A 46,622-nucleotide genomic window follows, 5' to 3' on the forward strand; every position below is an offset into this window, starting at 1 on the left:
CGTAAAAAGAATAAGTCCACGAAGGTGGACTTTGCCTGTGTAGCCGCGATTTCAATCGCCCGGTTTTATGGTCAATCGACCGGACATGATATGACGAGGCGATCGTAAAGCAATAAATAAATAGCCGCTTCCAGATTGGTACAATGTCGCGTGGGGATAAACACCCGCCGATGATAAATGTGACGAACGCTTTGCGGGACGCTTCCATCTTCCGGTCCAAACAGATAGATGGCATTTTCCGGATGTTCGAATACCAATAGGTTCTCACAAGCCGGTAACAATTCCACCGCCACGGGAACGGCGTTTTCGAAATAATCTAAGGGGCGGGCCTCCAGGATAATATCCACATCCGCAAAACCCTTCATCTCTTCGCGCGGGATCCGATTTTGCGCCCAGATGGACTTAGCGCAACGCTGGCCCGTTATCCAAACTTGGGACACTCCAAAACAGGAAGCGGCGCGAACCGCAGCGCCTACATTGAACGGATCCCGGGGATCGTACATGAGAATCGCCGGAAATTTTCCCGGACAAGCGGCTTTGAACGGCCATTTCGGTTGCGTTGAAGCAGATTGACTCACTTTAACCCCCTCGATCCTGGAAGCGTGGTGTATTCTAGTCTATCACACCCGTTCTGGCTTTCCCCAGACTCAATTATGACGCCGCCACAGAAGACTGGGGTCAGGTGGGTGCATGGCTCCACTATGGCGGGTTTTTGCCTGGGCCAATTCTTCGGAAAAAAAAGTTAAGGCAAGCGGTGCGCGCGGCGTCTTATGTGCTAAGATAAAGGTGAGGTCTTGCAGGCAAGGCCGCCAAATCGCAGGCCGAGGCAGCTCGGTAAAGCAATTTGTGCAATGTATGGAAAGGATGAGAATTCAGCCACTTGTACCCGCCTGTAACACCTGCACCGCCGTCAACGGTGACGGTTGGCCCACTTCTGATAAAAGCGGCGAAGAGATGACCTCATTCCCCGAAAATACTGCCTCCTCATACAGTCCCGCCACCAGATTCAACACTGTAATTTTCTGCTGCATCGGGTCAACAATCCAATATTCGGCAATTCCCCGCGCTTGGTATTGGGAGCGCTTGTAACGATAATCTCGCTGTGCATTTTTCTCGCCGGGACTAACCACTTCCACCACCAACTGTGGGGGAGGCATATCCAGGATGACAATCGAACGAGTTGCTCCATCTAACGCTTGCGCCAATTCCTCGCTGAGAACCAGAAAATCGGGGAGGCGCACGGTCGATCGCGTTCCACTCACCGCCACTTCTGTCGCCATACTTAAGCGATAAAAGGGAATTCCCAACTGGAGAAAATAGGCAAACAAAAACGATGCAATCCGGCGATTTATCTCGCTTTCAGTGGGCATCAATCGCAATCTCCCATCCTCTAGTTCGTAGCGATTTTCGGTGCCATCATCGTAGTCAAAAAACTCCTCGAAGGACATGAGTTGAGATGGCACCGCGTCGGGGGTATTCAGGGTATTTGTCATAGTTGCCAGTCCTCTGAGAACACCAGTAAAATAGGAGTGAATTGTGGTTTATCCCTGCAGGCGATCGCCTGCAGGGATAAACCCTGCGATTGGCGTGAGTTAGGAAGATTCAGTGGCAACAGCTTCCGGGCGATCGCTTAAATTTGCGGTAGAATCAGCACGCACGGCGCGAAACATACCGAAGCGACACAGGCCCACACCGAAAGCGAAGCGCATCAGCAGAAGTGTGGGCACTTCTCGCAAGGACTTCACGAAACCGGCGAGGCCGAATTTTATCAATCCTTTTGGTCGCACAACACCTTGCCAAATCGAATCCAACCAAGAGGGAAGGGTTTGTGCGGTCCAATCGGCGGTGATGACTTTCCCTTCAGTCAAACCGGTATCTTCCAGGAGTTCCGAGAAACCCTCAATACTGGCAAATGCGGGATGAGACCACTGATCCAGGAGTTGGCGCATTACCGGACGTTCCCAGAAATTGAGCGGTTTTTCGCGATCGTCGCGTTGGTTCCAGTCTGCCACGACCAGAATCCCGCCCGGTTTGACAACCCGGAGCAATTCTTTGGCAAAAACGGCTTTATCGGGCATGTGGGGGCCGGCCTCAATCGACCAGACTACATCAAAACTGGCATCGGGGAAAGACATAGCCATCGCATCATCCACGAGAAATTTCGCATCCAGGTCTGGGGGGGTCAACTCGGTGGCGCGTTGGACTTGTTGGGGACTGATGGTAATCCCGGTAACGGAGAATCCATACTCCCGTGCTAAAATGCGACTGCTACCGCCAATGCCGCAACCCACATCTAAAACCGTGGTTCCGGGGGGTAATTGGTCTAAACCGCCCCAGCGCACCATTTCGCGCACGAAATCCGCTTTGGCGGTGAGAAAGTCCTTGGGTTGCGGGGGTGAGCCATAATGACCGAGGTGGATATGTTCGCCCCAGTAATACTCCAAAATGCCGTCTTCGGTCCATTCGTCGTAAGAATTGGCCACCGTGTCAGCGGATTGATAGCGGCGGGCGGTGAGCAGATACAGGAGAATCGCGATCGCCACCAATCCCAACAAGAGTGCAAGAGCAAGAAAAAACAAATTCATCCAAATCTAGTCCGATAATTGTTGGTGGTGATAAATATTACAATTGTACAAGATATTGTAACGCAGTAGGGTTTTATCGGATTTTAATTTAGACGGACACATACAGTAGGAGAGAATCTCGTAACGATCCAAAAGTGGTGCCCCCCAACCGCCGATGAATTGGGGGGCTATTCGTACTCCCGCCGGAGATTGGGAGTCACGGGGGGAGCTTCGGGAGGTCACGATCGCAGAAAAAGGGTTTTAGGAGAGGTAGGGGTCGATCCACTCGTAAAGCTCCAAGGTTTCTGGGGCGCAGCTATGACAGCCACCACATTTTTTGCTCTCTCGCTTGCGAATTCGTCCTTTGCAGATGAGTCGATCGAGCATTCCGCGCAGAGCATCGGGAGCGATGTGAAAGTGTGCGGCGAGTTCGGCGAGGGTCGTAGCGCGGCGTCCGCGCAGATAGTGTTGCAACTCTTGCAAAATCATTGACATTTCCCTCCATTTACTGTTGCAACGCCTTTGCAGTTTTCCTGCGGGTTGAGTCGATCCGATGGCGGAGGCTAAATCGTTTCAGTCCCGCCAAGGTCGCGAACATCACCAGTGACAGGGAGACCAACCAGGCGATCGCGCTAACCGGACGTTCGTTGAGGTTCATAAACTGGTAGTAGAACACCGCCACCCAATAGGCGAGTCCCGTGGTCCAAGCTGCCACAAAAATCGTCCAGCCGAGATTGGTTTCGCGATACACTGCAGCCGTCGCCGAGACACAAGGGAAGTATAGGAGGACGAATAACAGGAAAGCGATCGCCGCCGACGGAGAGCCAAACCGCATCGCCATTTGTCCAAAGGTGGTGTAATGGACTTCTTGGGTTTGTGCGGCAGCTTGTGGGTCTGCCGTATCGTTCAAAATACTTACGCCAAGCGGGTCGAGTGCTTGATGGGTCAAATCGGCCAGGTTTGCCGGAATGCTGGCAAAAGCTTCGCCAATACCGCCCCAGAAATCGAATGGTTCCGGGGGTTCCTCGCTGAATCCGGCTTCCTGTTCGGCAAGTTCTGTATAGAGGGAATCCATCGTGCCCACCATCACCTCTTTGGCAAAAACGCCGGTAAACAAACCCACGGTTGCCGGCCAGTTTTCCTGTTGAATGCCCATTGGCGTGAAGACGGGAGTCACGGTGCGACTAAACGCACTTAAAATAGAGTCTTGACTGTCGTGCTTGCCAAAAGAGCCATCTACGCCGACGGAGTTAATCAATCCCAGAATCACGACCACGATAACAATCATTTTGCCGGCTCTGGTGATAAAGGCTTTCAGCCGCTCCCACGCGCGAATCAAGACCCCTTTAAGCGTGGGAATGTGATAGGGCGGTAACTCCATGACAAAGGGGGCTGCCTCTCCCCGAAACAGGGTATTTTTCATCACCAATCCGGTAAAGATGGCAGCGAGAATACCCAGAATATAGAGCACGAACACGATATTTTGGCCGTTGGTGGGAAAGAAGGCGGCACAGAAAAGGGCGTACACGGGCAGACGCGCCCCACAGGACATAAACGGATTCATCAGGATGGTCATTAGGCGATCGCGTCGATTTTCCAGAGTCCGGGTGGCCATAATGCCCGGAATATTGCAACCAAATCCCACCATCATCGGTACGAAGGATTTACCGGGTAATCCCATATAGCGCATTAACCGATCCATGACAAACGCTGCCCGCGCCATATAGCCGGAGTCTTCCAGAAGTGCCAAGAAGATAAACAACAAGCCAATTTGGGGGATAAAGGTTGCCGTGGTTTGAATTCCCCCGCCCACGCCATCAGCGAGCAAACCAATCAGCCAACCGGGAACCTGAAGAAGCTGCAACAGATGCGCCGTTCCTCCCACGACAATCGTGCCGACGCCGATATCGAAGAAATCGATAAATGCACCCCCGAGATTAATCGAGACCAAAAACATCAGGTACATGACAAACAGAAAGATGGGAATACCCAGCCAGCGATTCAGAACCGCGCGATCGATGCGATCGGAAACGGTTTGTTTGACTACATGGGTTCGCTGTATCACCCCGTCGATGATATTCTGAATCCAGCTATACCGACTGTCAGCAATCAGCAAATCGGTATCTTCTCCCAAGGTTTGGTGAATGCAATGACGATTTTTGGCAATGCATCGCAATAGATCCGCGCCTAATTCGGGAAGGTGGCGATCGTCATACTGCAATAAGTTGAGGGCAAACCAGCGAACGTTGGCCGACTTCACGGGTTGGACTTCCAGGGCCGGAATCAACTCGGCTAAGGCTGACTCGATAATCGGCGGATAGGCAACATAGCTTTGGGGAATGGTGGGTTGCGCCAGCATCCAGGCGATCGTATCGCATAAGTGAGTCATTCCCCATTCCGTGTGAGCGCAGATCGGCACCACTGGGCAGTCCAATCGTTCGGAGAGGGTTTCGAGATCGATGTGAATTTCTCGCTTCTGTGCCAGATCCATCATGTTGAAAGCGATGACGATCGGTACGCCCATTTCTAAAATCTGGGTCGTCAGGTAGAGATTGCGCTCCATGTTGGAGGCATCTATAATATTGACGATTAAATCCGCTTCCCCGGAAAGCAGATAGTCTCGTGCTACCAATTCGTCGAGTCCGGTGGTCGTGTTTCCGGCATCGATGGAATACACGCCGGGTAAATCGACTACGGTAATGCGGTGCGTGACGTTAATGTTTTTGCCTTGATAGCGATAGCTCCCTTCTTTCCGTTCGACGGTCACACCAGGCCAGTTCCCCACGTGCTGAGAAGCGCCGGTTAAGGCATTGAATACTGTGGTTTTTCCGCAGTTCGGGTTGCCAACCAATCCAATTGTTTTATGTTCCATCGTTTGATTTTTGATGTTGGTTCTACAATCGAGGCTTCGGCTTCAGCCAACGGTCACACCGGGCGAGTTGCCAACGTGCGGAGAAACCTCCCTTCGGGCATTGAATCATGTGGTTTTGCCATTCTTCGGGTTCCCGCGCAATCCAATCGGTGCGATCGCTTCTCATTTCACTTCCTCTACAGGTTCTATAATTAAGGCTTCGGCTTCAGCTTTGCGTAAACTCAGACGAAACCCCCGAACCTCAATCTCGATGGGATCGCCTAAGGGGGCATGACGCTTGACTACAAATTCTGTCCCCGGGGTGAGTCCCATTGCTAGCAATTTACGTTTGTAGTTGCCGACCCCTTCTGCGTAGGCGATCGCCTTTAACGTCGAACCAATCGCTGCGTCGCGCAGTTTGACCGTACCGTTTCCCGTGGTTTCTTTCATCGCTGTCAATTTCCTTTTTATCGTTTCTATGCTGGTCTCGATGGGAGAATCCGCTCGAGTCACTTGGATTTGTTGCGCCATTTTTGCCTCCAAGCCCAAACGGCGCTCCTGAAGTGCCACGATCGCCGAACCGCTTCCCCCGTTCCTCACTACTTGTAGTTCGACTCCCGGCATCAATCCCATCCCCATCAGCCTGGTGTTCGCCGAACCGCAGTTTAACGAAACAATCCGAACGCTTACGCCCACTTTTGCCGTTGCTAAGGAAAAGGTACCCTCTTCCCGATCCTCATTCTCGTTAATGCTAATTTTTTTAGCTAAGCTCCGGTCTTCATACTCGTAGCGCTCGTAAGTCCCCAAATCACCAAAGTACCCAAACCTTTGCATGGCAAGCTTTTTGCCGCCTGAAATCCAGTGGTCTCCCTGTTCGTACTGACGATCCATCCGATTTACTTCCTTTGCCTTAATGAAAATTACTATCAATTATTTTAGAGCCAAACGGAGACCTATGGCAATCGGTTTTGAAAAATTTTAGATTTTCTTTAGACTGCTCAACGGTGGATTATCCCCAGCCTGAATGAAGCCATCAGTATTTATGTATAGTTTCCAATTGGACTTGACTCCCTGTCAGAGACGCGATTTATCGCGTCTCTACAATAATAATTCGAGGGGGTGCGGAGCATCTCTAACGTTAGAGTAGAAAAAGGGGATTCCCCCGCTTGAGGGAATAACGACTTCGCTCTGAACCGTGAATTCTGCCCACCTACTGATGCTCGATTCCCAATCGGGTTGGGAACCAGCCTTGTTCGATGCAGATCTGTGTCCCCCCGATCGCACTCACCCCGCAGCAGGCGAAGCGGATAAAGCCGCCAAAACGCACCTCCGCAACTTCGTGAGGTGCGTTTTCGAGCGGATTGACCGGGCACAACCCCAGTGGAACTAGCGATCGTTTCCGAACATGTCGATCGCCTTGTGAATCATTGCCTTGGTTCGCCGAGCCAATGTGGTCAAAACCGGAGGAATGGGCTTCCCCTTGTCGATCGACACTCCGGGAGAGTTCTCAACTGGTGGGGTGGAGTGTGAAGTCAGGGTTTCCTGAGTTGCTCTTTTTTCAAAGGGATGGATGGCGGTGGGAATTCTTCCCATTCTGTGCAGATACGATCGTAACATACAGGTGGGGTCAGGGGTAGGTTTTTCAGGTAGAAGAAAGTGACATCATTGCCCGATTCCAGTAAAAACACTACTTCCGTATCGGGATTATAGCTATCCACGGCTTGTAGAATATGGGCATTCATAAAGTGATGCTGGAGAATCACGGTATCTGGGGCAGCCAGCCACGCATTCAGGAAAGGAGCCAGACGAGGGCGGGCCACAAAATAGGCGTGAAAGGTTTCACCGGTTATCCCAATGGTAGGATTATTCGTGCTACAGATGACCACACCGCGATGTCCGGTGAGATAGCCGGCCCAAGCATTGTATGCGATCGCCCCTAAATTGGTGGCAATAAACTCTTGTTGCCAGTTTAACTTATGCTTTGACATGGCTCATTCAGAATTCAACATTTAACATAAGCCGATCCACAATAAAGAATTAACGGCACATATCGGGAATGGCGACCCGCGATCGCCCTTCTCCAATTACATCTAGCTGAATGGTGTCAGCAGTTACTACTCTTGTAGAGACGCCGATTTATCGTGTCTCTACCTCGAAATTTTACTACCCCATTCAACTAGATGCGTTACCAGCCTTTTTGATAGGTGGCTTGTAGAGACGCCCATTTATGGCGTCTCTACAAGCCAGAAACATCCGAGAGTCGCGATTCAGTAGAGAAAGGGGGAGACAACCGGATTGTTGACCTGAGGACGTTACTGAATCGTCATGGTTGCAATGGCCCTCGATTCCTCACTTTAGCGACAGCGACGCCGGAGAGTCTCGATTCGCGATCGCGGTTATTTCGAGTTCGACTCCAGTTCTTGACGCAGCAATTGTGCGGCTTGAACCATGTGTTTCAGGGAGGGAACCACTTCTTCCCAGCGGCGAGTTTTCAGCCCACAATCGGGATTCACCCAGATTTGCGCCGTGGGGAGATTGGCGATGCCCGATTTCAACTGCTGCATCAACTGGTCGGTAGTGGGAACCACCGGGGAGTGAATGTCATACACCCCGTTACCAATTTGATGGGAATAGCCTGCTTCCGTGACCTCTTTCAGAGTACGGTTATTGCTGCGGCTGTTTTCAATAGAAATCACGTCCGCATCCAGATTTTCGATGTCACGGATAATGTCGCCAAACTCGGAGTAGCACATATGAGTGTGAATCTGGGTTTGGGGTTGCGCGATCGCCGTTGACAGCCGGAAAGCGTCCACAGCCCAAGTCAGATACTCGCTCCAGCGTTTGGTTTTCAGGGGCAATCCTTCGCGCAATGCCGGTTCGTCCACCTGAATAATCCGAGCGCCTGCTGCTTGTAAATCGGCCACTTCTTGGCGCAATGCCAGAGCGATCTGAAATGCCTGGTCGCGGCGGGAAATATCCGCCCGAGGAAAAGACCAGTTGATAGTCGTCACCGGTCCGGTGAGCATTCCCTTCACCGGCTTTTCGGTGAGAGCTTGCGCCACCTGGTATTCGCGCAGGGTCATCGGGTGGGGGCGAGACACATCTCCGTAGATGATGGGCGGACGCACGCAACGGCTACCGTAGCTCTGCACCCAGCCATGTACGGTGAAGGCAAAGCCCTCAAGCTGCTGACCGAAATATTCTACCATGTCGGTGCGCTCAAATTCCCCATGTACCAGCACATCTAGCCCAATGTCTAATTGAGTTTTGATGCATTCGGCAATGTGGGCATCGATCGCGGCTTGATATTCGGCTTCGGTCAACTCGCCGCGCTTATATTTCACCCGCAGTTGCCGCACCTCTTTGGTTTGCGGGAAAGAACCAATGGTGGTGGTGGGCAGGGGGGGCAACTTCACCTGTTGGGACACTCGCAAGGAATAGGACTGCGATCGCTCAAAATCCTTCGCGGTCAGCTTCTGCAGCTCCTCTTGCACCGCCGGATTCCCGGGATTAAAAGTGGCAAATGCCTGCCAGCACGACTCGAGGTCGGATTGTTGTGCCGCCGTGTCTTCTCCCGCCAGGAACTGACCCAGGAACACCACTTCCCCTAGCTTTTGTTCGGCAAAGCTGAGAACGTTTCGCAGGGGATCTGGCAGTTGAGTTTCCAGGGTGGCATCGTAGGGAACAAATTGCAGGGAGGCGGAAGGGTGCAAGCTGATATTAGAAGTGATGCCTTGAATCGCTTTTAAGGTAGAAAAAGTGGCCTCCGGTCGCACTTTCCAGATGTTGCGCCCATCGACCATTCCCACGCCCAAGCGTTTCTCGGCGGGAAACCCGTGAGTTTTCAGTAACTCCAGGTTGTTCCCCCGGGTGAAGTCGAGACTGATGGCGGACACTGGCAGTTGGATCGCCCAAGGATAGGTATCGCCTAAGTCGTCAAAGTAGGTGACGAGGTGAATGGGCAATCCCACCTTGGCAAAAGCCGCAATTGTTGACTCATACAGGGGTTGGAATTGGTCGGCATCGCCTAAAACCAGTGCGGGTTCGTGGATTTGGACTTCAACGACGCCTAAGTTTTTTAGGTCTTCGAGCAAGGTCACGTAGCGCGGGGTTAGTTGCTCTACCGCTTGTTCGAGACTGAGGTCTAATCGACTCAGGCGCAGCAGGGTCAGCGGTCCGATGACCACCGGGACGACCCGATCGCCCAGTACGGTTTGCGCGCGTTTGACGGTGGCGATAAAGTCGCTGAAGTCTGGGGGTTGCAGGGTTCCGTCGATTTCTGGGACGAGATAGTGATAGTTGGTATCGAACCATTTGGTCATCTCCAACGCCGGAATCCCATCTTTGCCCCGTGTCATCGCAAAGTAGCGCTCTATTCCGGATAAGTTGCGGAAGCGATCGGGAATGATGCCCAAACGCACGCTCCAATCGAGCATTAAATCGTAGAAACTCATGTCGCCGACAGCGATGCGATCGATGCCCGCCGCCAACTGGGTTTTCCAGTTGGCGGTTTCTACATCTCGCACGATTTGCCGCAAGGTGGCTTCATCGGATTTGCCACCCCAAAAGGCTTCCAGTGCCTTTTTCACTTCCCGTTTTTTACCCATCCGAGGATAGCCTAGGGTTTCGGTTTGTATCGTCATCGTGGTTGCCATGTCCTAATTTAAGGTTGCCAAAATCAACTGCGTGCGTGAGGTCGGGTTCGATGAGTTTGAAGCAGCACAAAGTTAGCCCATCGGCTGCCCGATGCAGCCCTATGGGGAGGTTAAATGGCCAATCTGCTGGCGGAATGGATGCCGATCGCGCGCTCGGTTGCCCATTCAAGGGCAACCCCACCGGAGGGCGCTTCGGTTCAGCCCTCTCCCGCTGGCGGGCGTTTTCAGCCGCGCGGATTGACCCGATCGGCTACATGACGTAGCCAGATGGGGATACTTCATTGCATCCGCAACCGCCAACCGAGATGGCGATCGCCCTTTCCATTCCCGACGAGTGCGCGTTAGTCCCGCGTTGTGCCGTGATTTCCCGCTCGCTCGGAGGAGCTTGCTATTCGATTGAGTCCTATATCTAAGGCGAGAGCGCCATCGCTCTCCAATCTCGCTCGGAAAAATACTGCATGAACCATCATCCGTACCTCGCAGATGAAAAATACGACTGTTCGCGATCGGCGGGCATCCTGACTAAGAGACTCCGAAGCGTCTCATCACAGTTGCGGGACAGCGCCGGATTCACACCGGACTTTCCCCGTTTCCTCCAACGGCTGACCCCCGTTGGAACCGATCTTGATTTGATAATTGATATCCTATCACAACTCTCGGCAATTTGAGTCAAACCGCGAAAAAAAATTTCCGGCGATAGCCCATTTCCCTGTCTCCTGAGTCGATCCGCCCAAAATCAAGCCATCCGGGCGTACTTTACCCCTGGGGTTGCGCCCCGGATTTCCTGAGCGCATAAAATGGGCGTGGGGGGCAAACGAAGGGGGAATAGAGCCAGAATTCACCCTTTGTGTAGATGTTCCTCAGACCGGAAACATGCTGAACTCGACAGTGTTGCCATTTGAGAGTAAAACCATGACCAAGACTGTGTTAATTATTGGGGGGCGGGGACGAATCGGCACCGAAGTTGCCCGCGATATTGCCGCTTATTGCCCGGATGCGGAGATTACGATTACCGGACGGGAGGAGAATCCAGATCGTCGTGTCAGCGACGAAATGGGTCAGCGCGTGGGGTATCGGGCGCTGGATCTGGCGGATGAGACGGGACTGCGCGAGGCGATCGCCGATCGCGATTTAGTGGTTCATACCGCCGGACCGTTTCATCACCGGGATGGGCGGGTGTTGCAAACCTGCATCGAACTCGGGGTCAACTATACCGACGTCAGCGACAATCGAGGGTTTACCAAACGGGTACTGGCGTTAAAAGAAGCGGCGCAAGCTGCAGGCGTCACCGCCATTGTCAACACCGGCATTTTTCCGGGGATTTCTAATAGTTTAGTCCGCCAAGGGGTCGAACAGCTAGACCGCGCCGACAAAATCCATTTAAGTTATGTTGTGGGCGGGTCTGGTGGTGCGGGAGTCACGGTGATGCGAACCACCTTTTTAGGGTTGCAACAGCCGTTTGAGGTTTGGAAAGACGGAAAATGGCAAGTGGTGAATCCCTACAGCGATCGCGAAACCGTGGAATTTCCGCCACCTTATGGTAAAATAGGCGTTTACTGGTTTGACATGCCAGAAGCCTTCACCTTGCCCGAATCCTTTCCGGTGCAAACCGCGATGACCAAATTCGGCACTGCCCCAGACTTTTACAACCATTTAACCTGGATGGTGGCTCACTTGTGGCCCTCAAGTTGGATTAAAAACCCCGCTGTGGTGGAATTTTTATCTCAAGTTAGCTATTTTATGACCTCAATTACCGATAATTTTAGCGGCACTGGGGTCGCCGTGCGCGCTGCAGTCAGTGGGATGAAAGAGGGTAAGCCCGCTACCTTTTGTTCCAGTACGCTACATGAAAGTGCGGCAGTGGCAACCGGCATCGGCACTGGCAGTATTGCCGAAATGATGCTCGATCGCAAGCTCGATCGCCCGGGGGTGTGGCCGGTGGAACAAGCTTTGCCCACGGATTTATTCAAACAAATCATGGCCAGTCGGAACATGAAGCTTTATCGAGAGTTCAGCATTGACACTTAACATGGGAGAGCACGGCTCTGTGAGTATATCACTCTCGGGGGAGGCGTGACCAGCAGGTGCAACGAGTTAGAGGAGTTAGGAAACCGGGGCAGGGGCGATCGCGCATTTCTGTGGATTTCGCTATAAAATAGATGAACCATTAAATCGGTGGAAAGCTGATGTCCATCACACAAGTGAGTTCTAAAATCGACGCCGTGAAACTGTATGCGGCGGGAGCCACAGTGACGCGAATTGCCCCCTTGCCCCACCTGGAGGGACAGGCGCAGCGCGTCGAGATTGCGGGACTGCCCCTCGCCCTGGACGACGCCAGCATCCGGGTGCGGGTTGCGGGAGAAAGCGGCGAGGTGGCTGTGGCCACAGATGTACGCATCGCGTTAACCGTACCTCCCCGGGAGGAAACTGCGCCGTTTGAGCAAGAGGACGAGATTGCCGCAGCGCGCTATGATGTGCTGCGCCTAGAAGATTTAAGCGGATTAATCGACAAAGAAATCCAGGCATTTTATCAATTAGACGTGCCCGATCGCCCCCTGGTGGAATTGGGACAAGCGCCGCCACCCTCTCCCCTGGCGGCGCGGTTGAGTTTAGCCACCTTTACCGACTTCCAGGTGCGCGCGCGCTTGGGGGAAAAGCGAGAAGTGGCGGCACAACTGGCACAGGCGAAAGAACGATTGCGCGAATTGCAGGCAAAACAACACGCCGCCTCTAACGCGCGCAAAGCCAAACCCCACGAACTTCGCAAAAGCGCGATCGTCACCGTGAGTGCCCAGGGAGAACAAAGGTCTTTACCGGGGCAATCGTTAATTCTGGAATATTTCGTCCCCGGGGCGCGATGGACTCCCAGTTATGTCTGTCGGTTGGATAGTGCCAGCAATCGGGCGCAGATTGGGGTGCGGGCATTTATTTGTCAGCGATCGGGGGAAGACTGGAAGGGCGTGCGATTGGAACTGTCTACGGCGCAACCAATAAGTTGGTGCGAGTTACCCCAATTAAATGTATTGAAAATTGGCCGATCGCAACCCCCACTGGCAACAAGGGCCTGGCGCAAACCCCCGGCGGGCGCAGAGACCTTATTTGAAGATTACGATCGCCAAAAACCCCCGGCGCAAGCCGGACGATCGCTTCCCTCATTACCCACATTACCCCAACTGCATCCCCCCGCGCCCCTGGAAACATCCACCCAGGAGGATGAGGTGGAACTTGAACTGGGGGACATAGAGTTGGAAGCGCTGGTGGAGGAGATGGAGTTTGAAGATTTAGAAGACTTTGAAGAACTATTCGAATCAGAGCAAGAAGAGCAAATAGACCGATCGCTTGCAATGGCACCTGTAGTGCCGACAGCAGGAAGACCACCCGCCTCCCATAAAAAACTGGCGGGACGAGGGATGAAAAGTCAACCCGCCGCCCCCGCCAAGGCCCTGCGCGATCGCGAAACCCGCGACACGGTAGAATTAGCCTATGGGTTGATGCGCCTGGGAGACCCCAGCGATCGCCAAACCCGAGGAAAATTGGCGATCGCCCCGCAAAAAGACATTTATCTAGAACAGCTTCAAGCAGCAAACATTACCCTGGATTTTAACGTTTCTGCCGTGGTGGAAAGCGCCATTTCCCAAGCGAAACGCTGCTTGAATCTTCGCTTACCCCCCGGTGGGGTGAACCTGCGAACGGCTGCCGGTTCATTCGATTATGCCTATGCAGCACAAGGAAGAATTGACGTGCCCGCAGATGGACAATTTCACTCCGTCGCTTTAAGCGAGAACAGCACCGACATCGACTTGCAATATGTGGTGGTTCCGCGCGAAGATACCAATGTATTTCGCATCGCCCAACTTCGCAATCCCTTAGATGCCCCTTTACTCGCCGGACCGACGGATGTTTATGTGAATGGGGAGTATATTTTATCCACCACGATCGCCACCGTAGCGCCGCGCGGACAGATGGAATTGGGATTAGGCGTGGAACAGGGAATTAAAGTGGCGCGCAACACCGTTTATCGGGAAATGCGATCGGGCGAAACCTTGGTGGCGTTTAATGAATTGCGCCATAAAATCGCCATTGAAATCGCGAATAATTTGCCCCGAGAGGCTAAAATAGAAGCGCGAGAACGGGTCCCGATTCCCGACGAAAATGCCAAAGTAGACCTGCAAATCGACCGGGTGTCTCCCCCGTGGGAACCCTATTCCCAGCAAGAACGCAACCAACCGATTAAAGGCGGATATTGCTGGCAAGTGGCAGTTCCGCCCCGGGAGAAAATGACCCTAGAAGCGAATTACACGATTAAGACTTTTGTAGATAGTGAATTAATCGGGGGAAACCGCCGAGAATAATGCCAGTTTCTAAATACGCAAGGGTGCAAACCTTTACGATCGCATTTATTGGGGGGGGAGGCGGAGCCTCGGGAGGGACGTTCCCAGGCAGGAGCCTGGGAACGAGTTACGCCTGGGAACGAGTTACTAATCGGGGGAAACCGCCGAGAATGAAGCCAGTTTATAGAGAGTTTCCCGGTTTTCTCTGACGCCGCAGCCACAGAATCGGCGGCGTTTTTTGGACCGATCCGAAGAATCAATGCAGCAGGTTATCTGGCTAAAATTATCGGCGATTGCGAGGGTATATTGACTCAAAATTCCAGTAAATTACTGGAATTAATCAAAGCTAAAAGATTGGCGATATAGGTAAAAATACGGTAGACAAAAAATGAACTGTAGGAGGAAGAAATGAAATGAATAGAGGGAACGGAAAAGAGGCGCTGGAAGTAAAGAAAAGTTAAAAAAGTGGAGCATGGTAGTGGTTAAGTGAAAAAATGTGGTAGCCTAGGAATAGGCCGAAAAAGGGCTGGGGATGTAGGAGAGGCTACTAGAAGCAGATGCAAGAGGTGATTTTTGCGTCGCAGCCGAATGGATGGCCAAAACAATACCGATTAGGGGTCGCTCGAAAAGTGGCGACAAGAAGGGGATGCTTACTATTTTTTCCACAAAAAATTAATTTAGCGAGCTGATATGCACAGGCCACAACTCATGGCAAAAAAAGGCCAAAAAAAACGCACCCAAATGAGCGATCGCGCTCATTTTTTTAACCGGTCACTAGACATGCTTTGCATTGTCGGATTTGACGGTTATTTCAAAGACCTAAACCCCCGGTGGGAAAACACCCTCGGCGACAACCCAGAAAAACTGCGATCGATGAAGCTTATCGAAGCAGTTCATCCCGAGGATCGGGACGCCACCCGGGGGGAACTAGAAAAACTGGCCACCGAGGCGCAACCGAGAACCTTTGAAAATCGCTATCGTTGCCAAGATAGCACTTACAAACGGCTGCAATGGAGAGCGACGCCCGATGCAAACCGGCAGTTAATTTACGCCGTGGTGCGCCCAGTGGAAGAAAAAAGCGAGGAGGAGAAAACGCGAGAAGGGTTAGAGCGCCTATTGTCCACCAGTCCCCTAGTGATTTATAGCTGTAAACCCGAGGGAGATTTTGGGGCTACCTTTATTAGCGAGAACGTCAAAACCCTGATGGGGTACGAACCGGAGGATTTTATCAGCGACCCCACCTTTTGGAGTTCGCGGATTCATCCCGAGGACAAAGCGCGCATTTTTGCCGGCTTGAGCGTCTTATTTGAAAAAGGACATCACGCCCACGAATATCGGTTTCGCCTCAAAGATGGAAGCTATTGCTGGATGCACGATAAACTCCGATTAATTCGCGACGCCGAAGGTAAACCCATAGAGATGGTGGGATGCTGGCAAGATATCAGCGATCGCTTCCAAATGGAAGACGCCCTGAAACGGGCCAACCAAGAACTGGAAACCCGCATGGAAGAACGGACCGCCCAACTGCACCGTACCATTGCAGAATGCGAACGCGAAATCGCCACCCGGTCCGCAGCGGAAAGCGCCCTGCACAAAGAACGGGAATTTTTAAACGTTTTACTCGACAATCTCACCGACGGGATTATCGCCTGCGACCCCGACGGAAAATTAACCCGCGCCAACCGCGCCACCCAAGAGTATTGCGGGTTGCCCGAAAAGAGCATTCCCCTGTATGAGTGGCCCGAATATTACGAGATCTACGAAGCCGATGGTAAAACGCCGATGCCGGTGGAGCGAATTCCCCTAGCGCGGGCATTGCAGGGAGAAACCAGCAAAAACGTAGAAATGGTGATGGTTCCGAAACAAGGGAAACCCCGCACTCTGCTCGTCAGCGGGCAAGCGATCGCCGATGCGGAGGGAACCCAACTCGGGGCCGTCGTTACCCTGCGTGACATCAGCGATCGCAAAGCAGCAGAAGCCGCCAAACGGGAAAGCGAATCCCGCCTCAACAGCATTTTAAACGGCTTAAAAGACGTGGTGTGGTCCGTGGATCCCCACACCTTCGAGATGCTGTATTTAAACCCCGCCGCCGAGAACCTCTACGAATCTTCCCGCCAAGAATTGTTTGACCATCCCACATTTTGGATCGACCGAGTGCATCCCGCCGATCGCGACAGCGCCCTGGCCCACAGCCAAGAAGCGATCGCCACGGGCAACAGCGAAAGCGAATATCGCATCATTCGCCGCAACGGCGAAGTGCGCCACCTCTATTCCCGCTGCTGGCTCACTTACGACGAAACCGGCCATCCCCTGCGCCTAGATGGCACCCTCACCGACATCACCGATCTGTTCCAAGCGCAAAAAAACCAAGCCCGACTCACCGCTATCATCGACGCTACCCCGGACTTTGTAGGAATTTGCGACGCCAGCGGTAAGGTTTTCTACGTCAACCCCGCCGGGTTGAAGATGACTGGCTTTCCAGAAGATATAGATGTCACCACTGTGCATATTTCCGATTTCTATAGCGCCTCGATGGAGGAATTTTTCGCCACGGTTGCTTTACCGACGGCTGCAACGGAAGGAGTCTGGAGTGGCGAAAGCCGATTAGCACACCGCGACGGGAGAGAAATTCCTGGCTCTCACGTGATTATGAGTCACAAGTCGAAAACCGGGGAAGTGGAATGTTTTTCTACTGTCTTCCGCGACATTACCGAGCAAAAAGCCATTGAAGATGCCCTGCGTCGCAGCGCCACCCAACTCGCCGAAGCGCAAAAAGTCGCCCATCTGGGGTCCTGGGAATTGGATGTCGCCACTCAAACCGGCAGTTGGTCTGAGGAAACGTTCCGCATTTTTGGATGGGAACCGAGGGAAACTCCGCCGAGTCTGGCAGAATCGGTACAGCGGGTGTATCCGGAGGAGCGAGAGAAAGTTGCCACGGCGATCGAAGAGGCGATCGCTACCGGCAAAGCCTTTGAAATCGACCACCGCATCCTGCGCCCCGACGGTTCCATCGCCGAGGTTTCCGCCAAAGGACAGGCGACGATGGGTCCGGAGGGACAACCGATAAAGATATTTGGTACCGTGCAGGATATCAGCGATCGCAAGCGCGCCGAAGCTGCCTTGCGCCGCAGCGAAGAACTGTATCGCGCCCTAGCTCGCAATTTCCCCAATGGCGCGATCGTCCTCTTCGATACCGACTTGCGCTATACTTTAGCCGACGGCACCGAATTATCCAAACTGGGTCTGTCCAAGGAACTCATGGAAGGCAAAACCCTGACAGAACTTTTCCCCCCCGAGTTGTGCGAAAACATAGAACCCACCTATCGCGCCGCCCTAGGGGGGGAAACTACGGTATTTGAAGTGCCCTATCAAGACAACATCTATTTAGTTCATATCCTGCCGGTCAGAAATACTGACGGTGAAATCTTTGCCGGCATGTCCGTGTCGCAAAACATTACCGAACTCAAGCAGATAGAAGCCGCCCTGCGAGAGTCGGAAGCGCAATTCCGCCAATTAGCAGAACGGGAAGCTCTAATCAACCGTCTGGCGCGGGATATCCGCAACTCCTTGGAGGTGGATACTATCTTGGAAACCGTGGTGCAAGAGATTCACAATCTGTTGGCCCTTGACCGCTGCTTGTTTGCTTGGTATCGCATCGGCGCATCGGATCGGCAATGGAATGTGGTGCAAGAAGCCAAATTGCCCGAGTTACCCAGTGCGATCGGTTCTCACCCGGTCGAGGAACATCCCCTGTTGGACTCTTTCCTCGAGCGCGAACTCCTCTGTGAGGAGAATGTGGCGGCTGTCACCGATCCGGTAGAGCGAGAAGTCTATCAATCCTGGGGGTATGTGGCGTTCGTCTCCTTACCGATCCGGATGTCTTCTGGCGATATTGGCATCCTCAACTGTGGCCATCATACCACAGCCCGCCCCTGGAGCGACTCGGAATTGGAATTGCTCAAATCCGTGCGCGACCAATTGGCGATCGCCCTCTACCAAGCGGAACTCTATAGCCAAGCGCAAGACAACGCCACCCAAGCGCAACGGCGTACCGAACAACTGCAGCAGACCTTACAAGAACTGAAACAAACCCAAGCGCAACTGATCCAAACCGAAAAAATGTCCGGTCTCGGTCAGATGGTGGCGGGGGTGGCTCACGAAATTAACAATCCGGTGAATTTTATTTACGGCAATCTCACTTACTTGGGAGAGTATGCCACAGATTTACTGACGATTATTCAACTTTATCAGGAACATTGCCCCGACCCAGATCCGGAATTGTCAGAGGCGATCGAAGAGATGGAACTGGATTTTCTCGTGGAAGACTTGCCGAAAATCATCTCCTCAATTAAACTGGGCACCGAACGCATCCGCCAAATCGTCCTCTCTCTGCGAAATTTCTCTCGCCTCGACGAAGCGGATATGAAAGAGGTGGATCTCCATCAAGGAATCGACAATACTTTGTTGATTTTGCAAAACCGCCTCAAGTCCAAACCCGATCGCCCCGGAATTCAAGTGGTGAAAGAATACGGCTCATTGCCCCTTATCCAATGTTATGCAGGGCAAATGAATCAGGTGTTTATGAATATCCTCAACAACGCGATCGATGCGTTAGAATCATCGGTCACTGGTCATTTGTCATCGGTCACTGGTCATTTGTCATCGGTAACAAATTCAAACGACCAAGGACAATTGACCAAGACCTACGGACAATTGACAAACGACAAAAGACAAAAGACAAATGACCAACCACAATTGACCAATGACCAAGGACAATTGACCAAGACCTACGGACAATTGACCAAGACCTACGGACAAAAAACCATCCACATTCGCACCCAGAAGCTCGGCGATCGCGTCTCTATTCAGATTTCCGATAATGGGCCGGGAATGACGGAAAGCGTCAAATCGCGTTTGTTCGACCCCTTTTTCACCACCAAACCCGTAGGGAAAGGCACCGGTTTGGGACTCTCGATCGGCTATCAAATCGTGGTAGACAAACATGGTGGCACCTTACAATGCGACTCTACAGTCGGTCAAGGTACCCTCTTTACCATCGAAATTCCCATCTCGCAGTCGTAGTAGTCGGGTGGGCATTGCCCACCTCTTCCCTCCCTTGACAAAACAAATTTTTTATGGGATAATAAAAAGCTAATTAATTGCTAAATAGTCCCGAAAGCTTTTTACCCTTGCTGCAAAGGAATTTCGATGGTAAATTCCGTCCCTTGAGTGGTTTGGGAAACGCAAGTGAGCTGACCCTGATGTTTTTCGATAATTTGATAGCTAATGGACAGTCCCAATCCCGTCCCTTTTCCCACGGGTTTCGTGGTATAAAAAGGGTCAAATATTTTCGCGATCGCTTCTGGTTTCATCCCGACCCCGCTATCGGCAATTGAAATTTTCACCCGATTTTCTGGGGTCAGTTCTGTGGTAATGGCAATGGTCAATTGTCCTTGGTCGTTGGTCATTTGTCCTTGGTCGTTTGAACCTGTTGTTACCGATGACAAATGACCAGTGACGAATGACGAATCACCGGAAACTTTTTCTTCCAGAGCGTCGATCGCATTGCTGAGCAGATTCATAAACACCTGATTGAGCTGACCCGGATAACATTGCACCTGGGGAAGTTTGCCGTAATTTTTAATGACCTGAATCGGGGGACAATGGGCGTTATATTGCAGGCGGTGAAACAAGATTTCTAAGGTACTGTCGATATTTTCATGCAAATCCACCGCCTTCATTTCCGCTTCATCCAAGCGAGAGAAGGTGCGAAGGGACTGGACGATTTCTTTAATTCGTATAGATCCCATTTTCATGGAATTTAACAACTTCGGCAAATCTTCCATCAAATATTCCAGTTCGATGGTATCGAGTTCGGAGACAATTTCCGGAGGAGGTTCCGGATAGTGCTGATTATACAGTTCGATTAATCCGAGTAAGTCCGCAATATAATCGGCGGCGGGAGAAAGATTGCCATAAATAAAGTTAACCGGGTTGTTAATTTCGTGAGCGATACCGGCTACCAACTGACCGAGGGAGGCCATTTTTTCGCTGTGAACCAGTTGAGCTTGGGTATTTTGGAGTTGCTTGAGGGTTTGGGCTAATTCCTCTGCTTTTTCGCGTTCGCGGGTTTCAGAACGGCGCAATGCGGCTTCAGCTTGTTTGCGATCGCGCAATTCGTTTTGCACTTGTTCGTAGAGGGTGGATTGTTTGATGGCGATCGCCAATTGCACCCCCAACTGGCGCAAGGATTCGACTTCCAATTCATGCCATTCTCGCACATCGCGACAGTGATGAGCGATGAGCAATCCCCATAAATTGTCCCCTTGCAAAATCGGCACCACCAGATTGGCTTTGACCTGATATTTGCTCAATAAATCCACGTGACACTGATTTAAAGTGCTGTGATGAATGTCGCCGATCGCGCGGGTACGCCCTTCGCGATAGAGGGAGACATATTTGCCCGAAAAACAGGGGTCGTGAATTTGCTCTCCCCAAATGGGCATCCACTCTGGTGCTACCGATTCCATCACCACCTTTCCACTCCAATCTTGGGGGTCGAACTGATAGATAATCGTGCGATCGGTGGATAAAAATTGGCGCACTTCTGTCACTGCAGTGGAGAGCACTTCGTCAAGATTGAGAGAACGACGAATGCGATCGAGCATTCCGCCGACTAAGCGTTCGCTGAGCAGTTTGCGGTGTTGCGCTTCTTCCGCCTGTTTGCGAGGGGTAATATCTTCGATCGCCGCGATCGCGTAGCTGATGTCTCCCGCCTCATCCCGTACCAAAGAAACCGTGACATTCGTCCAAACCCAGCGTCCCGTTTTATGAATAAATCGCTTTTCGAGAGAAAACGCCGAATCATCGCCGCCAATTTCGCATCGGGGTGCCAAATTGTTCTCCAGGTCATCCGGGTGAGTAATATCCATAAACGTTTGCTGTAGCAATTCGCTTTCCGAATAGCCGACAATCTGACAAAATCCCGGATTGACCTGAATAAATCCCCCATTTGGCCACACTTGTGCGATTCCGATCGCCGCATTTTTGAAAATCGCGCGAAATCGTTGTTCGCTTTGGCGCAGGGATTCTTCCGCTTGTTTGCGCTGAATCAGTTCGCCCAGTTGCGTCGCCACCACCGATACTAATTTCAACACGCGATCGTCGAACGGAGTGTGGGTTTGAGTGAAAAAAACTAACACCGCTAACAGGTTATTATCTTTGGTAATCGGAACGCCAAATCCCGTTTTTAATTGCACGGAATTTGCAATAGCAGTGCGATGAAATATCGAGGCTTCTAGAGTGGATAAATCTGACAGCCATTCCGGTTGCTTCGAGACCCAAACTCGTCCGGGAAGTCCTTCATTGGGGGCAAAAGTGCGTTTAGTTATTTGAGATTTAAAAGGCGTAAAACTCGCATCGCGCGCATAACAAGCGCCACTGTATTTTAAATGGGTTCCTTCTTCATTGGGCACCCAAGCTTCTGCAAAATCCCACTGAATCGTTTCGCAGCAGGAGCGCAAAATAATTTTTAATGCAGAGGGAAAATCGGCGGATTCCGCGATCGCGGAAGTGGTAGACAGTAAAAACCGGATTTCACTTTCCGCGCGAGTGCGCTCGCGAACTTCCGATTGCAAGCGCGTATTTTGGGCTTGTAGTTCTTGGCTTTGTTGTTTCAGGCGATCGTGCAAAAAACGCAACTCTAGCTGGTTTTTGACCCGCGCAAAAATTTCCGCCACCTGAAAGGGTTTTGTGATATAATCAGAACCGCCTATTTCAAAAGCTTTTACTTTGTCTTCCACCTCACTCAGCGCACTCAGAAAAATGACCGGAATGTCGCAAGTTTCTGGCTGAGATTTTAATTGCTGACAAACCTCATACCCATTCATCTCAGGCATGTTAATATCCAGGAGAATTAAATCGGGAGGAGCCATTTGCGCGGCTTTCAGCGCCAGTTGTCCGTTAATGGCTTTTCTGACTTGATAGCCTTGCGAAGCGAGCATATTCGACAGCAATCGCAGGTTATCCGGCGTATCGTCCACGATTAAAATGTCGGCTTTGAGTGTTGCTGGTTGCTGGTTATTCATCTGAATTGAGTTGCGAGATAGAGTTATCGAGTGTCAGTTCAATAGCCGATTTACGCTGACCCCTGTTTGCGATCGGCAGGCGAAAAAGGAATTTAAGTGAAGGATAAGTGACATCCTCTCAACCCAAGGGGTTGAACTCTGCCAATCCATTATAGCCTTAGACTTATTCTGTCGCAATTTGCCATGAATAAATCATCAGAAGGAACCGGAAAGAAAGGAGCGGGAGGCACGATCTCAACTGTTGCACCCCGCCCGAGAATCAACCCGCCTCCTCCCCGCATCCCTGTTGGGGGGAAAGGCAACATATTGTATAAAATTTGCATGGATTTTTTGAAAAAAAGGGAGTGCTTTAGGAACGGGCCAACCCGGGAAATCGCGCCAAAAAAAGCTAACGAAATGCAAGGGAAGGGTTTTAATCTCCCTGGTGAACAAGCGACCCCTAACAAGCCCAATACAGCGGGTAAAAAAAGCACAACTGCGCCTCGGGGGTTGGCGTTGAGTAGCATATCTGTAGAAGCGCCCTGATGGAGGGAAAAAATGAACCCAGAGTACAACCGATCGCGAGAAGAAAACAGTGGCGATCGCGAAAACCACCAGAATGAAGAACAGTGGCGTTTGGAAGAACAACGCCGCAACCGCCGTTTGGAAGAGCTTTCCCAAGGAGAACCGGATCCCTATGCCCCAGGAGAGGCGCAACAGTGGCACCCAGAACCAGAACGCCCTGGGGGATCCGGCGATCGCCTATCCCCACCAGACCCCCGCCTCAATCGGCGCATCCAGGAACTCCGCGAAGCAGAAGCACGCTTAATCCGTCGCATGGAGGAATTGCGCCAAGAAGAAGCCCATCTGACTCGCCGTCTGGAGTCCCTGCGCTTAGAAGAAGAAGAGCGCCGCTTTGCCGAAGTTCACCGCACAGCGATCGTCGCCAAGGTACAACAAGCGATTTATTATCTAACTGGCGCCTTAGGGGTGCTGTTATTGTTACGAGTGCTTTTGCGCCTGTTTGCTGCCAATCCAGAAAATCAATTTGCCGGCTTTATTTACGAGCTATCTAAGCCATTTGTCGTCCCCTTTGAGACCCTTTTTGGTACCCCTACCTTCGGACAAGCGGCTTTTGAATTCAATACCGTAATTGCGATGGGGGTTTACGCCTTGCTCAGTTGGCTCGTGGTGCGGTTAATTCGCTTAATCTGGAGCTAAAAAAAAGGGGGAAGGATTGCGCTCTCGGTAAAGCAGCGATCGCCGTCGGATTCACAGAAGGTGGCGATCGTTGTCATTGCGGTTAATTTATCCGCGTGACAGAAGCCTTTGCCTTACATCGGTTATTGTATAGAAACCCAAGCCAAAAGCGTCACCTTCACCCAAGCTCGTTGATTTTAACACCAAAATTATGAGAACAGAAAATCCAGTCCAACCCGGAAAGTTATGTATTTTTACCTTTGGATATGGCAATCGAAAAACCTACGATGCCCTAGAAACCTATTTAACAGACTACGAGATTAAATGGGTGGTGGATGTGCGGAAAAGCCCGAGGGCTTGGAGTCAAAAATGGTACGGGAAGCAACTGCAAAAACTGTGCGAGTCGCTGAAAATTGGATATGTGTCTAAAACATCTTTGGGGAATATATCCGGTAAAGCAAACTGGATTCCGCCGAATGCAGAAGCCGCCGAAGAAGCGTTAGCGGAAGTGGCAGAAATGGCTCGAGAAGGGTCGATTTTGTTGCTTTGTGCAGAAATGGATGCAAACCGATGCCATCGCAAGGAAGTTGCCGATCGCTTAACCGAATTAGTCTCGATTCCGGTGGAACATTTACGTTAAAATTCGCGGTCAAAAGCAGCGCTTGATGCAGGAAGTTGCGATCGCCAAAACGATCTTAAAAAAGCCGCATACCCCGATTGGCGATCGCTGCTTTTTGCCCCCAGCCACATTGCAATAATTGCCGCAGGCGATCGAGAACACCACCCGCCAACAAGGCGATGGAGAGGCGCGATGCATTCATCATGCTTATTGCGACTTCGGTTTTTTCGCGGAACGGATTTGAGAACTCGGGAGAGTATCCGCCTCCGGTGGCGGATCCGAGAGCGATCGCGCTTCTAACTCCTGCAACTGTTGCAATCCATACGCCTCCACTAACCTTTCCTCCAAATGGGAGTGAGACTCCAATTCGCCATCGCCGAGAATGTGCTCGATCGTCAAATCCGTATTTCTCAGATGTTGGCACACTAAAATTGTGCGATGGCAGGTAATCGGGTCTTTTTCGGCACACATCAGCGCGATGGTATCGGTTTGACAGTCTTGCAGCAACCGTTTGATTCCGCGATCGAACTCTGACGTTCCCACCAGTGAATCCGAGAGGGATTTCCCGGTCAAGTCAAAACACCCGGACTCGTTGGCTTTGCCCCCGAGTTCCCGACCCAGGAACAGGTAGCGAATCCCTGTATTTGTCAATGCTTTTTGCAGTTCCGATTTATTGAACTGCGGGAAATAGCGGCTATAGGGGTGCGATCGCACGTCCCCCACCACCGTCACCCCATGTTGTTGTAGTAACCCAATAAATTTGCCAATGGTATGATTGGAATGGCCAATCGTGAATAATTGTCGAGACATGACCTAAACTATCCTCTAAAATGACAGATTTGAGCGAAAGCTCGCTCATCATCAACAGTTTTTACAATTATCCCATTGTCCGGTAATTTTACAACCAGAGGCTTGTACTTTGCCAAGGAAACCGAGGAAAATTTTTGTTCCAGGTCGCCTTTGTCTGTTTGGAGAGCATGGCGATCGGGCCGGCGGACACCGCAGCATCAATCCCGCTCTGGAAAAAGGATACACCCTCAGCGTCGGCACCCATCAAGGCATTTATGCCCAGGTCAAACCCCATCCCACCCCCCTGATTTTGCGCCCTTCCTTCAGTGACGGCACTCGCCTCGAACCCATACAATTGCCAATGGATCGCCAAACAATGCTCCATAGCACCAAAAAAGGCGGCTGTTTCAGTTATGCCGCAGGCGTGGCTGACTACAGTCTCACTCATTATCGCGTCCAAGGGCTAGAAATCGATAATTATGGTTTCTACGAGTGAAAACTGGGCGCGGCGAAATGAAAATCGCCGCCGCCAGCAAAAACACCCCCGAAATCCTCAGCATGCTCAATCAATATTACCCCTTTTCCACCAATTAAATCAAACAAAACCCTCACCGATATCTCGGCAAAATTAGTGCGAAATAACCCAAAAAGCTGGCCAAGCTTTGCAACAAAAAGATGCCGAAAAAAATCGAACCGTTGATGACCCACGCCTAAGCCGAATTTGACCGCCATCTGATTCGCCCTTGCCCCTCGCAGTTAACCGCTCCCGTGCTGCATTCGCTGCTGAATCATCCGCCTCTACAGCCGTTTATTTTAGGCGGAAAAGGCGTCGGTTCCCAAGGATATGGCACGGCGCAATTTCTCGTTCCCGATCGCGATCGTCAAGGGCGGGTTATCGATATCATTCATCGGGATTTCCCCCAAAATCAATGCCTAAAACTCATCATTTCTCAGTCCAAACCCGCGTACCTGGATGTTCATCATTTGAAAACATGCTATAATTATCGCCGAATTTATTTCTCATCCGTTCAAACCAGATAGCTTGCTCCCCAGCGGAGAGTGTCCCACACTTAACCCTCAACTTTGATAGGTCAATGATGAGCATTCCCCAAACTCCAATTCGCAAAGCTGTGATTCCGGCGGCGGGATTCGGTACCCGACTATTTCCCGCTACCAAAGCAGTGAAAAAAGAAATGTTTCCCATTGTCGATCGCGACGGTCGCGTAAAACCCACGATTCAAGTCATCGTCGAAGAAGCGATCGCCGCCGGCATTGAAGAAATCGCCATCATCACCCAACCGGGCGATATCGAAGTTTTCCAGAACTTTTTTCAAACCCCCTTAACCGACAATTTTTATAACAAACTCTCCGAAAAAAATCGCGAATACAGCCAATATTTGCGCGACTTAGGCCACAAAATTACCCTCCTGACGCAAGAGACGCAAGAAGGCTACGGTCATGCGGTTTACTGTGCCAAAGAATGGGCGAATAACGAACCGTTTATGCTCTTTCTCGGCGACCACGTTTACCTATCCGAGCTTAATATTTCCTGCGCGCAGCAACTCATCCAAGTTTACGAAAAAGTCGGCAAAAGCGCGATCGGCCTCACCGTCACTCCGGGTTCGGAAATTTATCATTGCGGTTGCGTCACCGGGAATTGGCAAGCGGACAACCGCCTCCTGTTTCTCACGGAAATCTGCGAAAAACCCGACTTAGAATATGCGCGATCGCATCTGCAAGCAGAACCCCTCGGCAGCGATCGCTTTTTCACCATCTTCGGCATCTATATCCTCACCCCGAAAATCTTTGACTTCCTAGAAGAAAACATCCGCAACAACCACCGCGAAAAGGGAGAATTTCAACTCACCTCTTGCCTAGAACAGTTGCGCCAAACCGAAGGAATGGTGGGCTATCCCATCAAAGGCCGCTGTTTCGATACCGGAATGCCCGATGCCTATTGCAACACCCTGATGGAGTTTCGCCGAGGCTAAATCTACCGGAGTCGAAACTCGGCAATATTCCCCGGAATTTCTCTCTGTAATGACCTTATAATACCCTTAAACTAATCGTCGATTTCCACCAAGCTCATGCTCAGAAAAATTGGATTTGCCCTCTTATGGGTGGGACTATTAATTTATGCCTTTGGATTTGCCCCGCCCGATCGCCCCGATACCTTTCGCTTGATTCAAAATCTCTCCACCGGTGAGTGGGAAGGCATCAATCCCTTGATTATTTCCCTGTTTAATGTAATGGGAATTTGGCCGATGGTTTATAGCTGTGTCCTATTTTTCGATGGCAGAAACCAGAAAATTCCCGCATGGCCCTTTGTCCTTTTCTCATTTGGCGTCGGCGCATTTGCCCTATTACCTTATCTGGCCCTGCGAGAACCCGCCCCCGGATTTTCCGGCGAAAAAAACCGCTTGCTGAAACTCCTCGACTCCCGGTGGACCGGTGCCTTCCTCGCCGTGGGAACCTTGGTATTATTGGGCTATGGCCTAACTCAGGGCGAGTGGGCCGATTTCCTACAGCAGTGGCAAACCAGCCGATTCATCCACGTGATGAGTTTGGATTTTTGCCTGCTGTGCTTGCTCTTCCCCGCCTTGCTAGGGGATGACATGCAGCGTCGGGGACTTGACAATTCCACCATTTTCTGGTTCGTTTCCTTGCTTCCCCTCCTCGGCCCGGTGCTTTACTTGACCTTCCGTCCCCCCCTCGCCGAGAAAGACCAACCCATCCAGATGGAACCTTCTGTGTCTCGGTAATCTACTTTTTATCACTTTGTAGGGTGGGCACCGCCATTTTCGTTGCATGTATCTTACACACCCTTCAATTTGGCGGTGCCCACCTTCCGATTTTTCCACCAAAATATAAAACAATGCATTGACCGCAATACACAATCAATAAAAATGCCCGATCGCTCTCCTAAACAAAGCGAAGTAGGGTGGGCACCGCCCACCTTCCTGAATTACCTCACTTCAACCGACCTTGTAAGCGGGACACCGCCTACCTATAAAAAAACCGACCGATAGCTTCCGCGATCGGTCGGACTTTATGAGTAGAGACACAAGCTGTTGGGATTCAGGGCGATTTAACCGTTAATCGCCGGAGCAGTGAGCGCGATCGGCTCCACATCACTCGCCGCCAAATCCAGCGGGAAGTTGTGAGCGTTGCGCTCGTGAATCACTTCAATCCCCAAGTTAGCGCGGTTGAGCACGTCAGCCCAAGTCCCGATCGCATGTCCTTGAGCGTCCACGATCGACTGGTTGAAGTTGAACCCATTCAGGTTAAACGCCATCGTGGAAATTCCCAAGGAGGTGAACCAGATACCCACCACCGGCCAAGCGGCGAGGAAGAAGTGCAAAGAGCGGCTGTTGTTAAAGGAAGCGTATTGGAAAATCAGGCGTCCAAAGTAACCGTGAGCCGCAACGATATTGTAGGTTTCTTCTTCTTGACCGAATTTATACCCGACGTTGGTGGATTCCACTTCCGAGGTTTCGCGCACCAAGGAAGAGGTGACGAGACTTCCGTGCATGGCGCTAAACAGGGCACCGCCGAATACACCAGCCACACCAAGCATATGGAAGGGGTGCATCAGGATATTATGTTCCGCTTGGAACACGATCATAAAGTTGAAGGTACCGGACACACCCAGCATCAAGCCGTCGGAAAAGCTTCCTTGACCGATGGGGTAGATTAACAGTACCGCAGTGGCGGCGGCGACGGGGGCGGAGAACGCCACCGGAATCCAGGGGCGCATTCCCAAGCGATAGCTCAGTTCCCATTCGCGACCCAGATAAGCGTAGATACCAATTAAAAAGTGCAGAACGATGAGTTCGTAAGGGCCACCGTTATAGAGCCATTCATCCAGAGAAGCGGCTTCCCAAAGGGGGTATAAGTGCAAGCCGATCGCGGCGGAAGAAGGCACCACCGTGGCGGTCATAATATTGTTGCCATACAGCAACGAGCCGGAAACTGGTTCGCGAATGCCATCCAGGTCTACCGGAGGTGCAGCAACGATCGCCAGAATAAAAACGATGGCTGCAGTTAAAATGGTGGGAATCATCAGCACGCCAAACCAGCCGATGTATAGGCGGTTTTCGGTACTGGTAACCCAGTTACAAAATCGATCCCAGAGGTTGTTGTTTTGCGATTGGGCAAAAGTGGTTGTCATTAAACGAACAACTCCTTCGATATCTGCGTGAGTGATAAAGACGGGGAGGAAGCAGCAATGCTGTCCGCCGCCGTCAATTTATTTATAACTGTAAAGCTATGGACTTGTCAAGGGATTTAGTAAATTTTTTGCAAATTTCACCAAAATCCTTGTCCCACAAGGGGTTTGGGGCGTAATTTTATTTGGCCACCTCCGCAAAACCCAGCCGACCTGCAGCCGCTAGGATTTTGGTTTCCTCAGTTTTTATGTAATCAATCTGCAATTAAGAAAAAGCAATATTGGAATTTTTAGAATGCAATTCCCTTCACAAAACGGATTAGTCCGCGTAGGCAGACTTAGCTTGTCTAGGCGCGATTTCAATCGCCCGCTTTTTATCTTTCTACGGAAAGGTGGGCAGTGCCCACCCTACGAGTCGATTCTCACCTATAGCTTAGGGTTTGACGCGCAACGTGATGCGAATCGTGCCAGAGACAGAAGCGGGGAATTGTGCGGCAACCAAGATTTCGCGCATGGGGTCGAGTACGGTGCTTTCGCTCAGGGTAGAGCGGATATCGTCGTACAGGACTCGCACTACATTTCCATCGCGCACGATTAATTCCCAGACCACTTCGCCGCTGGTATTTTCAGGCAAAGAGATCCGATCGAGCCGATCGCGCAGATCCTCGATCGCGGCTGAATCCACCCCTTCCACCTGTAGCACTTCAATGCGATCGCTGGCCACTGGGGCGGGTTCTTCCGAACTCTCGTAGTTTGGCATCGACGGCATCCCTCGGGTACCGCCACTGGCACGACGAGGTAAGGGCGCACCGGCCTGGGGATTTGGGGGTGCCCCTGGGTACATGTTAGCCCCGGAAGACATCAGCATATCGGCCTCTTCTTGCGGACCAAACACTCCCTCATAACTCACTCCTTCCGGCAATTCCACCGGCACCTGGACGCGGCGCGTCGTGCCATCCGGGTCTACTCGCACTTCCTCGCTCACTGCCACAAATGCGGTATAGGGAGATAACAAGCGATAAGCCAGAGCGGTATCGGTAACGGCATCCACGCCGGATTTGGTTTCGCCGCCATACATTTGACCCATCAAATCTTTAATGCGCTGGCGCGCCCAGAGTTGTGCGATCGCCGGATTGCCGCCCTCGTCAAATGCCATGCGGAACAGTTGTTCGTAGCGATCGCCATTTGCCGTCATTCCCGTAACCCGTAACTGACCTCGGGCGCGATCGGCTTTGCGTCCGAATACCACCAACGGTTGTTGGGCAAACAGATCCGGTGCAACCGACGGATAAACCTCTGCCGGTGCGCCGCTTCCTTCCCATTCTACTTCAATATTCGTCAGCACCGGATTGTTAATTTGGCGGAAAAAACGTTCGGCAACTTCCGCCGTTGGTTCGTCTTGGCGAATCACTTGGGAAGTGCCGCGTCCCACTTCAGCGAGGCGATCGAGTAAAAAGCGATTCACCGAACTCCCCACCCCAAAACTGTAGAGTCGATTGCCCGGTTTTAACTGTCTTTGCACCTCAGCAATCACTTCATTTTCATTGCCAATATAACCATCGGTCAGCAAAACGATACTCCGCAACCGTCCCCCTTCTGTAGGGGGAAAATTCAGCACCGTTTGAATGCCATTCAGCAATTCAGTGCCGCCATTGGCATCGAGATCGTCGATATAATTCATGGCCCGTCGCCGATTTTGTACCGTATTGGATAAAGGTTGCGGTGACAGGGCCGTGGCGCGATTGGAAAAGTCAATAATCGTAAAGGTATCGTCGGGATTGAGACCGTTAATAAAACGGCGCATCAATTCTTTGGATTTGAGCAACGGATCGCCAGATTGAGACCCAGAGGTATCCATTAAAAAGACCACATCTTTGGGGACGATTTCATTGGTTTCGTACTCCAAAGCGGGAATCAGATACACCGCAAAATGTCCGCCGCGATCGTCCCCTTGAGTTAACACAGTTGCTTGGGTGCGATCGTCGGAAACGCGATAGCGCAAAATTAAATCTTTGTTGGGAATGGTGTCTTCCGGGGCTAAAGAAATACGAACCGTTTCTCCAGTTTGAGATTGGCGGATAGTATGGGAGGGCGATCGCAGGTCAAAAATCGGCATGCCGGCATTAATTTCCACCGTGACATCGATATCGTGACCGGATCGAGTGCCCGGAGGCAAAACCGGCGGCGTGATGCGCGATGCATCGGGAACGCGATCGGTATTTACCATGCCATTATTGTCCCGGGGCGAACCCGGAATATAGCGCGGACCGACCACCATTGGAAACACGAATTCATAGTTTCCACCTTCAAAGTTTAAACTATCAGTATAGCGAATCGTTACCTTAATTTCTTCTCCGGGTTTGATATTGGCCAGAGATTGGGTAAAAATGTTCGCGCGTTCTTGTTCTAAGAGTCCGGCAGTTCGACCTTGTTGGCGGGCTTCTTCGTAGATGCGTTGCGCTTCTTCTCGTTGTTTAATATCCCCTTTAATGATGCGATCGCCGATAACAATTTCCATGTCATCCACCGCCGCTTCATCGGGCAAGGGAAAGACATAAACGGCTTCTAACGGATCGTTAAACGGGTTTTCAAAGGTTTGGGTCACTTCGACCCGGGACAAATTGCCAGCAATTCTAGCATTGACCTTGGTATGTTGGAGCGGAAAAACTTGCTTTTCTCCATCGGGAGATAAAACATACAAACCGCCGGCAGAGTTGGGAGTCTCGGCGGTGGGAATATTTCCGCCTTGAGATAATATTGTAATGCCAGTGGAATCCGGCGATTGCGCCCAACTCCAAGTCGCAAGCGCCCCGAGGGTGCCAGCGAGGACTAAAGTAGCGGGGAAAAGATAGAGAAACTTCATAGCTGCTGCGTTTGAGAGCGCTGTAAGTGTTTCATGGTTCTAGGATGACACAGCTTTGTCAGAAATGGGTTGAAGTTACATTTTTTGTAACAAACACAGAATCCCTCGGGCAAAATGAATCGGGCGATCGCTTTTCGCTACTTCCTCCCCCATTGAAACTTGCCCCCAATCTCTTCTCATTTCTTAAAATTTTCAGGACTGACGCAGCATACCCCACGGGTAGGGTAGGCAACGAGTTACCCACCCTACCCGTCGTTAAAATGCAAGGGTTCTGCAATGGCAGCACCCTTGCATTTGATAGCAGTAAAAGTGGGTCGCAATCTCGCCCCAAGACCGCTTTACAGTCTCGCCTGGTAATCGATTTGCCGACAGTTGACGAATTCCTCATTGGTACTCGGCGAAATATTAGCAGTTTCTAGGGGTTCGTATCCCCTTAAACTGATAGTTTGATTGTCGGAAAAAATCCAGCGCGGTGCATTGGGATTTCCATAGGCATTCTCATTGGCTTGTGCCAACATCGCATCGGTAATTTGCGCGTCGTTTGCCTCTCCTTTAAAGCAGTTGATATTTCCGGTTTGGTAGGTGTATTTAACTCCTACCAAAGTTAAACCGTTTTTATTAAAGATTACGTAATTTTCGCCCCCTTCTTGTGGCTGACCGACTTCTCCATAAAAGTAAGTCCCATCGGGCAATTCATCCAGATTCGGTGACTCCCTGCGATAGGGGGGAGAGGGTCGAGTGTCGCCGGGATTTTCTATGTCATTATTGGGGGGCGCTTCCGTGGGGGGAGTCGCTACACCATCCTGGTTCTGACAGGCCGCCAAAACCGTGAGGCTGGCCGCACCAACTGCTGAAATAATTGTGCGAAAATAGATATTCATCGAGTCGCTCCTTTGATTGTGAGTATAAACAAGTTAGAGAAGGTTTAAATTTTGTCTATTGTATCCCATTGCTTTCTCCAAGTAATTCTGTCATTAGTTATAATTTTCGCAGGAATTAGCTAAGGGTTGCGACAAACAAAAACACCTCAGCCACAAAATGCCCCACTCTGCTGTCCCAGAATTGACCTGGCTGCATCCCCCCACTGACGCGATGGATGGGGGATGGTGAGGGAAACACACAGCACCAAGCGAAACCTCGCACCCTACGCCGGGGCGGGCGAATTGCATGCAGACTTTTGCCAGCCGAATGGGGTATGACTTCCTCCTTTTGATAGATGCAAGAATTTTTTCAATCTGCAATGCTGAAAAAAATAGTGCAAAAACTTTACTCTGAGAGTTGAATTTTGTGCTGTTGGATTGCCGATAATTTGAGAGGAATAAAAACATGGCTTTAGGAACGCATGGAAACAAACACGCACTGGGTATTTTCCCCACCCGAGAGGGGGCAGAAAATGCACTGGGAGAACTGAAAAATGCTGACTTTCCAATGGATCGGGTGTCAGTGGTGGCGAAAGACGATCGCCAAGGAGAAATCGCCGGCATCGATACCAGCAAACCGGAAGGAAATAAAGCCGATGAAGGGGCAAAAACTGGTGCGGTGACCGGTGGAATTGGCGGCGCGATCGTGGGCGCACTCGAATCCCTGGGATTGAGCACCTTTGTCCCCTTATTGATTCCCGGCGCGGGTCAAGTGTTAGCATTTGGTAGCGTTGCAGCAAACGCTCTCGCCACTGCTGTTGCGGGCGGTGCAATTGGCGCAGTCGGCGGCGGTTTAGTTGGTGGTTTAATTGGGTGGGGCGTTCCCGAAGATCGCGCCAAAGTTTACGAACATCGCGTGGCGCGCGGTGAATATTTGATTATGGTCGAAGGCGGCGTAGAAGAGATAGAAAAAGCCGAGTCTATTCTGCTGCATAAAGGCGGAATTCAAGAGTGGGGAGTGTATGAAGCCCCCCCGGCCAAAAAGGAAGTTAGAAGCTAAAACGAATTAACAATTTTTTTTCGAGTGAGGGACGGTTTTGCGAGAGAATTTTTCGCTACAAAAACCATGAATTAATCCGTCCCTCTTCTTTTTTTATCGATTCCGATAAGCTTGCCACAAGTAAATGCCGGTGGTTCCCAAGATGAGCGACACAAACGCAAAAACCCCAAGTATGTCTAAGGTCTGCGATCGCCCCACAGCTACCTGAACCATCTGCCATTCAATCCAAGCAAACATCCAGATAATTTCAGTTTTCATCCAGCTCAACAGGTCTCGGGCAATCTGATATTGTTTCGCCGCATTTTCTGCAGTTATCGCCACGGGATAATTAAACTGGCGGGAAAAGCGCATGATTACGGTCATCCAGAGATAAATAACCACCGCCAGGGCGGGAAAAAGCACAATTAGTAGCTTATTTCCCCAGAGGTCTGGTTTGCCGGTGATGCCAAAATGAATGGGAATTGAATCGGGCAGTTGAGTCCAATAAAAGGTAGCGATCGCGATACAGCAAACAGACCCGAGAATTGCCACAACTTCTCGGGCAATTCCCCCGGGCGATCGCGGTGTAAAAACTGCCGAATCCGGTGATGTTTCATCCTGCATTGTTGGTTCCTCCAAAATTCTTCTCGATTCCATGTAGTGACAAGCACCCTGATTTTTTTTCCTATCCTTCCCTAAATCCCGCCAGATGATTATAATAACCAATAAACCGAGACTGCTAGATGCAAAAGCCAATGGTAACAGCCAAACTCCCGATGAAGGTTCCCGGTCCGCAGACCCCGCAATTGTTACAAAAGCTACAGTGGGTGAGAGACCCGGTAGGCTATATGGAAACAGCCAGCCGAGATTATCCGGAGGTGTTCGCCGCCCAGGTGGTGGGATTTGGGAACCACCTCATTTTTGTCAATAACCCCCAAGCGATTAAGTACATTTTAACCCACGATACCCAAGAGTTTTTTGCCTCTGGGGAGATGAACGGGATTTTAAAACCCCTGGTGGGAGATTACTCGGTGATTCTATTAGAGGGCGATCGCCACCGGAATCAGCGCAAGTTATTGATGCCTCCCTTTCACGGGGAACGGATGCGCGCCTACGGCAATTTGATTTGCGACTTGAGCGATAAAGTGATGAGTCAATTCGCCCCCGGGGAAACCTTTGTGGCGCGTTTCGCCATGCAAGAGATTTCCCTACAAATTATTTTACAAGCCGTGTTTGGATTGTATGAAGGAGAACGGGCGCAAAAAATCAAGCAGGCGATTCAGTCTTTATTGGAGTTATTTAATTCCCCATTGCGATCGAGTTTTCTGTTTTTCCCGAGGTTGCAAATTGATTTGGGGTCGTGGAGTCCTTGGGGATACTTTCAGCGGCTTTATCGAGAAGTTGAAAAACTGCTCTATGCAGAAATCGAAGAACGCCGCCAACATCCAGACGGCGATCGCGAAGATATCCTCTCCTTGCTGATGTCGGCGCGGGATGAAGCGGGCAATCCCATGAGCAATGTAGAATTGCGCGATGAATTGCTCACTTTGCTGTTTGCGGGGCACGAAACCACCGCCACCGCCATGACCTGGGCGCTATACTGGGTACACCATCACCCAGAAGTGGGGGAAAAACTGCGCGCGGAACTGGCGACTCTGGAGGAAAACCCGGATCCGATGAGTATTTTCCGACTGCCTTATCTCACCGCCGTGTGTAACGAGACCTTGCGAATTTATCCCGTAGCCATGTTAACCTTTCCGCGGGTGGTGTGCGAACCGATGGAACTGTTGGGATACGACTTAGAACCGGGAACCGCCGTGGTGGGTTGCATCCATCTGCTACACCAACGAGAGGATTTATACCCGCAACCGGATAAATTCAAGCCAGAACGCTTTTTAGAGCGACAATTTTCGCCCTATGAATTTTTGCCCTTTGGCGCTGGAGTGCGGCGCTGTATCGGCGCGGCCCTGGCACAGTACGAGATGAAATTGGGTTTAGCCACCATCCTCTCGCACTACGAACTCGCCCTCGCACAGCCCAATCCGGTCAAACCAGAACGCCGGGGTGTCACCCTCGCCCCTCGCGGTGGGGTAAAAATGAAGTTCCTGGGTAAAACCGAGAAAAAACTCACATCCCCAGCAACGGCGATGGTGTAGGAGTCTTAAGGTGGGCAACGAGTTGCCCACCCTACTGGTGAGTTAGGTGAGAAAAAACTGGATATCCGGGTTATCGGGATTGATGGCAGCTAAATCTTTGCGAAGGGATTGCAGGGTTTCTACTGCAACGGGATAAGCCGCGATCGCTTGTTTTTTGTTCCCTTGTTCTTTCAGCACTCTTCCTAACTGCCATTGCCAGCGATAGGCGATATCTGCGGCATTTGTCGCCTGCGCGATCGCCAGCGCTTCTTGGGTGAGCGTTTGCGCTTCTTTCGATTGGTGGGCGAGTTCGTATAATCTTCCCAAACTGCCTAACGCATAGGATTCTGCCCGGGGGTCATTTAAAGTTTTTGCCTCTCGCACCGCGATCGCCAATCCGGTAGCAATCTACGAAATTTCCGATTCTTCCGGGGAAATTGCCGATGATGAATCGCCAGGAAAAGATAATTTCATCAAACTGTGAGCCAGATTGATGCGCGCGTTGACCGATTGACGACTGAGGGGGATTTTATCCAGTTGCTTTTGAATCGCCGGGATTAACGCTTGCGCTTCCCTGAGTTGCTGGGTATCCACGAGCAAACTCAGTTGATTGAGCTGCGATCGCAACTGGATTCTCGGGGCAGGAGACACTTGCGCCGCTGTTGTATAGGCATCCATTGCCGCTTGAATTTCAGCGCTTGCCGTTTCTTCGTCTTTCACGGCGATCGCCTGTTGTGCCATCGCTCTCGCCGTATTTCCCAAACTCAATTCTGCTGCCGCAATCGCCGAAATCAACCGCAATTGTTGTGCTATAATTAAACTTTGCTGCAGTAACTCCCCCGATTTTTCTAACTCGCCAATCGCCCGCAACGCATTTCCCAAACTTCGCAATCCCGTTGCTTTGATTGAGTAATTCGGTTGAGTTTGCAGGTCAACTTCTACCGCTTCTAACGTTTTACGCGATCGGTGATAAAGTCCCAAGGATCGTAAGGGGTCTTCCAATAATCTTGCAAACTGCTAGCTGTGGAGCCAATTAATACCACGCGATCGCGGGCAAAATCCGGCGAAATTCGATTTTCCAAAACATCCATCAGGGACACTATCTCAAAACTATTGCGCAGCTTTTTAAAATTCATCAAAATTTGATAGCCGCGATTCGAGGTGCGAATGTAACCCCCATCATTGGGCTTCATCCGCACAAACACCGCTTCATTTAACTGCATGTAGTCGGAATTCACCGCTGCATTTTTAGGCATTACTCCTTCTTTTTCCAGATAAAGTAATGCCAAACGCAAACTTAACGTGGGTAATATTTCCCCGGCTTGGTTCTCGACAAACAGCAACCCGCGACGAATTTTACCGTCCGCATCTAAAATCATATCGATCGCCCCGACTTGACCCAGTTCGCTTAACACGGGATTGGGTTCAACTCCCTGATTCTCATCCCCACCCACCAGGGTCACGCCGATTAAGTTCGGTGTGGTTTCAAAGACCTGAACCAGACTGCTGTTCACCTCCCTTACGGATAAATCGCGATAAATATCCAAACCAATCCCTCGCGGTTGCTGTTGTTTGAGCTTTTCGAGCAATTCGGCGATGATGGCATCAGAAATCGGCCATTGTCCAAGTTGTTGAAGATCGGACTCGGAAACTCCCACAATCACGATGCGATCCTCCTTAGGTTCTAGGGGACGCATCCGAAAAAATAAATCCAGCGCCGACCATTCTAATAGCTGTAACGCACCGGTCCAACGCAGGGCGATAATCCCTACAGCCACACAAGACGCTGCGAACCAAATGAACCGCCATTCTCCGACCAGTTGATGTTTGAGTTTTTTCCACATAAGGTTGCCTTGGGATGATTACGAAAAAGGGTTGAGGATATCTCGAGGATCCGGGTACGAATTCAGCGGTACCCGTGCGATAATTTAGCAAAAATTATCGGTAATCCGGCGATCGCCAAACTTCTCCAAATTATATCCTCTCCAGTGGATTGTTGGCAAAACCCCCTTCGTTTCAAAGTCCCAAAACGAACCCCATCCCATTCACTCCTGGATAGACTCCCTCATGTTACCTTTTCCCGGTAAAACGCGCGGCCAAATTTCAGTAGCAAACAGCACCAATCCACAATAGCGCCAGAAATTCATCCATCCGGGTTCCTGCAATAGCGCTAACAGCCAATCGGAGACAATATACAACGCCACCACACAGAGTAACCCTCCCCCGGCGAACAACACTTTTCCTTTCCCTGTGGCAGGCGGGGTAAAATGAGGAACTGAGAGGAAAAAACCCACACTTGCACCCAGGGGACGTCCCAGATCTGGCACCATAACCGCCAGCACAAACGACCCCACACAGACGAGGGTGGGAACCAGTAGTCCCTGACGGCGAGGAATCCACCATCGGCTTCCCGCCCAGGCGATCGCCATCCCGAAAATCACCCCAGCGATCGCATCCAGGGGATAGTGAACCCCCAAATACACCCGCGACAGGGCCACCAAAATCACGATCGCCCCACTCACTCCCCACAACCCGATCCGGCGGTAATGCCATGCCAAATAAAACCAAAAAGTGGCCGATCCTTGGGCGTGACCGCTGGGAAACGAGGCACTATCAATCGTTGCCTTGGCCACAGGGGAGACCACTTGCGGATTCACCTCGAAAGGACGCGGAAGCGCGATCGCAAGCTTCAAAATTTGATTAAAAGTATAACTCACTCCCAAAACCAACCCCAATTGCCGACCCACGCGCGGGTCTACCACCCAATAAAAAAGGGTCAGCAACCCAATATATGCATACTCCGAACCGAGATAGGTGACGCTGAGGAAAAAAGGCAACCAACCGTCACCAAATACTGCCTGAATCCATTCAATTCCTGCCATAACCTGACCCAAACCTTCGCGATTCTTATCCTGCTTCAATCCTTTCCTTTTGTCAATCTTTTTACTCCTCAGTTTCCTACCCCCCTGGGGGGATGAAGCCGTCCGCTGGCTCGAAATTTTCCGGGAGGCGATCGCCTGCAATCCCGCCCAGCGACCCCGCCCACCGGAGAAACGACGCTTACCATAAAAGGCGCAAAAAATCCAGCCATCTGCCGAAACTTTGACCGATTCTTTGCTTTTCTACCTCAGACCAGAAAACAGATGGAATCGCCTCATCGCGAGGCGATTTTCCCTCCATTCCCACCTCATTACCCTTCCGGCAAAGAAAAACTCCCCCTCATCCGCCCTGCACTTCACCTTTACTTAAACCCGCCAAACCGAAGCCCCTGCAAAACTATCCCGATCCGAGAAAATTTTTCTGTTTTATACTGTACCTGTAACCTCCCACAAAGGAGCAAGGATTATGAGTTGGTTTGACGATATTATTCCTGACGGATTGTTTGACTTTATTCCCGGCGTTGGAGATGAAGACAGCGAAACCACCGCCCAAGACATCGCGATTAAAACCGCAAAATTCATTACCCTCGGGCCGACGGGATTTGTGGTAAGTTCTCTAATTGAGGAGGCGATCGAAAATATCGACATTCAGAATGTCGGCAACCAGTTTATCAACACGGTCAATAACTTTCTCGAAAATAACGACCTGGATAGTGATGTTAGCGATTTGGTGAATTCGGTTAAAACCGAAGTGAGCGACTTCATCAACAGTACCGACATCAACCAGCGCTTTTCCGCACAGGATGTAGCGGATTTCATCAACACCAATTTAATTGAGAACGAGAACTTATTCAACCAGTTTTCTCAGCTCGTCGATCGCGCCGCTACCGGGGGTCTAGAGGGTCGCTTTGTGGATGCCGATGCGGCCAATAACTCGATCGAAATGGCCCTAGAAGATATAAACTGGGAAGGGGGACTGCGTGCCTTCCAGGGGGACGATCGCGTTCTCGGCACCAATGGCGTAGATGTTGCCAATGGCAATCAAGGCAACGATACCTTACTCGGTCTCGATGGCGATGATTACCTGCGCGGCGGCAAAAATAACGATCGCCTCGAGGGTGGCAACGGAAACGACATCCTCAATGGCAATCTCGGCGACGATACTTGTCAAGGAGGAATGGGAGACGATATCGTGCGAGGTGGTCAAGGAAATGATATGTTGTATGGCGACGCCGGGAGAGATATCCTCATCGGTGATGTCGGTTCGGACTTCCTCTCTGGTGGCACAGAGGCGGATGATTTTGTATTACGCGGCGATATTGCCGATGAAAATGCCGCCACTGCCGATCGCATTCTTGACTTTAATGCAGGGGAAGGCGATACCATCAAACTCGCCCATGTTGAAGATATTAACCAAATCTCTCTCGGCGCTGTAGACTTGAATGGAGATGGGATGGGCGATACTGCTATTCTCGATTCGAGCGATCGCATCTTGGGAGTGGTGATGGATGTGGATGTGTCCCAATTGAATATCGATCGATCCATTCAGTTAGTCAATTTGGCCGATATTGCCATTGACACCATTGGGTGATAAAATAGCCTCGCCGATCGCCCGGGGAAACCACCCCAGGCGATCGCTCGAGTCATTGGGAATCGGACGCTTGCATTTTGTACGACAGCAAAATGTAAGCGTCTTTACATTTAGTCCCGTCAATCCTGCATAAAATTGACAGGGGAGTGCGATCGGCTGACCTCGCCTTGGGCAATAGCAAGCTAAAAACTCGCACTCCAGCATAAATCGCAGCCAAAATTGAGAATGCCTAAATTTGCGATATACTTTTCTCTAAGCTTTAATGTTCAATTCGCGATCTGTTGTGCAGGCCAATCCACTAACATAGCTCATGGTACTCATCCGCATTCTAAAATCCTGGGAACTCCCCGAACGGGAGGTGACCTCCGAAACTGCCTTTCTCAACCGCAGACGTTTTTTGAAAAGCGCGATCGCCGCCGGGATCGGTGCCACGGTTCTTCCGATTCTCGGGTGTCAAAACCAAAGCCAGACGAAAAGCGAACTGATAAAAAATACCGTTCCCCTGCCCGATATCCCCCGCAATCCCAATTTTGCCCAAGTCGATCGACCCGTTACCAAACAAATCTTTGCCTCCCGATACAATAACTTTTACGAATTCGGCGGTACCAAATCGATCTGGCGAAACGCCCAAAGTTTGCCCACCGAAAATTGGAAAGTGGAAATTGGCGGATTAGTCAAAAATCCGCGCACCTACGATATTGACGAAATCCAGAAAAAATTTCCCCTCGAAGAGCGCATCTATCGGTTCCGATGCGTAGAAGCTTGGTCGATGGTGGTGCCTTGGATTGGATTTCCGATGAAAAGGCTGATCGAAGATGTGGAACCCACCTCGGCGGCGAAATTCGTTCGCTTCACCTCATTTTACGATCCGCAAATTACCACCGGACCGGGGTTCCACTTAGGATCCTTGCCCTGGCCCTACGTCGAAGGGTTGCGAATTGAGGAAATGGCCAATGACCAGGCATTTTTTGCCACCGGCATTTACGGGCGCACCCTCCCGAAACAACATGGGGCACCGATTCGCATGGTGATTCCCTGGAAATACGGGTTTAAGGGCGCTAAGTCGATCGTAAAAATAGAATTTCTTGACCGACAGCCGGCCACTTTTTGGAACACCCTGGTGCCCAAAGAATATGGTTTCGAGGCAAATGTCAATCCGACTAAGCCCCACCCGCGCTGGTCCCAAGCCACAGAACGGGTAGTGGGTGACGGTCCTGCGATGTCATGGGAACGCAAACCCACCCTCCCGTACAACGGGTATGGGGAATATGTGGCGCAGTTGTACCAGACTTGAGCGCTATGGAAGAAAGAGCGATCGCCGATTTTCAGGGCGATCGCCCCTGGAAAAGGGAATCCAAAAATAGCAATTTTTTGCAAAAATCGATAAACTCAGCTCAGGGGATGGAACCCCCAGAACCGTTCACCGGTCAAGTTTTTTAGTGAAAACAAGATAAATCATCCGGCAGTTGAGCGCTTTACATGCACCCCGGTGGGTGTTGCTCGATCGGCCAGATTTTTAAGAAGAGGGATGCTTCTGCAGTGGAAACCGGGCTTAATAGAATTGAGAGTTGCCCATCTCCCGCGATCGCAAGCAGACGCGGGTTGTTGATAGTTAATAAAAGGAGTTTTCCTGATGACAAACCCTCAGCGCGAGCAACGTGAGGCGGCACGAAAGGCATTTATGGATTCCCTAAACAAGTTTGAAGAAAGCTTGGAATCGATTGACGAACCCAGAGCATCTCAATCTCAGGATGGCAGACGTTCCAAGTCGCGAAACTCATCGCCGCCGAAAAAAACGGAAGGTTTCAGCCTGCAAGAATTAGAACAGGCGGCGGCGGACATCGATGAATTTTTGAAAAGCTCTCAACAGCAAGATACCCGGTCAGCAGATGAAGAAATCGAGCCGTAGAAGGCGGAGAAATTTGGTCGGATTCGTGGGTTTTAATGTGGCTTGAAGTCGGGCAAACTGTTATCGGTAATACTGTTTTGTCGGCGAGCTTCATAGAGAATCAAAGCAGCGGCGATCGCCACATTTAGGGATTCCACTCCCGCATGGAGGGGAATGCTCACCCGGCGATCGGCAGCCGCGAGTAATTCCGCAGACAAACCCGCGCCTTCATTGCCCAGTAAAATCAGGGTTGGGCGACGGTAATCTACGTCCCAGTAGGTCACGGGTGCATCCGCCGCCGTGGCGATGACCTGCACTCCAAGCTGCTGCGATCGCGTTATCTGCGCCTTCAAATCAGTGCTGACAGCGATCGGCAAGCGGAACCACTGTCCGGCGGACGATCGCAAAACTTTCGGATGATCTGCATCCACACTATCGGCACTCAGGTACAACCCCGAGGCCCCCGCCGCCGCCGCCGTGCGAATGATGGTGCCCAGATTGCCTGGGTCTTGCAAGGTTTCCACCGCGAGACTCAACCCAGACGGGGCGATCGCACCGTCGCGATCCACAGCCTTGCGTTTTGCCGTGGCTACCACCCCATCTGGATTCACTGTAGTGGCGATCGCCTCGAGGGCAGCAACGCTCACCGTTTCAGTTCGCACCGCCAATTGCGACGCCCGATCCCACAGTTCACCATGCCGTTCCCGCCATTCCGGGGTACAGCAAACGGTTTCTAAGGGATAATTCACCGCGCAGGCTGACTCTAGCAGGTGCGTCCCTTCCAGTAAGAATAACTGCTGTCGGCGACGCTCCTTCGCAGATTGCAATTTTCGCATCTGCTTGACTAAAGGGTTCCGAACACTGGTGAGCATCAGAATAGAGAGGGTTAAAAATGCGGAACCCGGGACTTGAACCCGGAAGTCTTTGCAGACACTAGAACCTGAATCTAGCGCGTCTACCAATTCCGCCAGTTCCGCGTATCAACTGGTTTTGCACTCCGATTTATTATCTTGCCTTAAAAGTTTGGCGATGTCAACCCCCTGAGGGAAAATTTTTTTTTAGCACTCGGTTCGGGCCGGATTGGCGCGGGGGAAGAAGCGGCTGCACCCCTTGTCACCAGGAGCATGGAGCCGCCACGCCTCCTCGGGAAAGCTACCGAAAATTTCCGCAAAATCAGCGGCGATCGCGATTGGGTTCGGGAACTTTAGGGGGGCTATCTGCTGGCGTTCCGTACCGTCATTTACTGTGGCGATCGACTCACCGGGGGAACGGAACAGGGGGGAAATTCCCTGAGAATCCGCCGAAAATTCCGCCAGAGCGAAAAAACCTTTGCTTAACCGGGGTTGTGAACCCCAAACCCTAGATTTTAAAGGTATCTGAGGTTACAAAATTCAAAATTTTTAGGTAGAAATCTAGACATTGAAGATCTTTCCTGTAGAATCAAAACCAAAATCGAAAGTGTACAACAACACATAGATTCTGGAGGATACAGCTATTACTGCCTCTCTTGGTTCGCTCGAAAAAAAAGCTTCGCCGGAAGCCGATCCATCCGTGCTGCAGATTTGGGGACGCCATCCCTTGCAGGGAAAGGTAAAAATTAGTGGGGCGAAAAATGCGGCCTTAGTATTGATGGCCGGTGCCCTGCTTTGTCCGGACGAATGCCGTTTGCGAAACGTTCCGTCCTTGGCGGATGTGAAGCGCATGGGTCAACTGCTCTCGGCCCTCGGTTTGAAAATTAAATGGGATGGGGACAATTTAGAGATTAATGGTCGCCATCTGGACAAATCGGAAGCGCCCTACGAGTTGGTCAGCCAACTGCGGGCGAGTTTCTTCGCGATCGGGCCATTGCTGGCGCGGTTGGGAGAAGCGCACGTGCCCCTCCCAGGCGGATGCGCGATCGGGGCGCGACCGGTAGATATTCACGTCCGGGGACTGCAGGCCCTCGGAGCTAACGTACAAATCGAACATGGCATGGTTCGCGCATACGTGCCCGGAAACAGCCGGCGACTGAAAGGAGCCAAATTTTATTTGGACTATCCCAGCGTGGGAGCCACCGAAACCCTGATGATGGCGGCGACCTTAGCCCAAGGAGAAACCACCCTGCAAAATGTGGCGCAAGAGCCAGAAGTGGTGGATTTGGCGAATTTCTGTAATGCACTCGGCGCTCGAATTCGGGGTGCAGGCACGAAAACCATTGTCATCGAAGGTGTGCCTCGCCTGGGATCGGCAGACTACGAGATTATTCCCGATCGCATTGAAGCCGGCACGTTTTTAGTCGCAGGGGCGATTACGCGATCGCAATTCTCCCTGTTTCCCGTAGTCAGCGAGCATCTGATCCCGGTGATTTCCAAGCTGCGCGAAGTCGGTGCCCAGATTATCCCAGAAGGGTCAAATGGTCTGCGAATTATTCCGGGGGATACGATTAAGCCCACGGATATCGAAACTTTGCCGTATCCCGGTTTTCCCACGGATATGCAGGCTCAGTTTATGGCTTTGCTCACCCTCAGTGACGGGGATAGCGCCATCCGCGAAACGGTGTTTGAAAATCGTCTGCGCCATGTGGCAGAGTTGAATCGTATGGGTGCAAATATTCGCGTGAAAGGCAATGTGGCGATCGTCCGGGGCGTGCCGACCCTCTCCGGCGCACCGGTGTTGGCTACGGATTTAAGAGCTTCCGCCGCATTGGTGTTGGCTGCTTTAGCCGCCGAAGGCAAAACGACGCTTCAAGGAGTGCATCATCTCGATCGCGGGTATGAAAAACTCGACCTCAAACTCCAGCAACTCGGAGCTAAAATTCAGCGCGAACCTGCTACCGCAGGGATGGAAAAAGATGCCACGGCTCTCCAATCCGCAAAATCCGCATTAAAATAAGGAGTGTGACGAGAATGAGATTGTGGTAAAGAGGTTTTTTCCCTCTTTGTGCGAATCGGATTTCTCGTCTATGGTTGTCCGTCCGTAATTCTTAACTGGCATGGCTTCGTCAAAAATCTCTCTGATTGGTTTGAAGGCAAATAGCTTTCGTCATCCGCTGGATCTAGAAGCAACCAATTCGTTGAAGCAACTCCCGGGTCTCGATTTAATCGTGCGCCAGTTGCTCGGATCGGTTGGCGAGCAGTTTTTTTATCTGGATAATATTGCTTCTAGCGTTCTGGTGAGCGATCGTCAGCTCCCTCATCTGCACGATCTGCTCGTCGAAGCCTGTCAGGTATTGGATTTGGAGCCACCCCAGCTCTACGTCCGCCAACATCCGGTGCCCAATGCTTACACCTTTGCCATGCGCGGGAAAAAGCCATTTGTGGTGCTGCATACTTCCCTGATCGAGTTGCTGACACCAGCCGAAATTCAGGCGGTCATCGGCCATGAGCTGGGACATCTCAAATGCGAGCATGGGGTTTATTTGACTCTGGCGAATTTGATTGTCTTGGCGGCGGGACAACTGTCTCCTCTGGGAGCCGCGATCGCCCAAACTCTGCAAAACCAAATCTTGCAATGGGTTCGCTGTGCTGAGTTTACCTGCGATCGCGCCGCTTTATTAGCCACTCAAGACCCCCAAGTGGTCTCCTCCGTACTGATGAAGCTCGCCGGTGGCTCCCCCACCTTGGCTCCTAAACTGAATCTGGATGCATTTCTCGAACAAGCTCGCGCTTACGATGAAAGCAGCAACACGGAATTGGGGATCCTGCTCAAGGAAGCTCAAACCGGTCAGCTTACCCATCCCCTCCCCGTTCTCCGCGCCCGCGAAATCGATCGCTGGTCCAGCAGCAAAAATTATGAATCTTTGTTGCAAAACGGAAAACTGTGTTATAATGAGGGAACCAAACAAAAGGGCGAGTGGCGAAATTGGTAGACGCACCACACTCAAAATGTGGCGGCTTCGGTCTTGCGAGTTCGAGTCTCGCCTCGCCCACTCCCTAAATACATAACCCTCGGGTTCTAGGTCACATCCCTAGAACCCAAATTTTTTTGCATGCTTCCACCACCAGAGACTTTGACAATAACCCCTTGCTCTTGCTATTATGGTTATATAGCTAAATAATCACCCAAACATTACCGAGAATCGGCGTAAAGCCCCCGGATTTATCCGTGGGGATATAAGCCGAGCGACTGACCCCCGGTCCCCCGCA

38 protein-coding genes, 2 tRNA genes and 1 riboswitch are annotated in these 46,622 nt (G+C 51.2%); of the genes, 18 read left to right on the forward strand and 22 right to left on the reverse strand.

What is annotated here, in order from left to right:
• Positions 1-71: 71 nt before the first annotated feature.
• From AC0QH1_RS10405 to AC0QH1_RS10430, 6 genes are all read right to left on the reverse strand, one after another.
• Entirely contained in the window at positions 72-578 is a 507-nt protein-coding gene (locus AC0QH1_RS10405; protein WP_324631018.1) for a TrmH family RNA methyltransferase, read from the reverse strand.
• Between the two features lie 294 nt (positions 579-872).
• A complete protein-coding gene (locus AC0QH1_RS10410) occupies positions 873-1,493 on the reverse strand; it encodes a Uma2 family endonuclease (RefSeq protein WP_324631019.1) in 621 nt (206 codons plus the stop codon).
• Between the two features lie 99 nt (positions 1,494-1,592).
• Positions 1,593-2,585, reverse strand: a complete 993-nt coding sequence (locus AC0QH1_RS10415; RefSeq protein ID WP_324631020.1) for a methyltransferase domain-containing protein — start codon at positions 2,583-2,585, stop codon at positions 1,593-1,595.
• 240 nt (positions 2,586-2,825) lie between these two features.
• A complete protein-coding gene (locus AC0QH1_RS10420) occupies positions 2,826-3,059 on the reverse strand; it encodes a FeoC-like transcriptional regulator (RefSeq protein ID WP_324631021.1) in 234 nt (77 codons plus the stop codon).
• Between the two features lie 10 nt (positions 3,060-3,069).
• The gene (feoB, locus tag AC0QH1_RS10425; protein WP_324631022.1) at positions 3,070-5,436 is read right to left on the reverse strand and encodes a Fe(2+) transporter permease subunit FeoB; all 2,367 of its coding nucleotides are present in this window, start codon (positions 5,434-5,436) and stop codon (positions 3,070-3,072) included.
• A gap of 162 nt (positions 5,437-5,598) precedes the next feature.
• Entirely contained in the window at positions 5,599-6,306 is a 708-nt protein-coding gene (locus tag AC0QH1_RS10430; protein WP_324631023.1) for a FeoA family protein, read from the reverse strand.
• Between the two features lie 304 nt (positions 6,307-6,610).
• Here AC0QH1_RS10430 and AC0QH1_RS10435 point away from each other — a divergent pair, with 304 nt between their 5' ends.
• Positions 6,611-6,805, forward strand: coding sequence for a hypothetical protein (locus AC0QH1_RS10435; RefSeq protein WP_324631024.1), 195 nt, complete (start codon positions 6,611-6,613; stop codon positions 6,803-6,805).
• Positions 6,806-6,947: 142 nt separating this feature from the next.
• Here the strand turns inward: AC0QH1_RS10435 and AC0QH1_RS10440 are convergent, their stop codons facing one another.
• Together AC0QH1_RS10440 and metE are read right to left on the reverse strand one after the other, a co-directional pair.
• On the reverse strand, positions 6,948-7,403 hold the full coding sequence (locus AC0QH1_RS10440; RefSeq protein WP_324631025.1) for a hypothetical protein: 456 nt from the start codon (positions 7,401-7,403) through the stop codon (positions 6,948-6,950).
• Between the two features lie 408 nt (positions 7,404-7,811).
• Positions 7,812-10,058 carry a 5-methyltetrahydropteroyltriglutamate--homocysteine S-methyltransferase gene (gene metE, locus AC0QH1_RS10445; RefSeq protein WP_324631026.1) on the reverse strand — a complete coding sequence of 749 codons (2,247 nt, stop codon included), beginning with the start codon at positions 10,056-10,058 and terminating at the stop codon, positions 7,812-7,814.
• 503 nt (positions 10,059-10,561) lie between these two features.
• A riboswitch (cobalamin riboswitch) is annotated at positions 10,562-10,708 on the reverse strand.
• 274 nt (positions 10,709-10,982) lie between these two features.
• Here metE and AC0QH1_RS10450 point away from each other — a divergent pair.
• From AC0QH1_RS10450 to AC0QH1_RS10460, 3 genes are all read left to right on the forward strand, one after another.
• Entirely contained in the window at positions 10,983-12,098 is a 1,116-nt protein-coding gene (locus AC0QH1_RS10450; RefSeq protein ID WP_324631027.1) for a saccharopine dehydrogenase family protein, read from the forward strand.
• A 158-nt stretch (positions 12,099-12,256) separates the two neighbouring features.
• Complete coding sequence (locus tag AC0QH1_RS10455) at positions 12,257-14,422, forward strand: DUF4139 domain-containing protein (protein ID WP_324631028.1); 2,166 nt, start codon at positions 12,257-12,259, stop codon at positions 14,420-14,422.
• Between the two features lie 687 nt (positions 14,423-15,109).
• Positions 15,110-19,483 (forward strand): PAS domain-containing protein, encoded by a 4,374-nt coding sequence (locus AC0QH1_RS10460; protein WP_324631029.1) that lies wholly within the window; start codon positions 15,110-15,112, stop codon positions 19,481-19,483.
• Between the two features lie 101 nt (positions 19,484-19,584).
• On the opposite strand, the gene AC0QH1_RS10465 is transcribed toward AC0QH1_RS10460, so the two are convergent.
• Entirely contained in the window at positions 19,585-22,488 is a 2,904-nt protein-coding gene (locus tag AC0QH1_RS10465) for a GAF domain-containing protein (RefSeq protein WP_324631030.1), read from the reverse strand.
• Between the two features lie 537 nt (positions 22,489-23,025).
• On the opposite strand from AC0QH1_RS10465, the gene AC0QH1_RS10470 reads away from it, so the two are divergent.
• Both AC0QH1_RS10470 and AC0QH1_RS10475 read left to right on the forward strand, forming a co-directional pair.
• Positions 23,026-23,688 carry a YggT family protein gene (locus tag AC0QH1_RS10470; RefSeq protein WP_324631031.1) on the forward strand — a complete coding sequence of 221 codons (663 nt, stop codon included), beginning with the start codon at positions 23,026-23,028 and terminating at the stop codon, positions 23,686-23,688.
• Between the two features lie 190 nt (positions 23,689-23,878).
• Positions 23,879-24,307: a DUF488 domain-containing protein gene (locus tag AC0QH1_RS10475; RefSeq protein ID WP_324631032.1), complete on the forward strand. Its 429-nt coding sequence runs from the start codon at positions 23,879-23,881 to the stop codon at positions 24,305-24,307.
• A gap of 55 nt (positions 24,308-24,362) precedes the next feature.
• On the opposite strand, the gene AC0QH1_RS10480 is transcribed toward AC0QH1_RS10475, so the two are convergent.
• Entirely contained in the window at positions 24,363-24,491 is a 129-nt protein-coding gene (locus AC0QH1_RS10480) for a hypothetical protein (RefSeq protein ID WP_324631033.1), read from the reverse strand.
• Positions 24,492-24,493: 2 nt separating this feature from the next.
• Positions 24,494-25,096 carry a DUF488 domain-containing protein gene (locus AC0QH1_RS10485; protein WP_324631035.1) on the reverse strand — a complete coding sequence of 201 codons (603 nt, stop codon included), beginning with the start codon at positions 25,094-25,096 and terminating at the stop codon, positions 24,494-24,496.
• 109 nt (positions 25,097-25,205) lie between these two features.
• Between AC0QH1_RS10485 and AC0QH1_RS10490 the strand changes: the two genes are divergently transcribed.
• The gene (locus AC0QH1_RS10490) at positions 25,206-25,571 is read left to right on the forward strand and encodes a hypothetical protein (RefSeq protein WP_324631036.1); all 366 of its coding nucleotides are present in this window, start codon (positions 25,206-25,208) and stop codon (positions 25,569-25,571) included.
• On the opposite strand, the gene AC0QH1_RS10495 is transcribed toward AC0QH1_RS10490, so the two are convergent.
• Positions 25,562-25,807: a hypothetical protein gene (locus tag AC0QH1_RS10495; protein WP_324631037.1), complete on the reverse strand. Its 246-nt coding sequence runs from the start codon at positions 25,805-25,807 to the stop codon at positions 25,562-25,564. The two genes, AC0QH1_RS10490 and AC0QH1_RS10495, sit on opposite strands and share 10 nt — an antisense overlap.
• 36 nt (positions 25,808-25,843) lie before the next feature.
• Here AC0QH1_RS10495 and AC0QH1_RS10500 point away from each other — a divergent pair, with 36 nt between their 5' ends.
• The 3 genes from AC0QH1_RS10500 to AC0QH1_RS10510 all read left to right on the forward strand — a co-directional run bounded on the left by AC0QH1_RS10500 (position 25,844) and on the right by AC0QH1_RS10510 (position 27,837).
• Positions 25,844-26,116, forward strand: a complete 273-nt coding sequence (locus AC0QH1_RS10500; protein ID WP_324631038.1) for a hypothetical protein — start codon at positions 25,844-25,846, stop codon at positions 26,114-26,116.
• A 53-nt stretch (positions 26,117-26,169) separates the two neighbouring features.
• Complete coding sequence (locus AC0QH1_RS10505; RefSeq protein WP_324631039.1) at positions 26,170-27,066, forward strand: UTP--glucose-1-phosphate uridylyltransferase; 897 nt, start codon at positions 26,170-26,172, stop codon at positions 27,064-27,066.
• Positions 27,067-27,162: 96 nt separating this feature from the next.
• The gene (locus AC0QH1_RS10510; protein ID WP_324631040.1) at positions 27,163-27,837 is read left to right on the forward strand and encodes a DUF2834 domain-containing protein; all 675 of its coding nucleotides are present in this window, start codon (positions 27,163-27,165) and stop codon (positions 27,835-27,837) included.
• 326 nt (positions 27,838-28,163) lie between these two features.
• On the opposite strand, the gene psbA is transcribed toward AC0QH1_RS10510, so the two are convergent.
• The 3 genes from psbA to AC0QH1_RS10525 form a co-directional block, all read right to left on the reverse strand.
• A complete protein-coding gene (gene psbA, locus AC0QH1_RS10515) occupies positions 28,164-29,246 on the reverse strand; it encodes a photosystem II q(b) protein (RefSeq protein ID WP_324631041.1) in 1,083 nt (360 codons plus the stop codon).
• Positions 29,247-29,676: 430 nt separating this feature from the next.
• On the reverse strand, positions 29,677-32,106 hold the full coding sequence (locus AC0QH1_RS10520; protein WP_324631042.1) for a VIT domain-containing protein: 2,430 nt from the start codon (positions 32,104-32,106) through the stop codon (positions 29,677-29,679).
• Between the two features lie 338 nt (positions 32,107-32,444).
• The gene (locus tag AC0QH1_RS10525) at positions 32,445-32,987 is read right to left on the reverse strand and encodes a hypothetical protein (RefSeq protein ID WP_324631043.1); all 543 of its coding nucleotides are present in this window, start codon (positions 32,985-32,987) and stop codon (positions 32,445-32,447) included.
• Between the two features lie 445 nt (positions 32,988-33,432).
• On the opposite strand from AC0QH1_RS10525, the gene AC0QH1_RS10530 reads away from it, so the two are divergent.
• On the forward strand, positions 33,433-34,026 hold the full coding sequence (locus AC0QH1_RS10530) for a hypothetical protein (RefSeq protein ID WP_324631044.1): 594 nt from the start codon (positions 33,433-33,435) through the stop codon (positions 34,024-34,026).
• A 93-nt stretch (positions 34,027-34,119) separates the two neighbouring features.
• Here the strand turns inward: AC0QH1_RS10530 and AC0QH1_RS10535 are convergent, their stop codons facing one another.
• A complete protein-coding gene (locus tag AC0QH1_RS10535) occupies positions 34,120-34,629 on the reverse strand; it encodes a DUF1648 domain-containing protein (protein WP_324631045.1) in 510 nt (169 codons plus the stop codon).
• Between the two features lie 131 nt (positions 34,630-34,760).
• Between AC0QH1_RS10535 and AC0QH1_RS10540 the strand changes: the two genes are divergently transcribed.
• Entirely contained in the window at positions 34,761-36,161 is a 1,401-nt protein-coding gene (locus AC0QH1_RS10540) for a cytochrome P450 (RefSeq protein ID WP_324631046.1), read from the forward strand.
• Between the two features lie 42 nt (positions 36,162-36,203).
• On the opposite strand, the gene AC0QH1_RS10545 is transcribed toward AC0QH1_RS10540, so the two are convergent.
• From AC0QH1_RS10545 to AC0QH1_RS10560, 4 genes are all read right to left on the reverse strand, one after another.
• A complete protein-coding gene (locus AC0QH1_RS10545; protein ID WP_324631047.1) occupies positions 36,204-36,524 on the reverse strand; it encodes a hypothetical protein in 321 nt (106 codons plus the stop codon).
• 24 nt (positions 36,525-36,548) lie between these two features.
• Positions 36,549-37,121 (reverse strand): hypothetical protein, encoded by a 573-nt coding sequence (locus tag AC0QH1_RS10550; protein WP_324631048.1) that lies wholly within the window; start codon positions 37,119-37,121, stop codon positions 36,549-36,551.
• Entirely contained in the window at positions 37,088-37,984 is an 897-nt protein-coding gene (locus tag AC0QH1_RS10555) for a CHASE2 domain-containing protein (protein ID WP_324631049.1), read from the reverse strand. Before AC0QH1_RS10555 ends, AC0QH1_RS10550 begins: the two co-directional genes overlap by 34 nt.
• A gap of 201 nt (positions 37,985-38,185) precedes the next feature.
• Entirely contained in the window at positions 38,186-39,061 is an 876-nt protein-coding gene (locus AC0QH1_RS10560) for a phosphatase PAP2 family protein (RefSeq protein ID WP_324631050.1), read from the reverse strand.
• 424 nt (positions 39,062-39,485) lie between these two features.
• Here AC0QH1_RS10560 and AC0QH1_RS10565 point away from each other — a divergent pair, with 424 nt between their 5' ends.
• The 3 genes from AC0QH1_RS10565 to AC0QH1_RS10575 all read left to right on the forward strand — a co-directional run bounded on the left by AC0QH1_RS10565 (position 39,486) and on the right by AC0QH1_RS10575 (position 42,519).
• Complete coding sequence (locus AC0QH1_RS10565; RefSeq protein ID WP_324631051.1) at positions 39,486-40,610, forward strand: calcium-binding protein; 1,125 nt, start codon at positions 39,486-39,488, stop codon at positions 40,608-40,610.
• A gap of 310 nt (positions 40,611-40,920) precedes the next feature.
• Entirely contained in the window at positions 40,921-41,904 is a 984-nt protein-coding gene (gene msrP / locus AC0QH1_RS10570; RefSeq protein WP_324631052.1) for a protein-methionine-sulfoxide reductase catalytic subunit MsrP, read from the forward strand.
• Between the two features lie 339 nt (positions 41,905-42,243).
• The gene (locus AC0QH1_RS10575; RefSeq protein WP_324631053.1) at positions 42,244-42,519 is read left to right on the forward strand and encodes a hypothetical protein; all 276 of its coding nucleotides are present in this window, start codon (positions 42,244-42,246) and stop codon (positions 42,517-42,519) included.
• Between the two features lie 32 nt (positions 42,520-42,551).
• Here AC0QH1_RS10575 and AC0QH1_RS10580 read toward each other — a convergent pair whose 3' ends face one another.
• Both AC0QH1_RS10580 and AC0QH1_RS10585 read right to left on the reverse strand, forming a co-directional pair.
• The gene (locus tag AC0QH1_RS10580; protein WP_442957302.1) at positions 42,552-43,370 is read right to left on the reverse strand and encodes a TrmH family RNA methyltransferase; all 819 of its coding nucleotides are present in this window, start codon (positions 43,368-43,370) and stop codon (positions 42,552-42,554) included.
• A gap of 21 nt (positions 43,371-43,391) precedes the next feature.
• Positions 43,392-43,475: transfer RNA gene (locus tag AC0QH1_RS10585), tRNA-Leu, on the reverse strand.
• 517 nt (positions 43,476-43,992) lie between these two features.
• Here AC0QH1_RS10585 and murA point away from each other — a divergent pair.
• The 3 genes from murA to AC0QH1_RS10600 all read left to right on the forward strand — a co-directional run bounded on the left by murA (position 43,993) and on the right by AC0QH1_RS10600 (position 46,405).
• Entirely contained in the window at positions 43,993-45,369 is a 1,377-nt protein-coding gene (gene murA / locus AC0QH1_RS10590; RefSeq protein WP_324631056.1) for a UDP-N-acetylglucosamine 1-carboxyvinyltransferase, read from the forward strand.
• 100 nt (positions 45,370-45,469) lie between these two features.
• The gene (locus AC0QH1_RS10595) at positions 45,470-46,345 is read left to right on the forward strand and encodes a M48 family metallopeptidase (RefSeq protein ID WP_324631055.1); all 876 of its coding nucleotides are present in this window, start codon (positions 45,470-45,472) and stop codon (positions 46,343-46,345) included.
• A tRNA-Leu gene (locus AC0QH1_RS10600) sits at positions 46,324-46,405 on the forward strand. The genes AC0QH1_RS10595 and AC0QH1_RS10600 overlap by 22 nt, the downstream gene beginning before the upstream one ends.
• Positions 46,406-46,622 lie beyond the last annotated feature (217 nt).

The sequence above is a fragment of the Phormidium sp. CCY1219 genome, assembly GCF_055795085.1.

What these genes read in the sequence shown, in the direction of transcription:
- AC0QH1_RS10495 (WP_324631037.1), bottom strand. Translation starts at nt 25,807, where the DNA reads ATGGCGGTCAAATTCGGCTTAGGCGTGGGTCATCAACGGTTCGATTTT.
- AC0QH1_RS10595 (WP_324631055.1), top strand. Translation starts at nt 45,470, where the DNA reads ATGGCTTCGTCAAAAATCTCTCTGATTGGTTTGAAGGCAAATAGCTTT.
- AC0QH1_RS10505 (WP_324631039.1), top strand. Translation starts at nt 26,170, where the DNA reads ATGATGAGCATTCCCCAAACTCCAATTCGCAAAGCTGTGATTCCGGCG.
- psbA (WP_324631041.1), bottom strand. Translation starts at nt 29,246, where the DNA reads ATGACAACCACTTTTGCCCAATCGCAAAACAACAACCTCTGGGATCGA.
- AC0QH1_RS10535 (WP_324631045.1), bottom strand. Translation starts at nt 34,629, where the DNA reads ATGCAGGATGAAACATCACCGGATTCGGCAGTTTTTACACCGCGATCG.
- msrP (WP_324631052.1), top strand. Translation starts at nt 40,921, where the DNA reads ATGGTACTCATCCGCATTCTAAAATCCTGGGAACTCCCCGAACGGGAG.
- AC0QH1_RS10520 (WP_324631042.1), bottom strand. Translation starts at nt 32,106, where the DNA reads ATGAAGTTTCTCTATCTTTTCCCCGCTACTTTAGTCCTCGCTGGCACC.
- AC0QH1_RS10475 (WP_324631032.1), top strand. Translation starts at nt 23,879, where the DNA reads ATGAGAACAGAAAATCCAGTCCAACCCGGAAAGTTATGTATTTTTACC.
- metE (WP_324631026.1), bottom strand. Translation starts at nt 10,058, where the DNA reads ATGACGATACAAACCGAAACCCTAGGCTATCCTCGGATGGGTAAAAAA.
- AC0QH1_RS10485 (WP_324631035.1), bottom strand. Translation starts at nt 25,096, where the DNA reads ATGTCTCGACAATTATTCACGATTGGCCATTCCAATCATACCATTGGC.
- AC0QH1_RS10480 (WP_324631033.1), bottom strand. Translation starts at nt 24,491, where the DNA reads ATGATGAATGCATCGCGCCTCTCCATCGCCTTGTTGGCGGGTGGTGTT.
- AC0QH1_RS10420 (WP_324631021.1), bottom strand. Translation starts at nt 3,059, where the DNA reads ATGTCAATGATTTTGCAAGAGTTGCAACACTATCTGCGCGGACGCCGC.
- AC0QH1_RS10575 (WP_324631053.1), top strand. Translation starts at nt 42,244, where the DNA reads ATGACAAACCCTCAGCGCGAGCAACGTGAGGCGGCACGAAAGGCATTT.
- AC0QH1_RS10465 (WP_324631030.1), bottom strand. Translation starts at nt 22,488, where the DNA reads ATGAATAACCAGCAACCAGCAACACTCAAAGCCGACATTTTAATCGTG.
- AC0QH1_RS10530 (WP_324631044.1), top strand. Translation starts at nt 33,433, where the DNA reads ATGGCTTTAGGAACGCATGGAAACAAACACGCACTGGGTATTTTCCCC.
- AC0QH1_RS10470 (WP_324631031.1), top strand. Translation starts at nt 23,026, where the DNA reads ATGAACCCAGAGTACAACCGATCGCGAGAAGAAAACAGTGGCGATCGC.
- AC0QH1_RS10440 (WP_324631025.1), bottom strand. Translation starts at nt 7,403, where the DNA reads ATGTCAAAGCATAAGTTAAACTGGCAACAAGAGTTTATTGCCACCAAT.
- AC0QH1_RS10450 (WP_324631027.1), top strand. Translation starts at nt 10,983, where the DNA reads ATGACCAAGACTGTGTTAATTATTGGGGGGCGGGGACGAATCGGCACC.
- AC0QH1_RS10460 (WP_324631029.1), top strand. Translation starts at nt 15,110, where the DNA reads ATGGCAAAAAAAGGCCAAAAAAAACGCACCCAAATGAGCGATCGCGCT.
- AC0QH1_RS10555 (WP_324631049.1), bottom strand. Translation starts at nt 37,984, where the DNA reads ATGTGGAAAAAACTCAAACATCAACTGGTCGGAGAATGGCGGTTCATT.
- AC0QH1_RS10510 (WP_324631040.1), top strand. Translation starts at nt 27,163, where the DNA reads ATGCTCAGAAAAATTGGATTTGCCCTCTTATGGGTGGGACTATTAATT.
- AC0QH1_RS10540 (WP_324631046.1), top strand. Translation starts at nt 34,761, where the DNA reads ATGGTAACAGCCAAACTCCCGATGAAGGTTCCCGGTCCGCAGACCCCG.
- AC0QH1_RS10565 (WP_324631051.1), top strand. Translation starts at nt 39,486, where the DNA reads ATGAGTTGGTTTGACGATATTATTCCTGACGGATTGTTTGACTTTATT.
- AC0QH1_RS10410 (WP_324631019.1), bottom strand. Translation starts at nt 1,493, where the DNA reads ATGACAAATACCCTGAATACCCCCGACGCGGTGCCATCTCAACTCATG.
- AC0QH1_RS10525 (WP_324631043.1), bottom strand. Translation starts at nt 32,987, where the DNA reads ATGAATATCTATTTTCGCACAATTATTTCAGCAGTTGGTGCGGCCAGC.
- feoB (WP_324631022.1), bottom strand. Translation starts at nt 5,436, where the DNA reads ATGGAACATAAAACAATTGGATTGGTTGGCAACCCGAACTGCGGAAAA.
- AC0QH1_RS10430 (WP_324631023.1), bottom strand. Translation starts at nt 6,306, where the DNA reads ATGGATCGTCAGTACGAACAGGGAGACCACTGGATTTCAGGCGGCAAA.
- AC0QH1_RS10415 (WP_324631020.1), bottom strand. Translation starts at nt 2,585, where the DNA reads ATGAATTTGTTTTTTCTTGCTCTTGCACTCTTGTTGGGATTGGTGGCG.
- AC0QH1_RS10580 (WP_442957302.1), bottom strand. Translation starts at nt 43,370, where the DNA reads ATGCTCACCAGTGTTCGGAACCCTTTAGTCAAGCAGATGCGAAAATTG.
- AC0QH1_RS10455 (WP_324631028.1), top strand. Translation starts at nt 12,257, where the DNA reads ATGTCCATCACACAAGTGAGTTCTAAAATCGACGCCGTGAAACTGTAT.